Below are 43,250 nucleotides of genomic sequence, written 5' to 3' on the forward strand. Positions count from 1 at the left end.
CTCACGTGATACTCACCCGTTCGCCACTAATCCACCCCCTGAAAACAGGAAGCTTCATCGTTCGACTTGCATGTGTTAAGCACGCCGCCAGCGTTCATCCTGAGCCAGGATCAAACTCTCCATCAAAAAACTTCAACAGAGACAACAACCAGCAATCACCTCAACCCCCACCCTGCCGGAAAACAGAGCCTCACAGGAATCAAGCACATCACCAGCCGCTGATCAATCCATAGCTAAAAGCCGCAGAAACCATCACGGGGGTGACAGCCCTACGACAATAACCAATATAAATAAATTGGTATCAACAAACTTGGCACACTATTGAGTTCTCAAGCTACAAACACCCCGACACCACCAGGAGAAAACCTCCCAGATCGCTCCGGAGCAACTTCTCTAAGTTACCGGTCTGCCTGGTGTCTGTCAATTCAGCCAGCTAGCTGAATTTTGAGCGCACCACACTAGGCCAGAACCTAGAAGGAGTAGTTTTTCGAGGTGATTCACCTCTGATCAGTGACCCTCAGTTTTCCTCGGGCACAACAAGACACTCTACACACCCTCGGAGGTTCACGCAAACCCGAATCTGCGTGATGCTCAACACCTAGCACCAGGGCAGCAGAATGCTGCTGATCTGGAGCTTTGATGGTTACTGAGCGCGGATGACCACAGCAAGACTCTTCTTGCCGCGGCGCATCAAGAGGTACATCCCGTGCAGCCATGCGGAGTCCGGAACCAGTGATTCGGCGTCGTCGACCTTCACATTGTTGAGGTATGCCCCGCCCTGCTTGATGGCGCGCCGGGCTTCGGCCTTGGAAGGCACCAGTCCAGTCTCTGCCAGAGCACTGATCGGAGTCACTTCATCGGCAGAGAGCACAGCAGTTGGCACCTCCGTGGCGACCGCGGCCAGAGTGGTCTCATCGATCTCCGAAACCTCGCCCTTGCCGAAGAGCGCCTCGGAGGCAGCGATGACTTTCCGCGTGGCCTCTTCACCATGAACCAAGACGGTCACTTCCCAGGCCAGCCGCTTCTGGGCCTGGCGTTTGAAGGGCTCGGATTCAACAGCCTTCTCCAGCTCTTCAACCTCCGCCCGGGTCAGGAACGTGAAGACTTTGAGTCGGGTGATCACATCAGTGTCAGAGCTGTTGAGCCAGAACTGGTAGAAGGTGTAGGGCGAGCACAGTTCGGCGTCGAGCCAGATGGCGTTGCCCTCCGACTTTCCGAACTTGGTGCCGTCGGCGTTGGTGATCAGTGGTGTGGCCAGAGCATGGGCCGGCACCTCAGCGGCGCGGCGCACCAGCTCGGTACCGGCCGTGATATTCCCCCACTGGTCGGAGCCGCCGGTCTGCATCACACATCCGTAGTCCTGATGGAGCCGGAGGAAGTCATAGCCCTGGAGCAGCTGGTAGCTGAACTCGGTGTAGGAGATCCCTTCCTCAGAGTTCAGTCGCTTGGCCACAATCTCTTTCTTGATCATGGTGCCCACGCGGAAGTACTTTCCGATATCTCGCATCATCTCCAATGCGCCGATATCCTGCCACCAGTCCAGGTTGTTGACCATCTGGGCAGCGTTGTCTCCTTCGAAGGAGAGAAAGCGCTGTACCTGTGACTGTAGACGCTGCACCCAGCCGACTATGGTCTCCGGGGTATTGAGCACTCGCTCGCCAGCCTGCTTGGGGTCACCGATCAGCCCGGTGGCGCCCCCGACCAGGCCAAGGGGCCTGTGCCCGGCCAGCTGGATCCGCCGCACGGTGAGCAGCTGTACGAGGTTTCCGATGTGCAACGATGCAGCCGTCGGGTCGAACCCGCAGTAGTAGGTGATCGGCTCCCCTGCCAGGGCGTCTTCCAGTGCGGATTCATCAGTGGACACATGGATCAGTCCACGCCACTGCAGTTCCTGGAAGACGTTGTCAAAGCTGGGGTCATTGCGCTGGGCTGCCAGCGCCGGATTCTGGCTGTTGTCGATCACGTCCAGTACGTTACCGCAGAATGCACCGAGCTCTCAGAAGCCGGCAGGCAGGTCCCGGGAGTGCAGTACCCGCAGCGACTGGGTGGACCGCGTCATGGCCACATAGAGGCTGCCCACTTTGCCGCGAGCTTCCTCCAGCAGTGCGGCAGGCTCAAGAAGTACGACGCCGTCAAACTCCAGTCCCTTGGCCTCATCGGCAGTCATTGCCACCACATCCTGGGTCATGGATCCAGCACCAGCGCCTACTCTCTTGCCGAACTTGGCCACCAGGGCCTCGCGGACTGACTCCACCACACTCTGCGGTGCGATCACCGCGATCAGACCCTCCCCCAGTCTCTGATGCTCGGCAGCGACTGCCCCTACCGCGGCCGGGACCAGCTCCCCGGCGTCATAATGTTCAACCAGCGGGGGAAAGTCGCCGTCGCGCACGGTGCGCAGTGAGGTGGTCTGCAGCCCATTGGCCTGTGCCACTCGCTCGGCAAGCTCCACCATATTGCGCGGAGTGCGGTAGTTGACGGTGAGCTCCTCGATCCGCAGCCGGTCGTCGATGAACGGTCCGAATGCCTGCTCCCAGCTGGGGGCGGCCGAGGCGGAGGAGCCCTGGGCGATGTCGCCGACTGCAGTGAAGGACTTCAGCGGGCAGCGGCGCATCAGCATATTCCACTGCATCGGTGAGAGCTCCTGGGCTTCATCGACCACTATGTGACCGTAGGTCCAGCTGCGGTCCACGCCCGCCCGCTCAGCGGCAGTCAACCGTGGTCCGGTCTCGGTGTTGAGGTTTGCCACCGCCTCAGCGTCCAGGAACCCTTCGATGCCCATCTCCTCGAGGGCAGGGGCAGCGTTCTCCACAGCCTTGCGCGCATTCTCCAGGTCCTTCTCACGGGCTGCCTGCCGGCGGGCCTCCTCCCGTTCGGCGTTCTCGTCCAGCTCGCCGAGCAGCTCGGCGGCCTCGTCCAGGAGCGGGACATCGGCGATGGTGAACGGCCTCCCGGGTTCGCGCTGCAGCGCAGCGCGCTCCTCTGCGGTGAGCTGAGGAGTCACCTCGGCCAGATAGCGGGGCTTGCTGTAGAGGTCCTCAAGCAGGGCTTGGGGAGTGCGCGGCATCCAGCACAGGTTCAGAAGCACCCTCACATCCCGGGAGGTCCGGACGTCCTCCTCCAGATAGCTGCGGTCAGCCTCGTTGCCCTGGGAACGCTTCTCCAGGAGGCGCTCCAGCTTCTCGGCGATCTCCTTGACCATGACCTTCACAAAGGTGGACCGGGCCTCGTTGTACGGTTTGCCGGTCGCTTTGGCACGCTCAATGCCGCGTTTGACCATCTTGGGGGTCACCGTGACCTTGATGCCCTCCACTGTCACCTCTCGGGGCTCGGGGATGATCCTCCGGCGGTGGGCCACGGCATCGGCAGTGATCTGCACCCAGTCCAACCTGCCCTTGATCCGGGCGACCTGCGAATCCGTCTCCTCCACACCGCGGAGCCCGTTGTAGAGATCAGCCAGCGAGGACATCACCACCCCGGTCTCGCCCAGGGAGGGCAGCACGCGCTCGATATACGACAGGAAGGTGGAGCTGGGCCCCACAATGAGCACTCCGGCGGACTTCAGTCGCTCCCGGTGGGCGTAGAGCAGATAGGCCGCACGGTGCAGGGCCACTGCGGTCTTGCCGGTGCCGGGCCCGCCCTGGACCACCAGGATTCCTGAGCGATCGGCACGGATGATTCGGTCCTGCTCGGCCTGGATGGTCGCCACAATATCGCCCATCTGACCGGTGCGCCGGGCCTTCAGTGCAGCCAGCAGAGCACCGTCGCCGTGGTTGTCGGTGCCCTCCTCCAGCACGGAGGCATCAAGCACCTCATCCTCCAGGCCCTGGACTGCTCGCCGCTTCAGCATCAGATGACGGCGCCGCCGCACCCCCTGTCGGTCGAAGGCCGTGGCCTGATAGAACACTCCGGATTCTGGGGCCCGCCAGTCAAGCAGCAGCCGCTGCCGCGCCTCCGAGGTCAGTCCGATCCGGCCGATATAGCGGGCATCCCCGTTATCGAGGTCGAGCCTGCCGAAAACCAACCGGTCATCCACTGCGTTGAGCTGGGCCAACCGGTCCTCGTACATGGTGGCGAAGGCATCCCGTTCCGAGATGTTCTGCATAGTGCCCACCGCCCCGGTCGCACGCACCCGGTTCAGTTGCCCCTGGTTCTCCTCGCGCAGTTCGTCCAGCCGTCGGTAGAGGGCTGCAACGTAGTCCCGCTCTTCATCGATCCCAGCCTCCAGTGGGGGCAGCGGGATGGGGGCGTCGTCGTCGGCTGCTGGGGTGTTATGTCCGTTGAGATCAGCGTTGATCGATGCGGCAGTGTTGGTATCACTCATCCGGTGGCAAGGCTCTTCCCGTTTTGGCGAAAACGATCAGTCAATACTACGCCCTGCAAGGTAAACAGGAGGTTGCCATCGTCAGGAGTCGCACTACATATCAGCTCTTGACTTATAAACCTCGAATATAAGTGATAAACTTATTCCATGTCAGCCAGCAGTGTCGCAGTCATCGCTGATGTGATCCGGTCCCGGTCGTTCAGCGATCGCTCCAGCCTCCAGAAGGAGGTCGAGGAGCTCCTGCAGGCGGTGCAGGCCGCCTTTCCCGCTGTGCGAAGCTTCTCCCCCACGGTGGGGGACGAACTGCAGGCCGTCTACGCCACGCGCAATCAGGCGCTCGCCGCTACTCTATACGCGGGTCTGCTCCAGGGGGAAGGTCCGCAGCTGCGCTTCGGACTCGGAGAAGGTACGACCTATCCCGTGGACAGCAGCGCTTCGCAGAGTGTGGAGGACGGCCCCGGCTGGTGGAGAGCGCGGCAGGCTATTGAGGAGCTGGAGGAGATCCAGTCCCGCAGCCCCCAGCTGAGAAGCCGCTTCATCAGTGCAGTCCCTGCCGAGGATGCTGTGGTCAATGCCTATCTGCTGGCCCGGGACCATATATGTGCAGGGTTCACCGAACGCACACGCAGCTATGCTGTAGGCGTGCTGGAGGGCCGGAGCCAGAAAGAGATCGCCGCAGAGATAGGCGTCTCGCAATCCGCGGTCTCCCAGTCGCTGCGCGGGTCAGGTGCGGCCAGCCTCATCGCCGGTCTCAAGGAGCTCACCAGCGCTGCAGAGCAGGAGCCGGCATGATTCTGCTGGGCGTTATCCTCACCGCAGTCGGCGGCGCAGACATCATCCGGGTGATGCTGCCCCGCCCCTGGGGCGCCAACCCCCGACTGATCACCCTCGGCGCCTTCTGCCTGGTGGTGCTGCTGACCGCTGCAACGACCACTGCCGTGCCCTGGGGGCTGGTGCTGTGTGCGGTGATTCCGATCCTGCTGTGGCTGGCGGCTCTGCGCATCGGACCGGCGCTGCCGCTGAACGCCCTGGCCTCAACCTCGCGGCGCCAGTCCGCGCTCATCATAGGCTTCATCCTCAGCAGTGGGCTGCTGAGCCTCGCCGCCAACACTCATGCTGAGCCCACCGAAGCGTCTGGATGGGGCGGAGTGAGCTGGGACAGCCCTGTGACGGTCCTCGCTGCGGGGCTGGCGCTGTTCCTGACCGTCAGCTCCAACGGCCTAGTGCGCGCCGCACTCCGCCAAGAGGGGCCTGGGGAGCATCCAACCGTCCCCGGGCCGCAACTCAAAGGCGGGCGGTGGATCGGCCCCTTGGAACGTATAACGCTGACCGGGCTGCTGGTCACCGGCGCCTATCCAGTGGCGGCGGCACTGATCGCCGCCAAAGGCATCGTACGATTTCCGGAGCTTCAGGCAGACCAGGAGCACGGCAATAAGGCGGAGTACTTCCTGGTGGGCAGCTTTGTCAGCTGGACGATCGCCGCAGTGGCGGCGGGTCTGCTGCACCTGGCTGCGCTGCCAGCGGCATAGCGCTCAGTTCACTCTGACCAAGGTGAAGCCGTCCCAGCCTTTGAGGCCTACGGTCTGGAATGCCGTGGCAGTGAGCCGCTTCTCGGCTGCGATATCTGCCACCAGCTGCCGGGTGCCGATGATGTCTGGATCGGCGGAGTCGGCGTCTACGACCTGACCGTTGCGCACGGTGTTGTCGATCAAAATCACAGTCCCCGGTCGGCTCAGCTGCAGGGCAGCCTGCAGGTAGGCGGGGTTGGAGCGCTTATCTGCGTCGATGAACACCAGGTCGAAGGGTGCCGCCTGCTCTGCGATGAGCTGCTGCAGAGTCTCGGCGGCCGGACCCAGCCGGATCTCCACCTGCTCGGCCACTCCGGTCCGATCAAAGTTCGCCTGGGCGACCCTCGCGTTGGCCTGCTCGAGCTCACAGGTGATGATCTGTGCCTGCGGCCCGGCTGCCCGCGCCATCCAAATTGCGGAGTATCCGGCCAGGGTACCGATCTCCAGGATCCGCTCAGCTGCGGTGAGCTGCACCAGCAGACCGAGGAATGCCCCCATATTCGGCGCGACGTCGATTCCTGGAAAGAGCGTCTCCGCTGAGCTCTCCCGGGCAGCTGCGAGCGCCTGGTCCTCGTCCACCAAGGAGTCGATGAAGTACCGGTCAACCTCTGCCCACTGCTCGGAAGTGTCCATAGACTCACCCTAACTGCGGCTCGGTGCCGGCGGAACCCCTTTTCCAGGGCGGTAGGCGGAGACACTGCGGTCCCCGCTGATCCAGAAGCGCCAGGGGTACTCGGCGCTCCCGCCCACTCCGGAGACGCCCACCCGCGGCCCGGAGGAGACAGCTAACGATGAAACCCGACTGAGCCGAGAGGAGTCCGGAGCGGGCTCCGTGTCTTCCGAGACTTCACTGAGCCGAGCGAAATACGGAGCTCGAGGCGCAATTTCGGAGGCGCCTGAGAGTTGCCCGGGATGTGGGCAGGCGATCGAGGAGCGTGAGTGAAGCGACGCCGATTCGGGTGGGGCCAGCCGGAAACTCACCTCAGTGTTCGGACCGGGTAAAAAGGTGGCGTCGTCGTCCTGCCTGGTGATCTCCAGCGGGGTGCCATCCATCGGCAGCGTGATACCCAGCCCCTGGCCGAGTCGGCCGGGTCCGGAGAGCAGCTTAGCGCCGGTGTCCCTGCCGCCGCGGCGCTGCACGGCCAGGTCACGTCCGCTGAGGACCTCACCGGCCCGCAGCAGGATCCCGCCGGCGACCCCTGCGCCGGCGACCAGGTTCAGACAGAAATGGATACCGTAGCTGCGATAGATGTAGGCACGACGGGGAGGGCCGAACATCGTGGCATTGCGGGCAGTCTGGCCCCGGAAGGCATGGGAGCCCGGGTCCTCGCCCACATCCCCGTAGGCCTCCACCTCAGTCAGCCGCACTGCAACCGTGCCACGGGCGGTGGTCACGCTGAGCACACAGCCCAGCAGGTGCGGGGCCGCCTCCACTGGATGAGCCTCGAAGATCTCGGCGAGCTTCTGGGAGTCCATCAGCGCGGCCTATTCGACAGGAAAGACCGGCTGCATGGCCTCCAGGCCTGAGCGGAACTGGGCGGCTCGCTGCTTAGCAGCCTCCAGCTGTTCGGCAACCCGGACCGGGGCGGTGCCGCCCACGGCATCGCGGGAGGCCAATGAGCCCTCCACGGTGAGCACCTCCCGGACTGCAGGAGAGAGCGCCGGGTGGATCGCCGCCAGCTCCTGGTCGGTCAGCTCGTGCAGTTCCTTAGCGGGGCTGTGCTGTTCACAGGCACGGACGCATTCGCCGGCCACCTCGTGGGCTATCCGGAAGGGCACACCCTGACGGACCAGCCATTCTGCGATATCGGTGGCTAACGAGAAGCCCTGTGGGGCCAGTTCCGCCAGCCGCGCGGGGTGGAAGGTCAGCGTGAGGATCATCCCGGAGACTGCTGGAAGCAGAAGGCCAAGGGTATCCACAGCGTCGAAGGCCGGCTCCTTGTCCTCCTGCAGGTCACGGTTATAGGCCAGCGGCAGTGCTTTCAGCGTGGCCAGCAGTCCGGTGTGGTCGCCGATCAGCCGGCCGGCCTTACCTCGGGTAAGCTCAGCGATGTCCGGGTTCTTCTTCTGCGGCATGATCGAGGAACCGGTGGAGTAGGAGTCGTGCAAGGTGACAAACCCGAATTCCTTGGTGGCCCAGAGGATGATCTCCTCGCTGATCCGGCTCAGATCCACTCCGATCATCGCAGTCACCCAGGTGAACTCTGCCACCAGGTCGCGGGAGGCGGTGCCGTCGATGCTGTTCTCCACCGGAGCCTCGAAGCCCAGCTCCTCGGCCACCTGGGCAGGGTCCAGGCCGAGTGACGACCCGGCCAACGCGCCCGATCCGTAAGCAGAGTAGGCTAGACGGCGGTCCAGATCGCGCAGTCGCTCGACATCGCGCAGCAGTGGCCAGGCGTGAGCCAGCAGGTGATGGGCCAACAGCACCGGCTGGGCATGCTGCAGGTGAGTCCGGCCGGGCATGGGCGCATTCGGGTGGTTCTGAGCCTGCTCGATCAGGGCCTCGACCACACCGAGCACACCCTCGGCGATGCCGCGCGAAGCATCGCGCAGGTACATCCGCACCATCGTGGCGATCTGGTCGTTGCGGGAGCGCCCGGCGCGCAGTTTGCCGCCCAGCTCCTCCCCTGCGCGTTCCAGAAGCCCCCGTTCCAGCGCCCCGTGGACGTCCTCATCATTGTCTGTGGGCACAAAAGTCCCGGTGGCGACGTCGTCCTCTAATCTGCCAAGTGCCGAGAGCATCCCGGCCAGCTCTTCCTGGGTGAGCAGCCCGGCACGGTGCAGCACTCGGGCATGGGCCTTGGAACCGGCGATGTCGTAGGGGGCGAGCTTCCAGTCGAAATGGGTGGATTTGCTCAGTGCAGCCATCACATCGGCCGGCCCGGAGGCGAAGCGGCCGCCCCACAGGGAGCCCTCGTTGGTGCCGTGCTTATCTGTCATAGAAGTAGAGACTACTTCTCCACCCCGGCGTCGGAGAGGTCCGGCTTGCCGTAGAGCCGCTCCTCACGCTGGGAGGCGGTTTTGGCGCTGAGCCCGTAGATGTCGATGAACCCGCGGGCGGAAGACTGGTCGAAGGTGTCGCCGGTGTCGTAGGTGGCCAGGTTGAAGTCGTAGAGGCTGGTCTCGGACCGCCGGCCCTGGACGGTGGCGCGGCCGCCGTGCAGCTCCATGCGGATCTCGCCGGAGACGTACCTCTGGGTCTCGTCGATGAAGGTGTCCAGGTTCTTCTTCAACGGGGAGAACCACTGCCCGTCGTAGACCAGCTCGGTCCAGCGCTGGTCCACGGTCTTTTTAAACCGGGCCTGCTCACGCTCCAGGGTGATGTTCTCCAGTTCCCGGTGGGCGGCGATCAGCGCCATCGCCCCGGGAGCCTCGTAGACCTCGCGGGACTTGATGCCCACCAGCCGGTCCTCCACGATGTCGATCCGGCCCACACCCTGGGCGCCGGCGCGGCGGTTGAGCTGCTCGATGGCCTGCAGGGCGGTGACCGTCTCGCCGTCCAGTGCCACCGGGACCCCTTGGTCGAAGGTGATGGTGACAACGTCTGGTGAGGGCGGGAAGGCCGGATCCTCGGTGTAGTCGTAGACATCTTTGGTGGGCCCGTTCCAGATGTCTTCCAGGAAGCCGGTCTCCACGGCGCGGCCCCAGACGTTCTGGTCGATGCTGAAGGGGTTCTTCTTGGTGGTCTCGATGGGCAGCTCGTGCGCTGAAGCGTACTCGATGGCCTTGTCCCGGGTCAGGGCGAGGTCGCGGACCGGGGCGATGCACTTCAGCTCCGGGCCCAGGGTCTGGATGGAGACCTCGAAGCGGACCTGGTCATTGCCCTTGCCGGTGCAGCCGTGGGCTACCGTGGAGGCTCCGAACTGCTGGGCGGCGGCCACCAGGTGCTTGGAGATCACTGGCCGGGAGATGGCTGAGACCAGCGGGTAGGCGTCCATGTAGAGAGCGTTGGCCTTCAGGGTGGGCATGCAGTACTGTTCGGCGAACTCGTCGCGGGCATCGGCCACATAGGCCTCCACCGCACCGCAGTCCAGGGCGCGCTGGCGCACAGTCTCCAGGGATTCACCGCCCTGTCCCACGTCAACAGCAACGGCAATCACCTCTGCTCCGGTGGCCTCGGCGATCCAGCCGATGGCTACCGAGGTGTCGAGGCCGCCCGAATAGGCCAGAACAATGCGATCAGTCACGTAATGCTCCTAGATGAAAGAGGTAGAGATCTTGACTCGCAGGCTATCCTACATAATTATTCGCAGTTATGCATACTTATCATTGAGCAGTGGGTCTGCCCCGTCTCGCAGGAAAAATCAGGCATCTATTGGATTATCGGCAGTTCATGAGAGGACGAAATTCCAAGAACCACCTGATAGTTGGATCGAGTGGAGGTCACAACACGTAAGCTTTCTGACATGGCATCACAGCACGGACCGCACGGGTTGACGGAGGAGCAGCAGGAGCTGCTGGATTCGATGTTCGACCTTGCCCGCGACGGGGAGGCGGAGAAGCTGTTGGCTCTCATCGACCAGGGCATCCCGGCGGATCTGAGCAATGAACAGTCAGACACCCTGCTGATCCTAGCCGCCTACAACCAGCACCCTGATCTGGTTCGGGCACTGCTTGAGCGCGGGGCAGAGGCCAACCAGGTCAATGACCGCGGCCAAACCGCGCTTGGCTGCGCTGTGTTCCGCCAGAACAAGGAAATCACCGAGCTGCTGCTGGATGCTGGTGCCGACCCGCAGCTTGGGGAGCAGTCAGCACTGGCAGTTGTTGATATGTTCGGTCTGGAGCCTATGCGGGCTCTGCTCGACAAGCACATGACCGAGTCGAAAGGCTGATATCCGTTGAAGAACCAGCAAGCCTGGCCCTGGATCACCCTGGGAATCCTGATCATCGCTGCTGCGGCTTTCGGGGAGGCCTTCGGACTGATCCCCACCTGGAGCCGATGGGTCGGCATCGGCGTGGGCGGCGGACTCATCGGCCTGGGCATGTCCATCCGCTCCCAGCGCAAACGACAAGCCTGAGCCGGCAGAAGCCGACGTTCGAGACCTCGCATAGGCGGCCGGAGCAGAGCCTGGGTCTAAGGGTTGACCCACACCACGGGATCCGCCTGAGCCCACATGAACGTGCCGAGCTTGCCCTGATAGTTAGCAGCCGCCCCACCGTGAGCACTGGTCGCCTGCCGGACTTTTTCACTCAGCTCCTCCGAGGAGGCCTCAGTCCAGTTCAGGCCCCAGAACCGTGCATCGAGCTCAATACGGGACACCCCAAGGATGCCGGACAGCCGCTTCGCCACCGCCGACCTTCCTGACCCCGAACTTCCCACCACGGAGATACGCTTCTTGCCGCTCCTTCCGGCTCGAGCTTGTCCCACGTGTCAATCGACTCTTCCCTGATCGAATCTGATACACGATCAGAATTGCGGCGGCAGGATCCGGGCGAGGTGTTCAACGTCCTCTGCGACCGCAGCAGCACTCTGCTCCTCACCGGGTTCGGCATAGCCCCAGCGCACCAATACGGCAGATACACCGTGCATGGCCGCCCCGTGAACGTCATGATCACGATCGCCGACCATCACCGCCCCGGAGACGTCTGCACCAGACTCGGCAAGGCCGGCCAGCGCCGAGGCCACCACATTGGCCTTGACCTGAACCCCTGGCAGCTCCTGGGAGTCCTGATAGGTGGCTCCGCGGATGACCGTGAAGTATTCCGTAAGCCCCGCGCCGTCCAGGATCGGCTCCGCCATCTCCTGCAGCTTGGCCGTGGCCAAGCCGAGCGGGATCCTCGCAGCGTGCCATGCCCGGATCAATTCTGCGATGCCCGGAAACAGCGGAACCTGCGCCATCCGTGGGCGGTATCGCGCCCGGTACTCGATCACCACACGGTCCAGATCATTCTCCGCCACCGCACTGAACCTCGCAAAACCCTCCCGAATAGGCGGGCCCACAAAACGCAGCAGATTCACGGCGTCGGGAACCGGATAGCCGCAAACCTCCAGTGCCTCGGCGATCGAGCCGGTGATAGCCGAAGCAGAGTCGGTGATCGTGCCATCCAGATCAAGGACGATGGCGCTTGCCCGGGCGGGCAGCTCAAGGGCGGGAACAGCCGGACTCGCGGCAGCAGAGATGTGCATAGGCACCAGCCTATTCGCTCCGGAAGCCTCGAGTTCCAACACTCGTCAGTCCTACGGGCGCACTATGGCCCGCCCAGTAGGCCTCAGAACATCCCGGCGAGGGCGAACACCCCTGCCGCCAGGCCGAAGCCCATCACACCGATCGCGGTCTCCATGACCGTCCAGGTCTTCAGCGTGGTCTTGACATCCATATCGAAGAATTTGCTGATCAGCCAGAACCCCGAATCGTTGACATGGGAGGCGATCACCGAGCCGGCAGCGACGGCGAGCACCATGGTGGCCAGCTGGACCTCGTTGTAGCCGGCGGCCGCCACAGCGGTGGAGAGCAGACCTGCTGCGGTGGTCAGGGCCACGGTGGCTGAGCCCTGAGCGATGCGCAGCGCGCCGGAGATGAGGAATCCGGCGAGAATCAGCGGGATCCCGAGATCGCCCAGAGAGACCGAGAGCGCATCACCGATCCCGGAGGCCCGCAGCACCCCTCCGAACATGCCACCGGCACCGGTGATCAGGATGACCGCACAGACAGGCCCCAGGGCGTTGTCCATGATCTCCTGGATTCCAGACATTCCGCGGCCGCTGCGCACACCGAGCGCGAAGATCGCCACGATGAGAGTGAGTGTCAGAGCCACCGGGGTCTGACCGATCATCAGCAGCGTGCCGTACCAGGGCGCCTCGGTCTGGGCTTCGCTGATCACGCCGGCTGAGGCCAGAGTCGCCAAGCCGGTGTTGAAGAAGATGAGGATCATCGGCATCAGCAGGATCGCGACCACAGTGGGGAACCGCGGTGGATTGGCCTCGGCCTCCTGACTGGCCTGGCCCAGGATGACAGGGATCGGGAGCTCAAAGCGGCGTCCGGCCCACACACCGAAGAGGTATCCGGTGACGTACCAGGTGATGACCGCAATCGGCACGGAGATCAGCAGCACGATGCCCACATTGGCGCCGAAGAACTCGCTGGCTGCGACTGGACCGGGGTGCGGCGGCACAAAGATGTGCATCACGGAGAACGCTCCGGCCGCGGGCAGTCCGTAGAGCAGCACCGATCCGCCCAGACGGCGTCCGACGGCGAAGACCACCGGCAGCATCACCACCAGTCCGGCGTCGAAGAAGATCGGAAAGCCGAAGAGGAGCGAGGCCACCCCGAGGGCGAGCGGGGCTCGTTTTTCCCCAAACCGGTTGATCAGCGCATCGGCGAGCACCTTGCTGCCGCCGGAGACCTCCACCAGCCGCCCGAGCATCGCGCCCAGACCCACCAGCAGCGCCACCGATGCCAGAGTGGAGCCGAAGCTGCCGGTCAGCGTCGGCACGATCTCCCCGGTGGGGATGCCGGTGGCGACTGCCGTGAGCAGGCTGACCACGATCAGGGCGAGGAAGGCGTGGACTCTGAAGCGGATGATGAGGATGAGCAGCACGGCGATCGACGCCGCGGCAATGCCCAGCAGCGGTCCGGTGCCCAGGGTTTGTTCCCAACCGTCAGCGGTCATGGGGTGGTCCTTTCTCTCAGATGAGTGTTGAGCCAGCCGACGGCGGCGTCGACCAGCTGTTCTGGGGTGGAGTCGTTGATGATTCGGATGCCCGGCTCATCCGGCTGCAGGAACTCCAGCGCGGACAGCTGCGAATCCAGTAGGGAGGGCGGCATGAAGTGCCCGGAGCGATGCGTCAGCCGGTCCTCCAACCGGGGTCGGTCGACGTCGACGTGGAGGAAGAGCACCTCACCGTCAGCGGTGCGCAGCAAGTCCCGGTAGGGACGTTTGAGCGCGGAGCAGGTGATGATGCTGCCGGTGTCAGCGCGGCTGGTCATCCAATCTCGCAGGGCGCCCAACCAGGGCCATCGGTCCTCGTCGGTCAGCGGGGTGCCGGCAGACATCTTGGCGATGTTCTCCGGCGGGTGGAACTCATCGGCCTCCGCATAGGGAAGCCCCAGCTGTTGGCTCAGCCCCTCGGCCAGGGTGGTCTTGCCGGTGCCGGAGACGCCCATCACTACGATGTGGCGGCTCGGGGTTCCGGGCGGCCGGCCAGCGACGCGGATAGGGTGAGGGGTGGGATTCGTCATCGAATGCCTTCCAATGTGATGCGGAACACTGCCAAATAAGGTATCACCTTTTTGGGTGAAACGTATGATCTTTTGAGAGGAAGTTGTGCCGGACCAGCATGCACACCGCTTCGGAGCCTCCAGCGACGCTGTGGCCGAGGTACGTCAGCGCGGCCTCTCCGATGCCCTGGGTAAGCAGATCGTCACCGGTGCTCTCGCACCAGGAAGCGTGCTGACCCTGGAGTCTCTGCAGGAGCGCTTCGGCGTCTCCCGGACGGTGGCTCGGGACGGCGTGAAAGTTCTGGAGTCCCTGGGTCTGCTCTATTCCAAGCGCAGGGTGGGCCTGGTGGTCACCGAACCGCGGGCCTGGAATGTCTACGCACCGCTGGTGATCCGCTGGCGGCTTGACTCCGCGGATGCACGTGCGACCTATATCGAACTCACCCAGCTGCGCATCGCCGTCGAGCCCGAGGCCGCCGAACTCGCCGCCCAGCGGCGCAGCGGTGCTGAGGCCGATGAGCTGCGCCGGCTGGCAGCTCGCATGCGAACCCTGGGCGAGGCTGGGGAGCTGGAGCAGTTCATGGTGGTCGACGTCGCCTTCCACTGCCTGATCCTGGAAGCCTCAGGCAACACCATGTTCGCCGCCCTGGGCGACGTCGTCGGAGAGGCACTGCACGGGCGGACCACACACGGACTGATGCCGGCCACCCCGATGCCGGAGGCTCTGGACGCCCATGATGCGGTGGCTCACGCCATCGCCCACCAGTATCCTGACGCGGCCCGCAAGCAGATGCAGTTCCTGGTCGATGAGGTGCGCGCCGCCCTGGAGCATGACGCCGTAGGCGATGCGCATCTGAGAGCCCCCGTCATCCCAACGGATGAGCGTGCCTTACGATAACAGGATGCTCCGACGCCTCACCGCCCGTGCGTTCTGGTCGCTCAGCCGCTGGAAGCTGGTCTCTCAGCCCGCCCCGGACCAGCCCACAGTGCTCATCGGCGCCCCGCACACCTCCAACTGGGACTTCGCGCTGATGCTCGCCATCGCCTGGCGCCTGAAGGTCAACATGCGCTGGCTGGGGAAGAAGAGCCTCTTCCACGGATGGCGAGGCCCGATCATGCGCGCACTCGGTGGAATCCCCGTTGACCGCGCCGATCCCAGCCGTGTGGTCTCCGAAGTGATTGAGCGAGTGCAGTCGGGCGAGGTCTTCGGTCTGGTCATCACCCCCGACGGCACCCGCGGGCCGCATACGCATTGGAAGTCCGGCTTCTACCGGATCGCCCGCGAGACCGGGATGCCGGTGACACTCGGCTACGTCGATCGCACCACCATGACCACTGGCCTCGGCCCCACGATCAGCCTGACCGGCGACGTCGCCAAGGACATGGATGCCATCCGTGCCTTCTATGCGGACAAGGCCGGATTCCGCCCCGAGAACCGCGTGGAACCACGGCTGCGCGAGGAATGCTGAGGTCCGCTGATCCGCCCCGGAACACGACGACCGGGACGTAACCGGAACACGACGATCCGCATACTGGTCCCAGTCACCTTGTCATGATTCACGCTGACCACGGCTCTACTCCTCTTCGCCGTGTGGGACGGGATGAGACCGACTCCCGGCGGTCACGCTGAATCGCCTACGCTACTTTCTGCGCGTGTTCTACACCACCTTTTGCGGCTAGAAGGCAGCGAACTCTGGTTCAGTCATTTCAGCGCTCATCCGTTCTGTCCTTGTCCGTTCTGCCCCTTGCCATTGGCAGCGATCCCATCCGCAGTCGGTCAGCACTCGTGCGGTACTCTCCGCCAGGGTCGATTCGAGTCCGATGATCTCCTCGGATACACCTTCCAGTGGATCGGAATCTCGCCACCAGCGTCTCATCTCTTCCTCGCCGAAACTCCCCGCGCTAGGTTTGGTCCTGTGCCGCCGAAGCGTCTCATCGAAAGGAAGGTCATAGCGGTAACACAGGGTCATTCCTCGATGATCTGCAATGAGTTCTCTCAGGACATCCCCGTAGATCGCTGCGTACAGAATGCCTTCTACGATGACGTGCAGGCCGTGGTCGAGCGCGAAGCGTGCCGAGAGGGCGATGTATTCGGCCGCTGGCGTACCGGGCTCCTCTTTCACGCGCAGAATCTCTCGACGCAACAGGTCCTGACCGATAACTGCCACTCCGCGGGGGCGTGCCGCCCGAATCGCCGCGGCCAGCGCCGACTTTCCACTCCCAGAGTTACCACGGATCACCATCAGACGAGTTTCAGAACTCCCTGTTGACGGCATAGCACTACCACTCCCTTCTGCAATCAATGTCAATGTCGCCTGATGCCCCCTCCGGGAAGCAGCGCGCTACACCGGCCGTTCCCACAGGATCACCTCAAAGAGATCACCGACTTGGCGCTGCCCCTTGCGGAGAAAGCCAAGTCGCTCGTAGTAACGCGTCAAGCCTGGATTGGTCAGCGCACTGTCCAAACGGAGATGCGTCCGCCCGTTCTGCTTCGCCAAACCAGCTGCCCAGTCCATCAGGTCAGAGCCCAGACCCTCCCCTGCGCGGTCCAGGTCGATCATCAGCCCATGGACGTAGACAGCGCTCCCGTCGTCGGGACCCCAGAACTCCGGGTCCGACCATAGGACACGAAGGGCTGCGATGACGGTTTCGTCTCGCAGCACATGCCACTCGCCCCGACCTACCTGATCTTGGATCGTGGAAACAGCAACCTCCCCGGGGCGCCACTGGTCGATGCCGCGGGTGGCGAGCCAATCTTCTCGCTGGCGACGCAATCGCCAAATCGGGATGGCATCTGCGGCAGAGGCGGCAACAGGATCAAGCATTCGACCAGTGAATCACATGGTGTAGCAGCAGCGTCATCGGACAGCGACATGGACCCCGTGTTTGCTAGAGCTGGTCGCGGCGGCGGGTGAGATAGGCCCGCTCGGCGGGGTTGCCGGCGAGCGCGATGGCCCGGTCATACGCCGCCTGTGACTCACTGCTGCGCCCGAGTCTGCGCAAGAGGTCAGCACGCGCGGCATGGAAGGCGTGGTAGCCGTCCAGCGCCTGGGCGAACCGCTCGACTTCAGCCAGCCCGCCCTCAGGGCCGTCCAGCTCGGCGAGGGCGATCGCCCGGTTGAGCCGCACGATCGGTGAGGGGTCAAGCAGCACCAACTGGTCGTAGAGCGCGAGGATCTGGGACCAGTCGGTGTCACCACCGGTGCTGGCGTAGGTGTGGACCGCATTGATCGCAGCCAACAACTGGTAGCGCCCCGGTGGCTCACCGCCGGCTGCGACTGTGCGGAGGCGTTCCCGGACCAGTGCGTGGCCCTCGGCGATGAGATCGCGGTCCCAGAGGCTGCGGTCCTGCTCGTCGAGAGTCACTAACTCCCCACTGCTGGACACCCGGGCCTGGCGTCGCGCGTCGGTGAGGAGCATCAGGGCCAGCAGGCCGGCCACCTCGCCCTCGCTCGGCAGCAGGGTACGGAGCAGACGGCCCAGACGGATCGCCTCCTCGGTCAGGTCCACGCGCAACATGTCCTCCCCCTCGCTGGCGAGATAGCCCTCGTTGAAGACGAGGTAGATCACTGCGAGCACAGTATCGAGCCGCTTGCGAATATCCTCGGCGGACGGCACCCGGTAGGGAATGTGAGCCGCTTTGATCTTGGCCTTCGCGCGGGTGATCCGCTGGGCCATCGTGGTCTCCTGCACCAGAAACGCGCGGGCGATCTGGGGAACGGTGAGTCCGCCGAGCAGGCGAAGGGTGAGCGCTACCCGGGCCTGCATCGCCAATGCGGGGTGGCAGCAGGTGAAAATCAGCCTGAGCCGGTCGTCCTCGACCGGACCAGTCGGCTCAGCAGGGGCGTCGTCGTACAACATCATGGCCGCCTGGTGCTTGGCGCTGCGCTGGGACTCGCGGCGGATCCGGTCGATCGCTTTGCGGGTGGCGGTGGTGGTGAGCCAGCCGCCGGGATTGGGCGGTATGCCCTCGCGGGGCCACCGCTGCACCGCCGTGGCGAATGCCTCGCCCGCCGCGTCCTCGGCAAGGTCGAGATCGCCGAAGCGACGGGCAAGGCCAGCGACCATCTGCGCCCACTCCTGGCGGTAGGCGCAGGCGATCGCCTCCTGCGCAGACGGATCGGTCACGGCTCCAGAAGAGCCTTGATCGACTCCTCGGTGTGGAACGGGCGCACCTCGACCGTGCCGCGGCAAGCTTTCGACCCGGCGGCAGCCAAGGCAAGGGCCTCATCGAGGTCAGCGGCCTCGATCACCCAGAAACCGCCGATCTGCTCCTTGGTCTCAAGGTAGGGGCCGTCGGTGAACGCCGGCTGATCTCCCTGTCCGTCGACGGTGGTGGCTGTGACCGCAGGTTCGAGACCGTCGGCGAAGACGAAGTGACCGTTTCGCTGCAGGTCATCGTTGAAAGCTCCGGTGTCGGCGAACGACTGCAGCATCGCCTCCCGCGAGGGATAGCCGCTGAACTCCGTGTGCTCGGCCGGCCCGAAGACGGACAGCAGATATCTAGGCATTCTGCTCACCTCCCCCAAAGCCGGGACGCCCCCGGCGCGCCGGATCCGGGTCGTCACGGTCGGTCGGCCCGGGAGGGAACCGGTGCACCTCCTGAGGCCAGTCAAGGGCGACGGCGAGCCGGCCAGCCCAGTAGCGCGCAGCCGCGTCGTCGGGGACATCGATGACGCAGAAACCGCCGAGGTGTTCCTTGGTCTCGACATAGGGGCCGTCGGTGAAGATCGGCTCCCTCTCCTTGGCTTCGACGCTGCACACGACGGTGGAGGCGTCGATACCTCCGTTGCCGAAGACGAAGACACCGGCCTCCTGCATCTCCTCGACCACGGCCATGGAGGTCGTGGCCTTCTCACGCAGTTGCTCCACGGTGTGGGTGGGCACCCATTCATCATTGAACGCGATCAGGTATTCCGTCATCGTTGTCTCCTCTCAGGTCGGGACCAGGGCAAGGGGCTCCTGGCGTGCAGCTGCCTGGCTGGCTTCTGCCTACCTATTCCACGAGTGCCACCGCCTCAATACGACATCATCCCAGAGGCTCTCTTCAGGGACTCTGTGGATCACCCACCTCATGGCACACCCGTTGCACCAACCTTTGGTAAGCGATAACCTACCGTTCGTGATCACTTACCAAGGAGGAGTGCAGCTCGACGCCCTCGGCGACCCACGCCGTCGCGAGATCGTCGCACTGCTCTCCCAGGAGCCGGCCTCGGTCGGCACACTTGCTGAGCGGCTGCCGATCAGCCGCCCGGCGGTCTCCCAGCATCTGGGGATCCTCAAGACGGCCGACCTCGTACAGGTCCGCGCCGAAGGCACACGCCGCGTCTACTCCCTCGACCCGGCGGGCATCGCAGAGGTGCGCGCTTTCCTCGAGACCTTCTGGCGCGAGGATCTTCAGCAGTTCGCGGCATATGTGGAGCAGCAGGCCCGCACCGCCGACCAGGCAGACAAGGACATCCGATGACCGACACACTCAGTCCCGTCCAGGCCGAAGTCGTGGTGCCCGTGGACCCGGACACAGCCTTCAGGCTGTACGTCACCCGGCCCGGCCGGCAGCACCCGGCCGAAGGCCAGTCGGCTGGTCCGGCCGAGATCGTCTACGAGCCCTTCGCAGGCGGGAGGTGGTTCGAGCACGGGCAGGACGGCCGGGAGTACAAGTGGGGCCGCGTGCTGGTGTGGGAGCCCCCGCACCGGCTCGTGCTGGCATGGATGGTCGGCGCAGCCGCCGGCACCTGGGCCTACGACCCGGACCCTGACCACGCCAGTCGTGCCGAACTCACCTTCGAGCCCGCGGAGGGCGGCACTCGGGTACGTGTGGTCCACACCGGATTCGAGGCGCACGGTGCTGGAGCCGAATCGATCCGCCGCGGCGTCGGCGGCGGCAACGACTGGGCGCACGACCTCAGCGACCTGGCCCGCGCGGCGGAATCAGTGTCGGCACCACCAATAGTGACAGGAGCACAGGTCAACCTCTTCTGCGACCACGTCGAATCAACCCTGGCCTTCTACACTGCCCTCGGCCTCATCGAGGCCTTCCGCTACCCTGTGCAGGGCGCACCGGAAGCCGTCGAGGTCGAGGCTGCCGGCATACGGATCGGGCTGCACGCTGCTGCTGTTGCCAACCGGCTCGCCGATCTCGGCGTCGCCTCCGGGGCCGACCCGGCGTCGGCCGAGCTGGCGCTGTGGGTCGACGACGTGGAGGCGATGTTCGCCACGGCGATCGCGGCAGGGGCGACGGCGCTCGCTGCGCCGACAGACTCCCCCGACGGGCGGCTGCGCTACGGCTGGGTGCACGACCCCGAGGGGCATCAGATCAAGTTCATCGAGCAGACCTGACACGCGCCCCGCATCAACGGAGAGATTCGATCGCTTGCACGAGCGGAGTCCACAGCTCCCTCAGTCGAGCGACCCATGGCTCGGCCATCCTGCCGGATCGAAGCCTCTGCTCAACGTCATTGAGAGAAACCCACTCGTAGGCGGCAACTTCGAGGCAGTCCGGGAGAACAGTTGAGGACTCGGGGACAGGAACGACATACAGGTCGAAGAGGGCGCTCAGTTCGGTGAACCGACCGATCGGCACCAGGGCAGCCGCAGGTACTGCCAACCCCGTCTCCTCATGCAACTCGCGACTCGCAGCCGCTGCACTCGTTTCTCCTGTTAGCACGCTACCCCCAGGGAACTCCCAATCGAGTGGAAACTCCTTATTCGCAGCACGCTGCGTCAGCAGGACTGCACCATCCCGTCGGAACGCACACGTGGCAACGACCACGTGAAATCGGCCATCTGGCCAGCCAGGTGCACCACGGCGGTATGTCTCCCCTGTTGGCCTGCCGTCCTCATCGGTGACGTCCCAGTACTCGTCCATTCCCTCGTCGCACATCTTGTTGTGAGAACACCTGAATCTGGGCCAGAACAGACAAAGCGTTATCTCGTCCACTAAGAGGTTACGCGAATAGGCGTTAAATCCGAAGTAGACCGCATTTCAGCATGGAGAACCATCTGGACTCGAGTGCAGACCGGTTCAATCGGACTCCGGTTCAGCGTGAATGCCCAGGCAGCCCTACAGGATCGCCCTCATCGCTGGCCATCGGGTTTCCTCAAAGCCAGCCCGCTCGTACATGCGCCTGCCGGTCTCTGTCGCCATCAACTCGGCACGCTCGATGCCTGTTCCACGGGCCCAATCCATGACGGCGTTGAACGCCTCGCGGCCATACCCCAAGCCGCGGTGTTCGGGGAACGTGCTGACATTGCTGATCAAGAGGTCTCGCCCCTCCGGACAGGCCGGAGAAGGAGCCGCGTCGCGGATCGCACCGACGGCTGCAGCGACGACCTCCTCGTCCGTCCGGACCACAAAGAACCCATAGTCAGGGGCATCGATTCGCTCCGCAAACCATGTGTGAGCTGCGTCCTGCCAACCCGGCGTATCCGTTTCCACACCCATAGCCCGGAACATCTCCACCCGCAGTTCGACCAGGGCCTGGACATCGTCAACAGTTGCCCGGCGTGCGCGGGCGCTCGTCGTCCCATCGCCACGGGGCGTGATCTTGTCAGTGATTTCCAACGATCTCCCCATCTCGTCTGGCCGGCCACGCACCGAGCTGGGCGACCAGACCGTGGAGACCTTTGGAAAGCTGTCTGTGATCAACTTAGGAGAGCTCAGCAAGAAATGCCAGTCTGCGCTGGATGAGAAGATCGCCTGCTTCGGGTCATAGGAAGCCAGCAACGAGTCTGCGAACAGGTGCGCGGTATCAGAGTGGAGGAAGAGTTCGGCCGTCGGCTCCGAATCCAGTTCGCCGGCGAACTCCAGGTCTTCAGCAAACCATTGGTGATCCACCCCTCCATGAATCTGCACAGGCAAACCCAGCGGCCACTGACCGCACTCTGAAACCGGGTGGTAGGACTCGAAGAAGAGCGCACCCACAGCACCGGCTCGGGTTTGCACCAGTTTCGTCAACCGAATTACGGCACTAACAGACCTCTAGAGAGTTCTCAATCCAGCCTACGCGGTGGATTGCACACGCTCTCCCTTAGTGTCCCGGACATAGTCAGCAATGCAGAATTCATTACCATCGGGATCAGCCATGGTCTCGCCGCTTCCCGTGAACTGCCGCTCAAGCCGCCTGCCTCCCAGTTCTAGGATTAGCTCTACGGCCTCATCAACGTCGTCTACTGTGAAATCAAGGTGAACACGATTCTTCACACGCCGGGGCTCATCTACCCGTTGAAGGACCAGGGCAACTCCAGGCGCCACAGGCCCGACGGTGAGGTAGTCGCCGTTGCTCCGAGGCTGACCAGGCTCCACACCAAGGAGGCGGCCCCAAAAAGCGGCACTCACGACAAGATCCTGTACGTCCATCACAATACTTGGACGGCGCACAATTGCTCGCTCATTCATCACACCACCATAGCTATGAAGTCAGCACCCCGTATGTGACGCAGGGGCCGGTGCCGGAAATGTACCTGGTGAGAGAGCGAACAGCTCACGTAGAGTCGCAACCAGGAGGCTAGAGATGTTTGTCCACCGCACGCGAGTTCCGGTTCGGCTGCTGGCCGCTGCTGCACTCGGCGGCTTGGCACTGACCGCCTGCGCCGATGCCGCCGATGACCAGACACCGCCCTATGACCCTGACTCACAGGATCTGCTGCCCACGGAGAACGCCGAGTCACCCCAGAACAACGCTGAGCCGCACTGGTGGATCGAGGAGCACAGCGCCGAGGACCTCCGCTTCCTGGTGCAATACCTCGACAACCCCGAGGGCGCAGAAATCGGCTACAACGCCGCGCTGATCGAAGGCGAACTCGCCGTGGACGAGGAGACCGGCTGCATCGGGATCGACCCGAGCATTGACGGGATGGAAGGAGAGTTCACCATCGCAGTGTTCCCCGAAGGCACCGAGTTCCGAGACCAGGACACCCTCTACGTCCCCGCAGAAGGCACCGGCGGAGAACTTCAGATCGGTGACCAAGTCAGCTTCGGCGGCTCCAACACCTCCCCGGAACGAGTGGCCGAGATCGCCGAGGACGAGCTGACCTGCACCGGGGAGCATTACTGGGGCGTGAATCCGGAACTCTGATGGGTACCGCGGCATTCGAGCAGTTCTACCGGGAGCACTACGGCTCCATCCTGGCTACTGCCCATCTGCGTCTGGGCGACTACGCAGAGGCCCAGGACATCACCGCGGAGACCTTTCGCGTGATCTGGCAACGGCACCAAGACGGCCGCTCCCCCACTGTGCCCGCCGCCTTTCAGACACTGCGCAATCTGACCGGAAACGAATACCGACGACGACGCCGCAGCCAGGACCTCGTGACGAAACTCACCTCAGTCACTAGCTCCCGACCCGTAGAGGACGCACCTGCGGACATTGATCTGCTGCAGGCCGTCGCGGAGCTCAAGGAGGCCGACCGTGAGCTGCTCTACCTGGCCTACTGGGCGGATATCGAGCTCAAAGACATCGCTGGGATCCTGGAGCTCAAACCGGGCACGGTACGGATGCGGCTCAAACGTCTGCGTGAGCATCTGGCAGCGAAACTCGGCGAAGACTCGGACACGCAGACAAAGGAGGCGACCCATGAACGCCATTGAGGAACGCATCCGGCGCGCCCAGCCCACAAACGCCCACCGAGGCATGCCGCTGAGTCCCCGGGCCGAACAGGAGCTGGCTGAGCTGACCGGCAGCACCACCGAAGAGCCGCGGAAGGAAGACAGCACTGAGAGTGCCCCGGGCAATAAGGCGAGGCGACGGCGTCGCTCCGCTCACGCCTCTGAATCGCCTCAGGAGCCCACAGGTAAGCGCGCGGCTCCACCCGGCTCAATCCGGCGCCGTCGTATTCATCAGTGGACCCTGGCTGCGTGCCTGGTGACAGTCGCTGCCGCCGTCGGATACCAGTTCATCAGCCAGCAGGATCCCGCACCTCTGGCGGAGAACCAGGAAGAGACGGCTGAGGAGCAAACCGACTCCGGGGAGCTGATGACTGACGCTGACTATCCCGTCTATCCCACCCTGGATGAGGCTCTGAATCAATCCACCGCAGTGGTCCTGGGCACCCCCCTGAGCTCAGAAGCTGGACCAGATGAGCATGGCATCGAGGTCACTCGCACCACATTCGAGGTCGCAGATGCCCTCTATGGCCCAGCTCTTGATGGCGAGGTCATTGAGGTGGCGCAGACCGGAGCTCTGAACGGCCAACCCACCAGTGTCTCGAACTACTACGTGCATTTGGAGGATGTGGAGGCTGATCAGCTCCTGCTCTTCCTCAGTACCTCCGATGGTTCCAGCAGCTTCTATCCGATCAACCCGATGGACGGGATCCACGCCGTGACCGGGGAGCGGATCTCCCCGGTCCAGTCCAACTATCTCGAGCTCCCGGACACCCTGGATGAGCTCCGCGAGATGCTGGAGAACTCAGACTAAGTGGGGAAGGCGGCTGCCTGCGTTAGGCGCGGGATTCAGCCAGGCCGGTGAAGTGCTCCGCCACCGCCGGCCCGCCCTGGGGGTCGCGCGCGATGACCATAATCGTGTCATCGCCGGCAATGGTTCCCAGAATCTCCTGGTTTCCGGAATGATCCACCGCACTGGCTAAGAACTGGGCGGCTCCGGGCGGGGTGCGCAGCACCACCAGATTGGCACTGGCCTCTGCTGAGATCAGCAGATCCCGGCAGAGCGAGGCCAGTTTGGCGGTGGACGTCTCAGCTATATCGGCCTGGAACTCCCGCTCATGGCCCTCAGCAGGCACCGCGTAGATCAGCCCGCCTTCAGTCGAACGCACACGAGCCGCCCCCAGTTCCACCAAGTCGCGAGAGAGCGTGCCCTGAGTGACCTTCACCCCAGCCTCAGCGAGCTTGGCGGCCAATTCGGCCTGGGAACGGATCGAGGACCGACTGATCAGCTCGCGGATCTTGGCATGGCGAGCTGTTTTGGTGGTCGGGGTCTGTCGGGCAGGTTCGCTCACCCTCGCTCACCCTCCCGCACCAGCCGGACCGTCTCATCGTCAGTCAGACCGGACTCCACCAGCAGCCAGGCCATCAGTGCCTTCTGGGCGTGCAGTCGGTTCTCAGCCTCATCCCAGACCACAGACTGCGGACCGTCGATCACATCTGCGGTGATCTCGGCACCCCGGTAGGCGGGCAAACAGTGCAGAACCAGGGCGGCGTCGGCAGCTTTGGCCAGAGCCTTGGCGCTGACCTGGTAGTCGCCAAAGACCTGCATCCGCTGGTCCTTCTGCTCTTCCTGGCCCATAGAGATCCAGGTATCGGTGGCCACCGCATCAGCCCCGCCCAGCGCGGTGTCCGGGTCAGTGGTGATGGTGACCTTGCCACCGGTCACCGCTGCCCGATCCTCGGCTGTCCGAATGATCCGCTCCTGAGGCAGGTAGCCCTCCGGTCCAGCGATTCGCACATCCATCCCAGCGTTGACCCCCGCCAGCAGATAGGAGTTGGCCATGTTGTTGGCCGCATCCCCCAGGTAGGCCAGGGACTTGCCGGCCAATGTGCCCAGCCGCTCGCGAATGGTGAGCAGGTCGGCCAGCAGCTGGCAGGGATGGTAGTCGTCGGTGAGCGCGTTGATCACCGGGACCCGGGAGCGCACGGCCATCTCCTCAAGCCCGGACTGAGCGTAAGTGCGCCAGATGATCAGACTGACCATACGCTCCAGAACACCTGCGGTGTCGGCGATGGACTCTTTATGCCCCAGCTGGGAGTCACCGGGGTTGATCACCTCCGGATGGCCGCCCAGAGCTGCGATGCCCGCGGAGAAGGAGAACCTGGTGCGGGTGGAGGTCTTGTCGAAGATCACCGCGGCGGTCTGCGGTCCAGCCAGTGCCTTCACCGCGTAGGGACGCTGCTTCATCCAGGTGGCCAGGTTCAACACCCGGTCCAGCTCCTCGGGACTGAGGTCCAGATCGGTGAGGAAATGCCGGGTCTGACTCATGAACACGTTTCCTTCCACTGAGTGCGTGATTTGTGCAGTGTTTCTGGGCAATTTGCGGGCAAACTGCTGCACAAATCACGCACTCGGCGTTGGAGATGGACGAGAGGAGGTTGGAGATGAGTGAGAGGCCGGCTGACTGTCATGCGGGGGCTTCTCCTGAGAGGTCGATGAGGGCTGCGGTGAGCCGGTTCACGGCTTCGGCAGCCTCCTCTGCGGTGAGGTTCAGCGGTGGTGCCAACCGGAGGGTGCACTCCCCGGTGGCATTGACGATCAGCCCATGACGCTCCCGGGCGATAGTCACCAGCTCCTTGGCCGGAGCCTGCACACCCGGGACATCCAGGTCCACGCCGATGTGCAGGCCGAACTGGCGGACCTGATCCACCTGTGGCAGGGCACGCAGGGCTGAGGCCAGCTGCGCACCGACAGCGTTGACGTTCTCCAGGACTCCACCGGTCTCGATGGCGTGCAGGGTGGCCAAAGCTGCTGCGGTGGCCGGAGGGTTGCCGCCGAAGGTAGTGCCGTGCTGACCGGCACCCATGAGAGTGCTGGCCTGCTGGCCGAAAGAGACCAGCGCGCCGATTGGGAACCCAGAGCCCAGCCCCTTGGCCAGGGTCATCAGGTCGGGAACCGCGACCTCAGGGACCCGTGCTGATTCGCCAGAATCAGTGCGGGTCACCTCGTGGCCAACCACGCCGGGTTGAGCCGAGTGAAGCCCGGACTCGCGCGAGTCCTCCGAGGCGGTTGAGGAAGGTGGGTGTGAAGCACGAACACCGTCAACGGCCTGGTAACGGAACCACTCCCCTGTTCTGCCGATGCCGGTCTGGACTTCGTCGAGGACCAACAGCGCACTATGGGTGCGGGTGAGTTCCCGGGCGCGAAGCAGGTAGGCGTCCTCGAGCGGGAGGACACCGGCCTCGCCCTGGATGGGTTCGAGGAAGATGCCGGCGACGTCGTCGTGTTCGAATGCTGATTCCAGGGCGGCAAGATCGTTGACGGGCAGGAACTCCACCCCGGGGACCAACTCGCCGAAGGGTTCACGGTAGGCGGGCTTATGGGTCAGTGACAGGGCCCCTATGGTGCGACCGTGGAAGCTGCCCTCCAGGGCGAGGATACGCTGCCTGCCGGTCTGGGCTCGGTGGCGCAGCACAGCTTTCAGCGCTGCCTCATTGGCCTCAGAGCCCGAGTTGGCGAAGAAGACGCTGGAACCTTCCGGTGCAGAAGCCAGGGCCAGCAGTTTTTCGGCCAGGGCGATCTGGGTCGGTGAGGTGAACAGGTTGGAGATATGGCCCAGGGTGGCCTGCTGGGAGCTGATCACCGAGCTGATCAGCGGGTGGGCATGGCCCAAGGCGTTGACTGCGATCCCGCCGAGCAGGTCGAGGTACTCGTTGCCCTCAGCATCCCAAACGCGGGCTCCGGAGCCGCGGACCAGCACCGCCTGGGGCGTGCCGAAGACTCCGGTGAGGGCTGATTGGTAGCGCTGCAGCAGTGCTTCGCCAGGGCTGGGCTGCTGTTGCTCGGCCAGGGCTGTGGAGGTGAATGGAACGACGTTCGTCCTCATAGCTGTTCTCCATCTCCGTCAGGGACGACTTGGGTGCCCACGCCGGCGGAGGTGACGATCTCCAGCAGCATGGAGTGCGGTTGGCGGCCGTCTACAATGGCGGCCCGCGGCACCCCGGCCTCCACTGCTGCCAGCGCCGCGGACATCTTCGGGATCATTCCGGACTCCAGGCTGGGGAGCATAGCGCGAAGGTCCGAGGCCGAGAGGGATGAGATCAGCGAGGACCTGTCCGGCCAGTCGGCGTAGAGACCCTCTACATCGGTGAGCATCACCAGTTTGGCTGCGCCCAGGGCTGAGGCTACCGCCCCTGCGGCCAGGTCGGCGTTGATGTTGAGCACTTCTCCGGTGGGCTCGCCCTCGGTGGTGAACTCCGGGGCAATGGTGGAGATGACCGGGATGCGTCCGGCAGCCAGCAGGTCCTGGATGGCTCCGGGATTGACTCCGGTGACCTCGCCGACCAGTCCGAGGTCGATCTCCTCGCCGTCCACCTGGGCGGTTTTGCGCACCGCGCGCAGCAGGGCAGCATCTTCGCCGGTGAGGCCCACGGCGTAGGGGCCGTGCGAATTGATCAGGCCGATCAGTTCGCGGGCCACCTGGCCGGTGAGCACCATGCGCACCGCGTCCAGGGTCTCCGGGGTGGTCACCCGAAGCCCGGCGCGGAACTCGGACTCGATGCCCAGGCGCTGAAGCATGTGGTTGATCTGCGGCCCGCCGCCGTGCACCACTACGGGGTTGACGCCCACGTGGCGGAGGAAGACCACATCCTTGGCGAAGGCGCGGCGCAGCTGATCGCTGACCATGGCGTTGCCGCCGTACTTGATCACGATGGTGGATCCGGCGAACCGCTGGATCCAGGGCAGCGCTTCGATCAGCACCGCGGCTTTGTCAGCAGCCGCGGCGAGGGTGGACTCATCGCGGGGCTGCAGGGTGGATGTCTGGCTCATATGGGGTATGCCCTCAGGTGGAATAAGCGGCTTCAGGTGGAATAAACACTGTTCTCGTGGACGTAGTCGTGTGTGAGGTCATTGGTCAGGATGGTGGCCTCAGACACCCCGGCATTCAAGTCGATGAGCACCTTGACCTCCCGGGCAGACAGGTCCACCAGGGAACGGTCCTGACCGATGCCACCACCGCGGCAGATCTGGATGCCGTTGATGGAGACATTGACCTGGGTGGGGTCGAAGTCCACCTCGGTGGTGCCGACCGCCGAGAGAATCCTGCCCCAGTTGGGGTCCTGCCCAAAGATGGCGGTCTTGAACAGGGCAGAGCGGGCCACTGCGCGGGAGACCGTCTCGGCGTCCTGCTCCGTGGGGGCGTTGACCGTGGTGATCTCTATGCTGTGTGCCGCACCCTCGGCGTCGTCGATCAGCTGCCGTGCCAGATCAGCGCAGACCCCGTTGAGCACCTCCTGGAACTGAAGCAGATCCACTCCGTTCTGGTCCGCCCGCGGATGAGCGCCGGAGGCCATGGCGATGACTGTGTCATTGGTGGACATGCAGCCGTCGGAGTCAGCCCGGTTGAAGCTGAGCCGAACCGCCTCCCGCAAGGCAGCGTCCAGATCAGCCTGGGAGATGACTGCGTCGGTGGTGATCACCGACAGCATGGTGGCCATCCCCGGGGCGAGCATGCCCGCACCTTTGGCCATTCCGCCCACGGTGAAGGTCTCGGTGTAGTCGGAGGCCACCTTGTACAGGGTGTCGGTGGTCATGATCGCCTCAGCGGCGGCCACCCCGTCCTCCAGCTCCTCATCGCCGAGCTGGGCGACAGCGGCGTCCACCCCGGGCAGCAGAGCGGCCATCTTCAGCCGGTCCCCGATCAGTCCGGTGGAGCAGACCAGCACATCGGTGGCTGAGACATCGTGCCCGGCAGAAGACAGTGCCCGGGTCGCCTGCTCGGCGGTGGCGTGGGTGTCCTGAAACCCCTCTGCGCCGGTACAGGCGTTGGCGCCTCCGGAGTTGAGCACCACGGCGTCGGCCCTGCCGTCGCTGATCACCTGCCGGGACCAGAGCACCGGGGCTGCGGCAAATTTGTTAGTGGTGAAGACGGCTGCGGCGTGCTTGGTGGGTCCGGTGTTGACCACCAGTGCCAAGTCCAGCTGCTGCCTGCCCTCCTCGTCCGGGGTCTTCAGTCCGGCGGCCACTCCTGCGGCGAGGAATCCGGCGGCGGCGGTCACGCTCATGGTGCGGCTCCGATCAGATTCAGGCCTATGGTCTCGTCCAATCCCAGGGCCAGGTTCATCGACTGCACCGCTCCTCCGGCGGTGCCTTTGGTGAGGTTGTCGGAGGCAGAGACCACGATGAGCCGCCCGGCGTGCTCGTCGACGGCCAGCTGGAGGGTCACCTGGTTGGTGCCGAGCACCTGCTTGGTGGCGGGCCACTGGCCTGCCGGCAGCAGGTGGACGAACGGCTCCCCGGCGTAGAGGGCGGTGTAGGCCTCGCGCAGCTGCGCTTCAGTCACCCCGGGGCGCAGCTTGGCGGTGGAGGTGGCGAGGATGCCTCGGGACATCGGCGCCAGGGTGGGGGTGAAGGAGATCTGCACCGCTTCCCCGGCGACCCAGCCCAGCCCCTGCTCGATCTCCGGAGTGTGTCGGTGGGTCCCGCCTACGCCGTAGGGGCTCATTCCGCCCATGACTTCACTGCCCAGCAGGTGAGGCTTGAGCGATTTGCCAGCCCCGGAGGTGCCGGTGGCGGCTACCACGACGACGTCCTGGGGCTCCACGAGGCTGGAGGCAAATGCAGGTGCCAACCCCAGCAGGATGGTGGTGGGGTAACAGCCCGGCACGGCAATCCGGGTGGCGCCGACCAGCTTCTGTCGCTGCCCGGGCAGCTCCGGCAGACCGTAGGGCCAGGTGCCCTGGTGGGCTGAACCGTAGAACTTCTCCCAGTCGGCGGCAGATTCCAGACGGTGGTCGGCCGCGGCATCGATCACCACCGTATCCTTCTCCAGCTCTGCGGCGATCTCGCCGGAGGCCCCGTGCGGCAGAGCGAGGAACACCACATCGTGCCCGGCCAGGTTCTCCGTGGTGGTCTCCACCAGCTCGCGCTCTGACAGCGCGTGCAGGTGGGGCTGCAGCTCGCCGAGCCGCTGTCCGGCATTGGAGTGAGCGGTCACCGCACCAATCTTGATCTCGGGGTGGTTAGCCAGCAGGCGCAGCACCTCTCCCCCGGCGTATCCGGAAGCGCCTGAAACAGCCGCAGTGAATGTCATGCACCCAAGCCTACGCGATTTTATGCAGAGGTATCAATATTTATGCATTGCTCGGTGGCATTCAGCAGCCCACCGACCTCCGGTAACCTAGCCTCATGAACGAGCCGACGATGTTCGAAGAGGACCTGCCCGACGCTGCCACGGTGACCCGCGCCCGGGAGGCCGGCGGCACCGACGTTTTTGAGACCGTCCAGCTGGAACCTCCCACCCCGGGTCCGGGCCAGCTGCTGGTGAAGACCGCAGCCATCGGAGTCAACTTCATCGAGACTTATCAGCGCTCCGGCGTCTACCCGGTGGAATACCCGTTCACCCCGGGCGCTGAGGCTTCCGGCGAGATCATCGGCCTGGGCGAGGAGGTTGATGGCTTCAGCGTGGGTCAGCGGATTGCCACCACAGAGGCAACTGGTACCTACTCCACCCATTTTGTGGTCGACGCCGCCAAGGCTGTAGCCGTACCCGACGGAGTGACCGACGAGCAGGCCGCCGCTCTGCCGCTGCAGGGTGTGACGGCTCATTACCTGATCAACTCCACCTATAAGGTCTCCCCGGGGGAGACCGTACTGACCCATGCCGGTGCCGGGGGTGTGGGCCAGATCCTCACCCAGCTGCTCAAGGCCAGGGGCGCACGGGTCATTACCACCACCTCTACCCCGGAGAAGGCCAAGATTGCCGAGCAGGCCGGGGCTGACTACGTGTTGGAGTATGAGGGCTTCGCAGAGAAGGTCCGCCAAATCACCAACGAAGAGGGCGTGCCGGTGGTCTATGACGGAGTAGGCAAGACCACGTTCACCGGCTCCCTGGACTCTCTGGCAGTGCGCGGCACCATGGTGCTCTTCGGCGGTGCCTCCGGCCAGGTCCCCCCCTATGACCTGCAGGACTTGAACAAGCGCGGCGGGCTCTACATCACCCGGCCTGCGGTGCACTGGTACCTGCGCAATGCCGAAGAGCGCAGCTGGCGGCTGACCGAACTGTTCTCCGCAGCGGCCGCAGGCGATCTCAAGCTCAGCATCGGGGACACCTACCCACTGGCTGAGGCCGGCCGAGCCCATGCCGATCTCGAGGGCCGCAGGACCACCGGCAAGCTCCTACTCATCCCGTAGCACGCCCGACCCCGGCGCAGTTGTCATCCGACTGCGCGCTCAGCCACGCTGAACGGCCCCGTGGCGCTGTTCAGCCAGGGCCACAGCACCGGCGCGGGCCTCGGAGGCCTCCTCTGCGGTCAGCGTCCGGTCGGCGGCGCGGAAGCGCAGCGCGAAGGCCAGGGACTTCTTCCCTTCGCTGATCCCCTCTCCGGAATAGACATCGAACAGTTCGATGCTCTCCAGCAACTCGCCGGCACCCTCTGTCAGTGCCGCCCGCAGATCCCCTGCGGTCACGGTCTGGTCGACGATCAGGGCCACATCCTGAGTGGTAGGCGGATAGGTGGAGATAGGCTCGGCAAACACCTGCTCCGGGGCGGCCGCCAGCAACGCAGTGAGATTCAGCTCCATCACAGAAGTCCGCTCCGGCAGGTCCTGGGTCTCCAGCACCTTAGGATGCAGCTCACCGGCATAGCCCACCGGTTCACCGGCCAATCGCAGCTGTGCGGTCCGGCCCGGGTGGAAGGCCTGATGAGCACCCTGCACCACCTCAAGCTCCACGTTCAGCAGCTCGGCCACATCTTCAGCGGCAGCCACCGCATCCGCCCAATCCCGGGTCCGGCCAGCAGCACCAAGCTCAGCCGCCGGTTCGCTGCCGGCCACTGCCACAGCAATATGCAGCGGCTGGTCCGGGATCCCGGCCTCCAGGCCCTGAATCACTGCATCGCCTGGATAAGCGCCCAGACCCGGGATCTCCGCTGAACCCTGCTGAGCACCGGGCAGGAAGACCGCACCGGTCTCGAACAGGGCAAGATCCTTGAAGCCGCGGGAGACGTTGCGCCGGACCGCGTCCAGCAGTCCGGGCAGCAGGGTGGTGCGCAGCATCGGGTACTGAGCGGCAATCGGATTGGCGAGCCGCACCTGGAGCAACGGCTGAGCCCCGCCCCCTCCGCCGAAGAGCTCATTGGCCTCGGCCGAGTAGAACGGGTAGTTCAGCACCTCGGTAAAACCTGCTCCGGCCAGCCCGGCAGACACAGTACGACGCCGCCGCTGCTCGGCTGTCAGCCCCCGGCCGGCAGGTGCCACCGGCAGACGGGAGGGTATCTGGTCATAGCCGACCAGCCGTGCGATCTCCTCCACCAGCGCCTCGGGGATGGTGATGTCCGGGCGCCAGCTGGGCGGGGTCACCAGCAGGGCTCCGTCCTGCTCACGAACCTCAGCCCCAATATCGGTCAGCGTCTGGGTGATCTGCTGCAGGCCGTAGGGCACCCCGATGATCCGCTCCGGCAGGTCAGGGTCCAGAGCAATGGGCTCTGGCAGCACCGGCTCACCGACCTGGGTGAACTCACTGGTGTCTGTGCCGCCGGCAATTTCCACCAGCAGGTCAGCTGCCCGCTGTGCGGCGATTGCCTGGAGCTGGGTGTCCACTCCGCGCTCGAAGCGTTTGGAGGCCTCCGAGGGCAGCTTATGGCGGCGCTTGGAGCGGGCCACAGTGATTGGGTCGAAGTGCGCTGCTTCGATCACCACGGTCGAGGTGGTCGCACTGACCTCGGTGGAGGCCCCGCCCATCACACCGGCAATGCCGATGGGACCGGAGTCGTCAGTGATCAACAAGTCCTCAGGGTGAAGTTCGCGCTCCTTGTCATCCAAGGTGGTCAGCTTCTCTCCGGCGGCGGCGCGGCGGACCCGGATGGTGCCGGTGAGCTTGTCCGCATCGTAGAAGTGCAGCGGCTGACCCAGCTCCAGCATCACGTAGTTGGAGATGTCCACTGCCAGGCTGATCGGCCGCATTCCTGCCAGCCGAAGCCTGGCGGCCATCCATGGCGGGGTCGGTGCAGTGGCATCGATCCCGGTGACGGTGCGGGCGACGAAACTGTCACAGCCGGGTGTGCCGTAGATGGGGGCGGCGTCGTCGATCTCCACCGGGTACCCGGTGGAGGTACGCTCGGGAAGTTGCACCTGAGAGGCGGGGTCGGTGAACTCGGTGCCGGTGGCATGGCTGTATTCACGGGCCACTCCACGAATACTGAAGGCGTAGCCGCGGTCAGGGGTCACGTTGATCTCAGCGGCGGTGTCGTAGAGACCCAGCAGCTCCATGGCGTCGGTGCCGGGCTCAGGGTCCAGCCCCAGAGTGCTCAGCACGAGAATCCCAGCGTGGTCCTCGCCGATGCCGAGCTCCTTGACGGAGGCGATCATCCCAGCCGAAAGGTGGCCGTAGGTCTTGCGGGCAGAGATGCGGAAGTCTCCGGGCAGCACGGAACCGGGCAGGGTGACCACCACTTTGTCGCCGACCTCGAAGTTGTGCGCACCGCAGACGATGCCCTGCACTCCGGAGGGATCGACCCCATCCCCGGCGAGCGTCTGCTCCGCCCCCTCGGGCACCACGCGCACCCGGCACCAGTTAATGGTTTTGCCGTTGGACTGCGGCTCCAAGGTCTTCTCCAACACCTGACCGACCACGATCGGGCCGGTCAGTTCGACGGCGTGGACATCCTCCTCCTCGAGGCCAACCTTGACCAGCTCGGCCATCAGATCCTCGGCGGTGCCGGAGGCCGGGAACTGGGTGTACTCACGGAGCCATGACAGTGGGATACGCATGTCTCAGACCTCCTGTCCGAATCGGTGGCTGAACCGGATATCGCCTTCGATCATGTCGCGCATATCGGGCACGCCGTTGCGGAACATCAAGGTGCGCTCCACTCGCACAGTAGGCAGAATTCCGGCTTCTCCTCGTTGACCGAGGCATGTCGTGAAAATCGCGCGCATCAACGCCGTAGCTGAGGGTACCCCGGGACCACAGTGTCGCCACGCTACTCGAAGTCCACGCACAGGGCTAGGCGCAAGAAATGTCATATCCACACACCTTACCCCTGGACAGCCGCTGGAGGTCGGCAACGCGTCGGGGTCAACTGCTCCGAGTGAATCGAGAGGACGGTTACATAGAGACAACAGCCAACTGACCCGCACCGCACGGTCGTGACGACCTGTGCTGGACGTTGCAGGCACCCGAAAAATCACCATCGTCACGCGACAGCCAGGCCAAACATTGATCGTGAAAGATGCTTCCCATCATCCAGTCACAGTGATCATATTTCCCGATCATTTGATAGCCCTAAATCAGCTTGACCGATTGCATGCAGAGGCCTAGCGTTACAACAGTGATCCCCGTCACAGCTATCCCAACTGATTCCCCAACGAAAGGAACCACATGAGCACGCTTGAGCAAGAGTACGACGAGTACAACGAGGCTGGTCGAATCTGGGGCTTGGTGTCGAGGGAGCGCATCAAGAAGCTGAAATTTGATCGCCCCAACAAAAACATCATCGATAGATACCTCGCCGTGGGAGATCTCACCACAACGGTGTCTGACGTGCTAGACAGCCTGGGCGTCGTCGCTGCCGTACCAGCCACCGACCTCCCCCCACTTGCGCCTGGACAAAAGGTCGTAGGACCGGCTGTTACTTTGAGAAACATCGTTGAACGAAAGACGCCCACCAAAGGGTACTACGATAAAGATTTCATTAAGATGTCCACTCGAGACATTTACTATCTCTCAGAACCTGGAGACATTCTCGTCAGTGACACCGGTGGTGACACACAGGTGTCTAACATGGGTGGACAGTCCTGCACAGTCGCTCGATCTCGAGGTTTCGCCGGTGCAATCGTAAACGGGGCCATCCGAGACGCAACCACCATTCGGGAGATGGGCTATCCAGTCTGGAGCAAAGGCGCTACCCCAATAACAGGGAAGTTCAGAATTGAAGCGATCGAGATCAATGGACCAGTGCAGATCAAGGATGTACGAGTGGAACCGGGTGACTTGATCGTCGCAGACGATTCGGGCATCTGTGTAGTTCCCTTTGAGCACATCAACACAGTCATTGACGAGGTCGAGAAAATTGCTGCGGACGAGGAAGCGATGCGCGAACTCATCGTCTCCGAAGCGCCCCTTGACGAACTGCGCCCACTGTACCGCAAGCGCTACACCGGGTAACACTTACAGACAGTGCCAAGACTCTAAAATATGTAGAAGGACCAATGCGATGAAATCGAGAATGATCAACAGCCGATTCACTACTGCTTGTGGATTACTTACTGTCACCTCGCTCACCCTCACGGCGTGCGCCGACGCAGAAGAAGACACAATTGACTACCCAACGGGCCCCATCGATGTAATTGTCCCCCTTGCAGCGGGGGGTGGCGTCGACGTAACTGGCCGAATCCTAACTATGCACGCCGAAGATCACATAGATACCAACTTTGTCGTTCAGAACATAACCGGAGGGGGTGGATCCACGGGTCTAACGGAAGCTGTTCGCGCCCAACCAGATGGCTACACCCTGGCGTTCGGAGCCTCATCTATCCTTGGGCCCCGACACTTGGAAGGAGACGAGAGCGTTCCATACGGCGTCGATACCTGGGAGCCGATCATTAATGTGGTCAACGATCCCAGTCTCTTGGTAGTTCGAACAGGCAGCGACCTGGACCTCCCATTCGATGAACTAGTTGAACACTTACAGGACAATCCCGGGAACTACGTTGCGGGCGTTGGGGGGCACTGGGTTACGTCAGATATTGGACGTGCCCAGTTTGAACTGCACACCGAAACCGAACTCAACCGAGTAGGCTTCGATGGAGGGAATGGGTCAGTCGTCGCTCTCTTGGGTGGTGATGCTGACCTGATCTTCCCCTTCTACGTCGAAATCGCCGAACTCATTGATGAAGGAGAAGTCGTACCCATTGCTGTCATGACCGATGAGCGCATGGAGCAGCTCCCGGACGTCCCAACGATGAGCGAACTAGGTTACGACTTTACTAACGGCACCTTTCGCGGCCTCCTGGCTCCCGCAGGCACGGATCCCGAGATCGTCGAGATTCTCATTCAAGCATTCGAAGACACAACGAACGACCCTGCGTGGATCGAGGCCATGGAGGATGCCGAGATCTCAATTGACGTCAGTGTCGGGGATGACTTCAGATCACTTATGGAGGAGCAAGCTCAACAGTTCGAAGAACTTAGTGAAGAGCTAAACTAAGGTTAGGAGCCAGTTACCTCAAAGGCGAGGGGACATAGGAACCATGAAACAGCTAATCGCCCGTGCACGCGTGCCATTGGGCAAAACAACCAGTGGCTACACCCGCAAGAAAATAGTAGATGCCTGCTCCGCACTTGGCGTCCTTGGACTAGTCATGGTTGTGTGGAATCTCTCTGCGCCCCTAAGTTCTGGAGCCCAGATTATGCCTCGAGTGCTGGCCTTGCTGATGGCAGCGTGTGCTCTGGCTCTGGTTCTAACAACGATGGTCCAATTGATCCGAAGACGACATCGGGCGCCTACGTCAACTAGCACCAACGACGTCTCGGAGGACTCAACTTCGAATGAAGTCTCTGGCCAGAGTGCACAACTCTTCAGCGACGCCATCCTCTTGGTTATATTCACGTTCTATGTGATTTTGTTTGTGCATACTGGTCTTGTAGTAGCCTCTATAGCTCTTTTCTCTTCTTGCATTCTCTTGATAAGCGGAGTTAAGCACAGAGTCCTGTCAATTCTTGGGTCCTCCATATTCGCATGGGTTGTCTACTACGTAGCCACAAATATGCTTCACCTCCGCCTTCCCAACCCGCTTTTCTGAAGACTCTCACGAGCAGACTCAGCGCAACAGGAAGATTGAGAGCAATCACCAGTTGAAGGACAACCATAAAATGACCACACAATCATACCTACAGACCTCAAAGATCACCGTGATCCATCCAGTTGCCAGAGCAGCTGATACTTCATGATTCCCGAACTCACTGAAGGATTAGTGGGCGCCCTAGCACCCATGAATCTAGCTGCCATGTTCATTGGCGTGGCGCTAGGAATCACGATCGGAGTCATCCCCGGCCTCGGGCCGGCAATGGCCATCGCCGTCCTAGTGCCAGTAACATTCGGCATGGATCCGGCCACCGGCATGCTCCTACTTATGGGCGTATTTGCCGGTGGCGGCTATGGTGGAGCAATCTCAGCTGTACTGCTCCGAATTCCAGGGACAGCCGGCTCAGTCGCAACCATGTGGGATGGATACCCGATGGCACAGCAAGGTCAGGCGCTTCGGGCCATCCGCGTCGCTATCATCGCTTCCTCGTTGGGTGGCACTATCGGTGCCCTCATATTGATGTTTCTAACCCCATTCCTCGGTGGAATCGCATTGAGCTTCGGTCCTCCAGAGTTTGTTGCGCTTGCCATACTCGGCCTGACAGTCATAGTTGCCCTCGAATCCTCCTCCCTGTTGAAGGGTGCCATTGCCGCGCTCGCTGGACTACTCGTCGCGACCGTGGGGCGAGACACAGTCACAGGGGAGCCGCGTTTCACTTTCGGCGCGCTAGAACTCTACGCCGGTGTGAATGAGATCGCTGCGCTTATAGGGCTTTTTGCCCTCCCCGAGCTCATTAGGCTTGCTTCTGGCCGTGTTACCCAGATACGCGCAAGGCACCGGAAGGCAGACAAGGAGTCCGGCCGGCTCAACATCCGCGAACAGGCTCGCCTGCTGCCAGCCTTGGGAATCGGCAGCGCCACTGGCTCCTTTATCGGAGTCCTCCCAGGAGCGGGAGGCACGATCGCCTCATTCGTAGCGTACAGTTTAACTCGGTCCCGTTCTCGACAACCCGAGACCTTCGGCCGCGGGAACCCAGAGGGCATCGCTGCTTCCGAGAGCGCAACGAACAGCAGCCAGGCCACGTCGCTGGTCCCTCTGTTCACCCTGGGTGTTCCCGGTAGCGCAGCGGCAGCTGTTTTCCTGGGTGCTATAACAATCCATGGCATGCGTCCAGGCCCATCCCTCTTCCGTGACAATGCCGATATAATATGGATTTTCCTAGTAGGAACGCTTCTAATTCAGCCAATTCTTTATCTAATAGCACGAGCGGGAGGATCTCTGTTCGTAGCAGCAGCAGGAATCAAGGCAGGTATACTTGTGCCAGCTATATTCATGTTTTGTGTAGTGGGATCATTTGGTATATCAAATAATGTATTTGAAGTCTATATAATGCTAGGTTTTGGCATACTCGGTTACATAATGATGCGTACAGGATTTTCGAGAGCTGCGTTTATTCTAGGTTTGATTCTTGGTCCAATTCTGGATGCAAATCTATCCCGATCTTTATCGATATCTCAGGGAGACACACTGATCCTCATTCAGAGTCCTGTTGCAATTGGAGTTTACATTCTTGCTCTGCTATCTCTCATATACCCAATGGTTAGTTCCCGACTCGCACAGCGTCGCATCGTCACTAATCAATATGCAAAGTCAAATAACGATAATTTAAAAATTATAAAATAATAATTGTCGACCGAAAAGTAACACATAATCTAATGTTTTACTGTCTAAGAGTGCAGCGTTACCCAATAATGCAAGCCGCCTGGTTCTTTGTTGATGCTACCAGTGACGCAATCGCATCACTGTAGTGCTCCTTGCGATAGACAATCTGAAGCGGTATATCAAGTTTGTATCCCGTGGCGACTGCCCTTATATCACTTCGTTCTTCGTCTATGAAGAGGCGTGGATGCATGGCTATGCCAACTCCGGCACTGACGAGTGCGACTTGAGAATATATGTCTCCAGCTTCAACTACCTCTATCGGGTTCCAATAGTACGTTGAGAAGCTCGATAGAATTCTGTCGTAGAATTCGGGATTCCGCTTCCGGGGTGTCATGATGAGCGGCCAGTCCTGAAAATCTCCAATGTCGAAGCTCTCATTATCCCCTGCCAACTGATTCGATATTGCTAAGTGAAGTGGCTCATTAGCGAGAGGCTCAGATTGGAATCCCTCAGGCGGTTTCCTTGTTCGCAGTATTCCAAGATCAAGGTGTCCACCCCGAAGTGCGCGGACCTGAGCGTGCGACACCATAGCTTGCAGATTCACTCGCACTCGAGGAAACTTTTGGAGAGTATCTTGGAGAGCTCGCGGAACTAGCGCCCGCATTGCCGGATAAACTGCTCCTACACGTAGTTGAGCGAGTCGTCCAGTGCCGATCGCACGAAGCTCAGTCTCGAGGTGCTCAGACTCGCTCAGCAGGGCTTCCCCACGTTCTAATAGCAGGCGCCCAGCTTCTGTCAAGTGACTAGATCTTGTTGTTCTGACTATGAGAGTAGTGCCTAAGGCTTTCTCAATCCTCTTGACAGTTTCACTGAGTGTAGGCTGCGAGATGTGCAGTCGGTTAGCCGCACGTCGAAAGTTCAGTTCTTCGGCCAGTACTACATACTGCCCTATATCTTTTAACGTTAGCATCCCCGTCTCCGTTCTTCTGACAGTACATCCAGTTCTAGAGCTAGACCTCCTGCCCGAATCGGTGGCTGAACCGGATATCGCCTTCGATCATGTCGCGCATATCGGGCACGCCGTTGCGGAACATCAAGGTGCGCTCCACGCCCATGCCGAAGGCGAACCCGGTGTACTCCGGGTCCTTGATCCCGGCGGCGGCGAGCACATTGGGGTTGACCATGCCGCAGCCTCCCCACTCGACCCACCGGGGTCCGCCCTGGGCGCCCGGATCCCAGACATCCATCTCGGCACCGGGCTCGGTGAACGGGAAATAGCTCGGGCGCAGCCGGATAGCGGCCTCGGGCCCGAACATCGCCCGGGCGAAGTGCTCCAGGGTGCCCTTCAGGTCAGCCATGGTCAGGCCCTTGTCCACAGCCAAGCCCTCGAACTGGTGGAAGACCGGGGTGTGCGTGGCGTCCAGCTCATCGGTGCGGAAAGTCTTGCCGGGGCAGAGCACGTAGACCGGCAGCTCACGCTCCAACAGGGAGCGGACCTGCACCGGGGAGGTATGGGTGCGCAGCACCAGGTGGGATTCCCGGGGCTCCACATAGAAGGTGTCCTGCATTTCCCGAGCCGGATGGTCGGGGTCGAAGTTCAGCGCATCGAAGTTGAACCACTCAGACTCCAGCTCAGGCCCCTCGGCGATCTCCCACCCCATGGCGGTGAACACATCGGCCACCCGCTCCTGCAGCACATTCAGCGGGTGCCGAGCACCCAGGGGACGACGCCGCGGGGCAGCGGTGACGTCCACCGTCTCCTCCACCAGCACCCGGGCGGCGTGTTCAGCCTCCAGCACCTCGGTACGGGCGGCCAGGCCTTGAAGGATCCGGCCGCGGGCGGTGCCCAGCAGCTTGCCGGCCTCCTTCTTCTGGTCCTTCTCCAGGTCCTTGATCTGCCGGTTGGCCAGCACTATGGGGGCCTTGTCCCCAGTGTGGGCAAGACGGGCCGCTTTGAGCTGCGCCAGGTCGTCGGCGGCGTCGAAATCTGCCAGGGCTGCCGCAACAGCCTGTTCAACGGCGGCCTCATCAAGCGGGTGCGGTGTCTCGGCGTGCGTAGTGGCCATGCTGCTCCGTGGTCGGTGATCTTCAGATGCGGGCGAATTGATCCTGGCACAGTTTATGCCTTCGGAGTCCGCAATGCAGACTCGATGACACAGTGAGCAGACTCACGATGCTACGTTGCTGGAAACACCTGGTCACGGCAGCAGCACTGCCGCAAGACGTCTGAGCAAGGAGGCTTCGTATGTCCATTGACGCACTCATCAGCGCCCTTCCCGAAGGGCGGGTGGTCACTGATCCCGCCACCATAGAGAACTATCGGTGGGACCGGGCCAATGACCCCGATGCCGGCACTCCCGCCGCAGTGGTGCGGGCCGAATCCACCGAGGAGGTCCAGACCACGGTGCGCTTCGCCGCTGAGCACAGCATCCCTGTCATCCCGCGCGGGGCAGGTTCCGGACTCTCCGGGGGCTCCACCGCGGTGACCGACGGGATTGTGCTGTCGCTAGAAAGGATGCGGGATATTCAAGTCGACCCGCTGACCCGCACCGCCGTGGTCCAGCCGGGGGCTTTCAACGCGGAGGTCAAAGCTGCTGCCGGGGAGCACGGTCTCTGGTACCCGCCGGATCCCTCTAGCTTCGAGTTCTGTTCAATCGGCGGAAATATCGCCACCAATGCCGGAGGCCTGTGCTGCGTGAAGTATGGGGTGACCACCGATTATGTGCTGGGGCTGAAGGTGGTGCTGGCCGACGGCCGTGCCGTACAGCTGGGCGGTCCCACACTGAAGGATGTGGCCGGCCTAGACCTGACCAAACTGTTCATCGGCTCCGAGGGGACTCTGGGCATCATCACCGAGATCACCCTGCGGCTGATTCCGGCCCAGCGGCCGCCGACCACCCTGGTGGCCACCTTCAAGACCTTGGATGACTCCACCAACGCAATCCTGACCATCTCATCCAAGATGCGGCCCTCCATGCTGGAGTTCATGGACAAGCCGACCATCAACGCGGTGGAGGACGCCACCAAGATGGGCCTGGACCGCGACGCCGAGGCGATGTTGGTCATCCAGTCCGATGAGCCGGCCGAGTTCGCCACCAAGGAGATCGAGCAGATCGAGGCGCTGTGCAATGAGAACAACGCCGATGAGGTCTTCTACACCGCTGATCCGGAAGAGGGCGAGGCCTTTGTGGTCGCCCGCCGGATGGCCATTCCTGCAGTGGAGCAGAAGGGGTCACTGTTACTGGAGGACGTCGGCGTGCCGCTGCCCCGGCTGGGCGATCTGGTGCGTGGGATCGCCAAGATCGCTGCCGCTCATGAGATTGTGATTGCAGTGATTGCTCATGCTGGTGACGGCAACACCCACCCGCTGCTGGTGTTTGACCCCGCTGATGAGGACCAGAAGCAGCGGGCGCACACCGCCTACGGCAAGGTGATGGACCTGGCCATTGAACTGGGCGGCACCATCACCGGTGAGCACGGGGTGGGCCGTCTGAAGCGGCCCTGGCTCTCCGACTACATCGGCCCCGACGCCCTGGAGCTGAACCAGCGGATCAAACGCGCCTTGGACCCTGCCAATATTTTCAACCCGGGCGCTGTGCTGGATCCGGCCGCCCTGACATCCTGATATGAGGAGTGAATGTGTCTGTCTACACCAACATCCCCGCCATCACCTACGCCAAGGCCGCTGAGGCGGTGGCCAAATCCATCGAGATCGGCGCCGAGCACGGGCTGAAGGTCTGCGCTGCTGTAGTGGATCCTGCCCTGCAGCTGGTGGCCTACGGCCGGGCCGACGGGATGACCCCGCACTCGGTGGAGACCTCCCGACGAAAAGCCAATACCGCGGCCTCCACCCGGAAGCCCTCGGCCGCGATCAACCCGGACCTGGCCACCGCCATGGAGAACGGCACCGGTGGGCTGCTGACCCGCATCCCAGGCGGAGTGCCGTTAGTATTCGATGGTGTACTGGTCGGCGGCCTCGGCGTGGCCGGCGGCCCGCCCGCAGAGGATGCCAAGGTGGCTGCAGCAGTGCTGGAGGCGCTGGGCGCGGAGAGGTGAGGAGGTTGATGATGAGGATTGTGGTGTTGGTTAAGGAGGTGCCGGATTCCTACGGGGAGCGCAGGCTGAA

The 43,250-nt window shown here is 63.0% G+C and carries 45 protein-coding genes, 1 rRNA gene and 1 pseudogene; 18 read left to right on the top strand and 29 right to left on the bottom strand.

Annotated elements, in window-relative coordinates:
- The 3 genes from F0311_RS03420 to F0311_RS03430 form a co-directional block, all read right to left on the bottom strand.
- Positions 1-126, bottom strand: a 16S ribosomal RNA gene (locus F0311_RS03420); the annotation flags it as partial.
- A 517-nt stretch (positions 127-643) separates the two neighbouring features.
- The gene (gene tyrS / locus F0311_RS03425; RefSeq protein ID WP_396897412.1) at positions 644-1,969 is read right to left on the bottom strand and encodes a tyrosine--tRNA ligase; all 1,326 of its coding nucleotides are present in this window, start codon (positions 1,967-1,969) and stop codon (positions 644-646) included.
- A gap of 27 nt (positions 1,970-1,996) precedes the next feature.
- Entirely contained in the window at positions 1,997-4,324 is a 2,328-nt protein-coding gene (locus F0311_RS03430; RefSeq protein ID WP_150460566.1) for a HelD family protein, read from the bottom strand.
- Between the two features lie 147 nt (positions 4,325-4,471).
- Between F0311_RS03430 and F0311_RS03435 the strand changes: the two genes are divergently transcribed.
- Both F0311_RS03435 and F0311_RS03440 read left to right on the top strand, forming a co-directional pair.
- A complete protein-coding gene (locus F0311_RS03435) occupies positions 4,472-5,116 on the top strand; it encodes a SatD family protein (RefSeq protein ID WP_150460567.1) in 645 nt (214 codons plus the stop codon).
- Complete coding sequence (locus F0311_RS03440) at positions 5,113-5,853, top strand: hypothetical protein (protein WP_150460568.1); 741 nt, start codon at positions 5,113-5,115, stop codon at positions 5,851-5,853. The genes F0311_RS03435 and F0311_RS03440 overlap by 4 nt, the downstream gene beginning before the upstream one ends.
- Before the next feature lie 3 nt (positions 5,854-5,856).
- Here F0311_RS03440 and F0311_RS03445 read toward each other — a convergent pair whose 3' ends face one another.
- The 4 genes from F0311_RS03445 to F0311_RS03460 are packed head-to-tail and all read right to left on the bottom strand — an operon-like array spanning position 5,857 to position 10,079.
- Positions 5,857-6,525 carry an O-methyltransferase gene (locus tag F0311_RS03445; protein WP_150460569.1) on the bottom strand — a complete coding sequence of 223 codons (669 nt, stop codon included), beginning with the start codon at positions 6,523-6,525 and terminating at the stop codon, positions 5,857-5,859.
- Positions 6,526-6,534: 9 nt separating this feature from the next.
- Positions 6,535-7,368 (bottom strand): DNA-3-methyladenine glycosylase, encoded by an 834-nt coding sequence (locus F0311_RS03450; protein ID WP_150460570.1) that lies wholly within the window; start codon positions 7,366-7,368, stop codon positions 6,535-6,537.
- 9 nt (positions 7,369-7,377) lie between these two features.
- Entirely contained in the window at positions 7,378-8,832 is a 1,455-nt protein-coding gene (gene argH / locus F0311_RS03455; protein ID WP_150460571.1) for an argininosuccinate lyase, read from the bottom strand.
- 11 nt (positions 8,833-8,843) lie between these two features.
- Positions 8,844-10,079, bottom strand: coding sequence for an argininosuccinate synthase (locus F0311_RS03460; protein WP_150460572.1), 1,236 nt, complete (start codon positions 10,077-10,079; stop codon positions 8,844-8,846).
- Positions 10,080-10,298: 219 nt separating this feature from the next.
- On the opposite strand from F0311_RS03460, the gene F0311_RS03465 reads away from it, so the two are divergent.
- Together F0311_RS03465 and F0311_RS03470 are read left to right on the top strand one after the other, a co-directional pair.
- The gene (locus F0311_RS03465) at positions 10,299-10,724 is read left to right on the top strand and encodes an ankyrin repeat domain-containing protein (protein ID WP_191089715.1); all 426 of its coding nucleotides are present in this window, start codon (positions 10,299-10,301) and stop codon (positions 10,722-10,724) included.
- A gap of 6 nt (positions 10,725-10,730) precedes the next feature.
- Positions 10,731-10,910, top strand: a complete 180-nt coding sequence (locus F0311_RS03470; protein WP_150460573.1) for a hypothetical protein — start codon at positions 10,731-10,733, stop codon at positions 10,908-10,910.
- Between the two features lie 56 nt (positions 10,911-10,966).
- Here the strand turns inward: F0311_RS03470 and F0311_RS03475 are convergent, their stop codons facing one another.
- From F0311_RS03475 to F0311_RS03490, 4 genes are all read right to left on the bottom strand, one after another.
- On the bottom strand, positions 10,967-11,182 hold the full coding sequence (locus F0311_RS03475) for a P-loop NTPase family protein (RefSeq protein ID WP_150460574.1): 216 nt from the start codon (positions 11,180-11,182) through the stop codon (positions 10,967-10,969).
- 117 nt (positions 11,183-11,299) lie between these two features.
- Positions 11,300-12,019: an HAD hydrolase-like protein gene (locus tag F0311_RS03480; protein ID WP_150460575.1), complete on the bottom strand. Its 720-nt coding sequence runs from the start codon at positions 12,017-12,019 to the stop codon at positions 11,300-11,302.
- 83 nt (positions 12,020-12,102) lie between these two features.
- Positions 12,103-13,503, bottom strand: a complete 1,401-nt coding sequence (locus F0311_RS03485) for a GntP family permease (protein ID WP_150460576.1) — start codon at positions 13,501-13,503, stop codon at positions 12,103-12,105.
- Positions 13,500-14,072, bottom strand: coding sequence for a gluconokinase (locus tag F0311_RS03490; protein ID WP_150460577.1), 573 nt, complete (start codon positions 14,070-14,072; stop codon positions 13,500-13,502). Before F0311_RS03490 ends, F0311_RS03485 begins: the two co-directional genes overlap by 4 nt.
- A gap of 85 nt (positions 14,073-14,157) precedes the next feature.
- Here F0311_RS03490 and F0311_RS03495 point away from each other — a divergent pair, with 85 nt between their 5' ends.
- A complete protein-coding gene (locus tag F0311_RS03495; protein ID WP_223881110.1) occupies positions 14,158-14,949 on the top strand; it encodes a FadR/GntR family transcriptional regulator in 792 nt (263 codons plus the stop codon).
- Positions 14,950-14,953: 4 nt separating this feature from the next.
- Positions 14,954-15,520 (top strand): 1-acyl-sn-glycerol-3-phosphate acyltransferase, encoded by a 567-nt coding sequence (locus F0311_RS03500; protein WP_150460578.1) that lies wholly within the window; start codon positions 14,954-14,956, stop codon positions 15,518-15,520.
- 207 nt (positions 15,521-15,727) lie between these two features.
- Here the strand turns inward: F0311_RS03500 and F0311_RS03505 are convergent, their stop codons facing one another.
- The 5 genes from F0311_RS03505 to F0311_RS03525 form a co-directional block, all read right to left on the bottom strand.
- Entirely contained in the window at positions 15,728-16,294 is a 567-nt protein-coding gene (locus F0311_RS03505; protein ID WP_223881111.1) for a P-loop NTPase family protein, read from the bottom strand.
- A 99-nt stretch (positions 16,295-16,393) separates the two neighbouring features.
- A complete protein-coding gene (locus F0311_RS03510) occupies positions 16,394-16,876 on the bottom strand; it encodes a GNAT family N-acetyltransferase (RefSeq protein WP_150460579.1) in 483 nt (160 codons plus the stop codon).
- Positions 16,877-16,940: 64 nt separating this feature from the next.
- Positions 16,941-18,119: an RNA polymerase sigma factor gene (locus tag F0311_RS03515; RefSeq protein WP_150460606.1), complete on the bottom strand. Its 1,179-nt coding sequence runs from the start codon at positions 18,117-18,119 to the stop codon at positions 16,941-16,943.
- Between the two features lie 56 nt (positions 18,120-18,175).
- On the bottom strand, positions 18,176-18,562 hold the full coding sequence (locus tag F0311_RS03520) for a YciI family protein (protein WP_150460580.1): 387 nt from the start codon (positions 18,560-18,562) through the stop codon (positions 18,176-18,178).
- Positions 18,555-18,974: a YciI family protein gene (locus F0311_RS03525; RefSeq protein ID WP_150460581.1), complete on the bottom strand. Its 420-nt coding sequence runs from the start codon at positions 18,972-18,974 to the stop codon at positions 18,555-18,557. Before F0311_RS03525 ends, F0311_RS03520 begins: the two co-directional genes overlap by 8 nt.
- Positions 18,975-19,173: 199 nt before the next feature.
- On the opposite strand from F0311_RS03525, the gene F0311_RS03530 reads away from it, so the two are divergent.
- Together F0311_RS03530 and F0311_RS03535 are read left to right on the top strand one after the other, a co-directional pair.
- Positions 19,174-19,518: an ArsR/SmtB family transcription factor gene (locus tag F0311_RS03530; RefSeq protein ID WP_191089716.1), complete on the top strand. Its 345-nt coding sequence runs from the start codon at positions 19,174-19,176 to the stop codon at positions 19,516-19,518.
- Positions 19,515-20,390, top strand: coding sequence for an SRPBCC domain-containing protein (locus tag F0311_RS03535; RefSeq protein WP_150460582.1), 876 nt, complete (start codon positions 19,515-19,517; stop codon positions 20,388-20,390). The genes F0311_RS03530 and F0311_RS03535 overlap by 4 nt, the downstream gene beginning before the upstream one ends.
- A 13-nt stretch (positions 20,391-20,403) precedes the next feature.
- On the opposite strand, the gene F0311_RS03540 is transcribed toward F0311_RS03535, so the two are convergent.
- The 3 genes from F0311_RS03540 to F0311_RS18950 form a co-directional block, all read right to left on the bottom strand.
- On the bottom strand, positions 20,404-20,934 hold the full coding sequence (locus F0311_RS03540; protein ID WP_317982544.1) for an NUDIX hydrolase: 531 nt from the start codon (positions 20,932-20,934) through the stop codon (positions 20,404-20,406).
- 180 nt (positions 20,935-21,114) lie between these two features.
- Entirely contained in the window at positions 21,115-21,888 is a 774-nt protein-coding gene (locus F0311_RS03545; protein WP_223881112.1) for a GNAT family N-acetyltransferase, read from the bottom strand.
- Between the two features lie 165 nt (positions 21,889-22,053).
- Positions 22,054-22,449: a VOC family protein gene (locus F0311_RS18950; protein WP_191089717.1), complete on the bottom strand. Its 396-nt coding sequence runs from the start codon at positions 22,447-22,449 to the stop codon at positions 22,054-22,056.
- A gap of 115 nt (positions 22,450-22,564) precedes the next feature.
- Between F0311_RS18950 and F0311_RS03550 the strand changes: the two genes are divergently transcribed.
- From F0311_RS03550 to F0311_RS03560, 3 genes are read left to right on the top strand one after another with little or no spacing between them, the layout of a single operon-like run.
- Positions 22,565-23,128, top strand: coding sequence for a hypothetical protein (locus F0311_RS03550; RefSeq protein ID WP_150460584.1), 564 nt, complete (start codon positions 22,565-22,567; stop codon positions 23,126-23,128).
- A complete protein-coding gene (locus F0311_RS03555; protein ID WP_150460585.1) occupies positions 23,128-23,640 on the top strand; it encodes an RNA polymerase sigma factor in 513 nt (170 codons plus the stop codon). The genes F0311_RS03550 and F0311_RS03555 overlap by 1 nt, the downstream gene beginning before the upstream one ends.
- On the top strand, positions 23,627-24,469 hold the full coding sequence (locus F0311_RS03560; RefSeq protein WP_150460586.1) for a hypothetical protein: 843 nt from the start codon (positions 23,627-23,629) through the stop codon (positions 24,467-24,469). The genes F0311_RS03555 and F0311_RS03560 overlap by 14 nt, the downstream gene beginning before the upstream one ends.
- A 22-nt stretch (positions 24,470-24,491) precedes the next feature.
- On the opposite strand, the gene F0311_RS03565 is transcribed toward F0311_RS03560, so the two are convergent.
- The 6 genes from F0311_RS03565 to argC all read right to left on the bottom strand — a co-directional run bounded on the left by F0311_RS03565 (position 24,492) and on the right by argC (position 30,749).
- The gene (locus F0311_RS03565; protein WP_150460587.1) at positions 24,492-25,007 is read right to left on the bottom strand and encodes an arginine repressor; all 516 of its coding nucleotides are present in this window, start codon (positions 25,005-25,007) and stop codon (positions 24,492-24,494) included.
- Positions 25,004-25,984 (bottom strand): ornithine carbamoyltransferase, encoded by a 981-nt coding sequence (gene argF / locus F0311_RS03570; RefSeq protein ID WP_150460588.1) that lies wholly within the window; start codon positions 25,982-25,984, stop codon positions 25,004-25,006. Before argF ends, F0311_RS03565 begins: the two co-directional genes overlap by 4 nt.
- 139 nt (positions 25,985-26,123) lie before the next feature.
- Positions 26,124-27,542: an aminotransferase class III-fold pyridoxal phosphate-dependent enzyme gene (locus F0311_RS03575; protein WP_150460589.1), complete on the bottom strand. Its 1,419-nt coding sequence runs from the start codon at positions 27,540-27,542 to the stop codon at positions 26,124-26,126.
- Positions 27,539-28,486 carry an acetylglutamate kinase gene (argB, locus tag F0311_RS03580; protein WP_150460590.1) on the bottom strand — a complete coding sequence of 316 codons (948 nt, stop codon included), beginning with the start codon at positions 28,484-28,486 and terminating at the stop codon, positions 27,539-27,541. Before argB ends, F0311_RS03575 begins: the two co-directional genes overlap by 4 nt.
- 32 nt (positions 28,487-28,518) lie before the next feature.
- A complete protein-coding gene (argJ, locus tag F0311_RS03585) occupies positions 28,519-29,721 on the bottom strand; it encodes a bifunctional glutamate N-acetyltransferase/amino-acid acetyltransferase ArgJ (protein WP_150460591.1) in 1,203 nt (400 codons plus the stop codon).
- Positions 29,718-30,749 (bottom strand): N-acetyl-gamma-glutamyl-phosphate reductase, encoded by a 1,032-nt coding sequence (gene argC, locus F0311_RS03590; protein WP_150460592.1) that lies wholly within the window; start codon positions 30,747-30,749, stop codon positions 29,718-29,720. Before argC ends, argJ begins: the two co-directional genes overlap by 4 nt.
- Positions 30,750-30,844: 95 nt before the next feature.
- On the opposite strand from argC, the gene F0311_RS03595 reads away from it, so the two are divergent.
- Positions 30,845-31,849 carry a quinone oxidoreductase family protein gene (locus F0311_RS03595; protein WP_150460593.1) on the top strand — a complete coding sequence of 335 codons (1,005 nt, stop codon included), beginning with the start codon at positions 30,845-30,847 and terminating at the stop codon, positions 31,847-31,849.
- A gap of 39 nt (positions 31,850-31,888) precedes the next feature.
- Here F0311_RS03595 and pheT read toward each other — a convergent pair whose 3' ends face one another.
- Positions 31,889-34,426: a phenylalanine--tRNA ligase subunit beta gene (pheT, locus tag F0311_RS03600; protein ID WP_150460594.1), complete on the bottom strand. Its 2,538-nt coding sequence runs from the start codon at positions 34,424-34,426 to the stop codon at positions 31,889-31,891.
- Positions 34,427-34,429: 3 nt separating this feature from the next.
- Positions 34,430-34,528 (bottom strand): annotated as a pseudogene (locus F0311_RS19185) (tRNA ligase subunit PheS family protein); the annotation flags it as partial.
- Positions 34,529-35,036: 508 nt separating this feature from the next.
- Between F0311_RS19185 and F0311_RS03605 the strand changes: the two are divergent.
- From F0311_RS03605 to F0311_RS03620, 4 genes are all read left to right on the top strand, one after another.
- Complete coding sequence (locus F0311_RS03605; protein ID WP_150460595.1) at positions 35,037-35,822, top strand: RraA family protein; 786 nt, start codon at positions 35,037-35,039, stop codon at positions 35,820-35,822.
- A gap of 49 nt (positions 35,823-35,871) precedes the next feature.
- Positions 35,872-36,864, top strand: a complete 993-nt coding sequence (locus F0311_RS03610; RefSeq protein WP_150460596.1) for a tripartite tricarboxylate transporter substrate binding protein — start codon at positions 35,872-35,874, stop codon at positions 36,862-36,864.
- A gap of 43 nt (positions 36,865-36,907) precedes the next feature.
- Positions 36,908-37,459, top strand: coding sequence for a tripartite tricarboxylate transporter TctB family protein (locus F0311_RS18955; protein WP_150460597.1), 552 nt, complete (start codon positions 36,908-36,910; stop codon positions 37,457-37,459).
- Between the two features lie 144 nt (positions 37,460-37,603).
- Positions 37,604-39,145, top strand: coding sequence for a tripartite tricarboxylate transporter permease (locus tag F0311_RS03620; protein ID WP_150460598.1), 1,542 nt, complete (start codon positions 37,604-37,606; stop codon positions 39,143-39,145).
- A gap of 58 nt (positions 39,146-39,203) precedes the next feature.
- Here F0311_RS03620 and F0311_RS03625 read toward each other — a convergent pair whose 3' ends face one another.
- Both F0311_RS03625 and pheS read right to left on the bottom strand, forming a co-directional pair.
- Complete coding sequence (locus F0311_RS03625) at positions 39,204-40,094, bottom strand: LysR family transcriptional regulator (protein ID WP_150460599.1); 891 nt, start codon at positions 40,092-40,094, stop codon at positions 39,204-39,206.
- Positions 40,095-40,134: 40 nt separating this feature from the next.
- On the bottom strand, positions 40,135-41,190 hold the full coding sequence (gene pheS, locus F0311_RS03630; protein ID WP_150460600.1) for a phenylalanine--tRNA ligase subunit alpha: 1,056 nt from the start codon (positions 41,188-41,190) through the stop codon (positions 40,135-40,137).
- Between the two features lie 179 nt (positions 41,191-41,369).
- Between pheS and F0311_RS03635 the strand changes: the two genes are divergently transcribed.
- Positions 41,370-42,749: an FAD-binding oxidoreductase gene (locus F0311_RS03635; protein WP_150460601.1), complete on the top strand. Its 1,380-nt coding sequence runs from the start codon at positions 41,370-41,372 to the stop codon at positions 42,747-42,749.
- Between the two features lie 14 nt (positions 42,750-42,763).
- A complete protein-coding gene (locus F0311_RS03640; protein ID WP_191089718.1) occupies positions 42,764-43,180 on the top strand; it encodes a GlcG/HbpS family heme-binding protein in 417 nt (138 codons plus the stop codon).
- Positions 43,181-43,250: the final 70 nt, after the last annotated feature.

This window comes from Nesterenkonia ebinurensis (genome assembly GCF_008711175.1).
Lineage (GTDB): Bacteria > Actinomycetota > Actinomycetes > Actinomycetales > Micrococcaceae > Nesterenkonia > Nesterenkonia ebinurensis.

What these genes read in the sequence shown, in the direction of transcription:
- F0311_RS03610 (WP_150460596.1), top strand. Translation starts at nt 35,872, where the DNA reads ATGAAATCGAGAATGATCAACAGCCGATTCACTACTGCTTGTGGATTA.
- F0311_RS03485 (WP_150460576.1), bottom strand. Translation starts at nt 13,503, where the DNA reads ATGACCGCTGACGGTTGGGAACAAACCCTGGGCACCGGACCGCTGCTG.
- F0311_RS03480 (WP_150460575.1), bottom strand. Translation starts at nt 12,019, where the DNA reads ATGCACATCTCTGCTGCCGCGAGTCCGGCTGTTCCCGCCCTTGAGCTG.
- F0311_RS03465 (WP_191089715.1), top strand. Translation starts at nt 10,299, where the DNA reads ATGGCATCACAGCACGGACCGCACGGGTTGACGGAGGAGCAGCAGGAG.
- F0311_RS03535 (WP_150460582.1), top strand. Translation starts at nt 19,515, where the DNA reads ATGACCGACACACTCAGTCCCGTCCAGGCCGAAGTCGTGGTGCCCGTG.
- argC (WP_150460592.1), bottom strand. Translation starts at nt 30,749, where the DNA reads ATGACATTCACTGCGGCTGTTTCAGGCGCTTCCGGATACGCCGGGGGA.
- F0311_RS03555 (WP_150460585.1), top strand. Translation starts at nt 23,128, where the DNA reads ATGGGTACCGCGGCATTCGAGCAGTTCTACCGGGAGCACTACGGCTCC.
- F0311_RS03560 (WP_150460586.1), top strand. Translation starts at nt 23,627, where the DNA reads ATGAACGCCATTGAGGAACGCATCCGGCGCGCCCAGCCCACAAACGCC.
- F0311_RS03515 (WP_150460606.1), bottom strand. Translation starts at nt 18,119, where the DNA reads ATGGTCGCTGGCCTTGCCCGTCGCTTCGGCGATCTCGACCTTGCCGAG.
- F0311_RS03505 (WP_223881111.1), bottom strand. Translation starts at nt 16,294, where the DNA reads ATGGTGATCCGTGGTAACTCTGGGAGTGGAAAGTCGGCGCTGGCCGCG.
- pheS (WP_150460600.1), bottom strand. Translation starts at nt 41,190, where the DNA reads ATGGCCACTACGCACGCCGAGACACCGCACCCGCTTGATGAGGCCGCC.
- F0311_RS03625 (WP_150460599.1), bottom strand. Translation starts at nt 40,094, where the DNA reads ATGCTAACGTTAAAAGATATAGGGCAGTATGTAGTACTGGCCGAAGAA.
- argB (WP_150460590.1), bottom strand. Translation starts at nt 28,486, where the DNA reads ATGAGCCAGACATCCACCCTGCAGCCCCGCGATGAGTCCACCCTCGCC.
- F0311_RS03520 (WP_150460580.1), bottom strand. Translation starts at nt 18,562, where the DNA reads ATGCCTAGATATCTGCTGTCCGTCTTCGGGCCGGCCGAGCACACGGAG.
- F0311_RS03440 (WP_150460568.1), top strand. Translation starts at nt 5,113, where the DNA reads ATGATTCTGCTGGGCGTTATCCTCACCGCAGTCGGCGGCGCAGACATC.
- F0311_RS03575 (WP_150460589.1), bottom strand. Translation starts at nt 27,542, where the DNA reads ATGAGGACGAACGTCGTTCCATTCACCTCCACAGCCCTGGCCGAGCAA.
- argJ (WP_150460591.1), bottom strand. Translation starts at nt 29,721, where the DNA reads ATGAGCGTGACCGCCGCCGCCGGATTCCTCGCCGCAGGAGTGGCCGCC.
- F0311_RS03620 (WP_150460598.1), top strand. Translation starts at nt 37,604, where the DNA reads ATGATTCCCGAACTCACTGAAGGATTAGTGGGCGCCCTAGCACCCATG.
- F0311_RS18955 (WP_150460597.1), top strand. Translation starts at nt 36,908, where the DNA reads ATGAAACAGCTAATCGCCCGTGCACGCGTGCCATTGGGCAAAACAACC.
- F0311_RS03525 (WP_150460581.1), bottom strand. Translation starts at nt 18,974, where the DNA reads ATGACGGAATACCTGATCGCGTTCAATGATGAATGGGTGCCCACCCAC.
- F0311_RS03510 (WP_150460579.1), bottom strand. Translation starts at nt 16,876, where the DNA reads ATGCTTGATCCTGTTGCCGCCTCTGCCGCAGATGCCATCCCGATTTGG.
- F0311_RS03435 (WP_150460567.1), top strand. Translation starts at nt 4,472, where the DNA reads ATGTCAGCCAGCAGTGTCGCAGTCATCGCTGATGTGATCCGGTCCCGG.
- F0311_RS03550 (WP_150460584.1), top strand. Translation starts at nt 22,565, where the DNA reads ATGTTTGTCCACCGCACGCGAGTTCCGGTTCGGCTGCTGGCCGCTGCT.
- F0311_RS03635 (WP_150460601.1), top strand. Translation starts at nt 41,370, where the DNA reads ATGTCCATTGACGCACTCATCAGCGCCCTTCCCGAAGGGCGGGTGGTC.
- pheT (WP_150460594.1), bottom strand. Translation starts at nt 34,426, where the DNA reads ATGCGTATCCCACTGTCATGGCTCCGTGAGTACACCCAGTTCCCGGCC.
- argF (WP_150460588.1), bottom strand. Translation starts at nt 25,984, where the DNA reads ATGAGTCAGACCCGGCATTTCCTCACCGATCTGGACCTCAGTCCCGAG.
- F0311_RS03430 (WP_150460566.1), bottom strand. Translation starts at nt 4,324, where the DNA reads ATGAGTGATACCAACACTGCCGCATCGATCAACGCTGATCTCAACGGA.
- F0311_RS03445 (WP_150460569.1), bottom strand. Translation starts at nt 6,525, where the DNA reads ATGGACACTTCCGAGCAGTGGGCAGAGGTTGACCGGTACTTCATCGAC.
- argH (WP_150460571.1), bottom strand. Translation starts at nt 8,832, where the DNA reads ATGACAGATAAGCACGGCACCAACGAGGGCTCCCTGTGGGGCGGCCGC.
- F0311_RS18950 (WP_191089717.1), bottom strand. Translation starts at nt 22,449, where the DNA reads ATGAATGAGCGAGCAATTGTGCGCCGTCCAAGTATTGTGATGGACGTA.
- F0311_RS03450 (WP_150460570.1), bottom strand. Translation starts at nt 7,368, where the DNA reads ATGGACTCCCAGAAGCTCGCCGAGATCTTCGAGGCTCATCCAGTGGAG.
- F0311_RS03595 (WP_150460593.1), top strand. Translation starts at nt 30,845, where the DNA reads ATGAACGAGCCGACGATGTTCGAAGAGGACCTGCCCGACGCTGCCACG.
- F0311_RS03500 (WP_150460578.1), top strand. Translation starts at nt 14,954, where the DNA reads ATGCTCCGACGCCTCACCGCCCGTGCGTTCTGGTCGCTCAGCCGCTGG.
- F0311_RS03605 (WP_150460595.1), top strand. Translation starts at nt 35,037, where the DNA reads ATGAGCACGCTTGAGCAAGAGTACGACGAGTACAACGAGGCTGGTCGA.
- F0311_RS03490 (WP_150460577.1), bottom strand. Translation starts at nt 14,072, where the DNA reads ATGACGAATCCCACCCCTCACCCTATCCGCGTCGCTGGCCGGCCGCCC.
- F0311_RS03540 (WP_317982544.1), bottom strand. Translation starts at nt 20,934, where the DNA reads ATGTGCGACGAGGGAATGGACGAGTACTGGGACGTCACCGATGAGGAC.